The organism is Bradyrhizobium sp. WSM4872 (genome assembly GCF_055811715.1).
Genome location: NZ_JBVVPT010000030.1, coordinates 1 through 55738, shown reverse-complemented (window position 1 = coordinate 55738; position 55738 = coordinate 1). Strand labels below are relative to the sequence as shown.

Annotated in this window: 52 protein-coding genes and 1 pseudogene (1 of these 53 cut by a window edge); 29 read left to right on the top strand and 24 right to left on the bottom strand. The window is 64.3% G+C overall.

Going from position 1 to position 55738, the window contains the following annotated elements:
* Positions 1-90, top strand: the 3' end of a protein-coding gene (locus tag AC0L3C_RS29520) for a class I SAM-dependent methyltransferase (RefSeq protein ID WP_473263168.1). It extends 594 nt beyond the left edge of the window; only the last 90 of its 684 coding nucleotides appear in the window; its start codon lies off the left edge, out of view; the stop codon is at positions 88-90.
* 1 nt (position 91) lies between these two features.
* Here the strand turns inward: AC0L3C_RS29520 and AC0L3C_RS29515 are convergent, their stop codons facing one another.
* On the bottom strand, positions 92-1537 hold the full coding sequence (locus tag AC0L3C_RS29515) for a hypothetical protein (RefSeq protein ID WP_473263167.1): 1446 nt from the start codon (positions 1535-1537) through the stop codon (positions 92-94).
* Between the two features lie 260 nt (positions 1538-1797).
* Here AC0L3C_RS29515 and AC0L3C_RS29510 point away from each other — a divergent pair, with 260 nt between their 5' ends.
* The 3 genes and pseudogenes from AC0L3C_RS29510 to AC0L3C_RS29500 all read left to right on the top strand — a co-directional run bounded on the left by AC0L3C_RS29510 (position 1798) and on the right by AC0L3C_RS29500 (position 5849).
* Positions 1798-3339, top strand: a complete 1542-nt coding sequence (locus AC0L3C_RS29510; RefSeq protein ID WP_473263166.1) for a thymidine phosphorylase family protein — start codon at positions 1798-1800, stop codon at positions 3337-3339.
* Positions 3336-4257, top strand: a pseudogene (locus AC0L3C_RS29505) (ribose-phosphate diphosphokinase). Before AC0L3C_RS29510 ends, AC0L3C_RS29505 begins: the two are co-directional and overlap by 4 nt.
* A complete protein-coding gene (locus tag AC0L3C_RS29500; protein ID WP_473409696.1) occupies positions 4254-5849 on the top strand; it encodes an MBL fold metallo-hydrolase RNA specificity domain-containing protein in 1596 nt (531 codons plus the stop codon). The pseudogene AC0L3C_RS29505 and the gene AC0L3C_RS29500 overlap by 4 nt, the downstream one beginning before the upstream one ends.
* 482 nt (positions 5850-6331) lie before the next feature.
* Here AC0L3C_RS29500 and AC0L3C_RS29495 read toward each other — a convergent pair whose 3' ends face one another.
* On the bottom strand, positions 6332-8842 hold the full coding sequence (locus tag AC0L3C_RS29495; RefSeq protein ID WP_473409695.1) for a cation-translocating P-type ATPase: 2511 nt from the start codon (positions 8840-8842) through the stop codon (positions 6332-6334).
* A gap of 262 nt (positions 8843-9104) precedes the next feature.
* On the opposite strand from AC0L3C_RS29495, the gene AC0L3C_RS29490 reads away from it, so the two are divergent.
* Complete coding sequence (locus AC0L3C_RS29490) at positions 9105-10760, top strand: thiamine pyrophosphate-requiring protein (protein WP_473263236.1); 1656 nt, start codon at positions 9105-9107, stop codon at positions 10758-10760.
* A 114-nt stretch (positions 10761-10874) separates the two neighbouring features.
* Positions 10875-13376, top strand: a complete 2502-nt coding sequence (locus tag AC0L3C_RS29485) for a GAF domain-containing sensor histidine kinase (protein ID WP_473409694.1) — start codon at positions 10875-10877, stop codon at positions 13374-13376.
* Positions 13377-13382: 6 nt separating this feature from the next.
* Here AC0L3C_RS29485 and AC0L3C_RS29480 read toward each other — a convergent pair whose 3' ends face one another.
* On the bottom strand, positions 13383-14954 hold the full coding sequence (locus AC0L3C_RS29480) for an MDR family MFS transporter (protein WP_473409693.1): 1572 nt from the start codon (positions 14952-14954) through the stop codon (positions 13383-13385).
* Between the two features lie 155 nt (positions 14955-15109).
* The gene (locus AC0L3C_RS29475) at positions 15110-15625 is read right to left on the bottom strand and encodes a YcgN family cysteine cluster protein (RefSeq protein WP_063993066.1); all 516 of its coding nucleotides are present in this window, start codon (positions 15623-15625) and stop codon (positions 15110-15112) included.
* A gap of 294 nt (positions 15626-15919) precedes the next feature.
* On the opposite strand from AC0L3C_RS29475, the gene AC0L3C_RS29470 reads away from it, so the two are divergent.
* Genes AC0L3C_RS29470 through AC0L3C_RS29460 form a run of 3 tightly spaced genes read left to right on the top strand, consistent with a single transcriptional unit; the run spans position 15920 to position 19393 of the window.
* A complete protein-coding gene (locus AC0L3C_RS29470; RefSeq protein ID WP_027516951.1) occupies positions 15920-18208 on the top strand; it encodes a transglycosylase domain-containing protein in 2289 nt (762 codons plus the stop codon).
* 25 nt (positions 18209-18233) lie between these two features.
* Positions 18234-18812, top strand: a complete 579-nt coding sequence (locus AC0L3C_RS29465; protein ID WP_007593444.1) for a DUF1214 domain-containing protein — start codon at positions 18234-18236, stop codon at positions 18810-18812.
* Complete coding sequence (locus tag AC0L3C_RS29460) at positions 18809-19393, top strand: DUF1254 domain-containing protein (protein ID WP_473263156.1); 585 nt, start codon at positions 18809-18811, stop codon at positions 19391-19393. Before AC0L3C_RS29465 ends, AC0L3C_RS29460 begins: the two co-directional genes overlap by 4 nt.
* 1050 nt (positions 19394-20443) lie before the next feature.
* On the opposite strand, the gene AC0L3C_RS29455 is transcribed toward AC0L3C_RS29460, so the two are convergent.
* From AC0L3C_RS29455 to AC0L3C_RS29445, 3 genes are all read right to left on the bottom strand, one after another.
* A complete protein-coding gene (locus AC0L3C_RS29455) occupies positions 20444-20878 on the bottom strand; it encodes a response regulator (RefSeq protein ID WP_473263155.1) in 435 nt (144 codons plus the stop codon).
* 33 nt (positions 20879-20911) lie between these two features.
* The gene (locus AC0L3C_RS29450) at positions 20912-21289 is read right to left on the bottom strand and encodes a response regulator (protein WP_473263154.1); all 378 of its coding nucleotides are present in this window, start codon (positions 21287-21289) and stop codon (positions 20912-20914) included.
* A 314-nt stretch (positions 21290-21603) separates the two neighbouring features.
* Complete coding sequence (locus tag AC0L3C_RS29445) at positions 21604-22029, bottom strand: hypothetical protein (protein WP_473409692.1); 426 nt, start codon at positions 22027-22029, stop codon at positions 21604-21606.
* A 512-nt stretch (positions 22030-22541) separates the two neighbouring features.
* On the opposite strand from AC0L3C_RS29445, the gene AC0L3C_RS29440 reads away from it, so the two are divergent.
* The 3 genes from AC0L3C_RS29440 to AC0L3C_RS29430 all read left to right on the top strand — a co-directional run bounded on the left by AC0L3C_RS29440 (position 22542) and on the right by AC0L3C_RS29430 (position 24102).
* Positions 22542-23033, top strand: coding sequence for a GreA/GreB family elongation factor (locus AC0L3C_RS29440; protein WP_473263152.1), 492 nt, complete (start codon positions 22542-22544; stop codon positions 23031-23033).
* A 9-nt stretch (positions 23034-23042) separates the two neighbouring features.
* A complete protein-coding gene (gene rnk / locus AC0L3C_RS29435; protein WP_473409691.1) occupies positions 23043-23456 on the top strand; it encodes a nucleoside diphosphate kinase regulator in 414 nt (137 codons plus the stop codon).
* Positions 23457-23862: 406 nt separating this feature from the next.
* The gene (locus AC0L3C_RS29430; protein WP_473409690.1) at positions 23863-24102 is read left to right on the top strand and encodes a YjiS-like domain-containing protein; all 240 of its coding nucleotides are present in this window, start codon (positions 23863-23865) and stop codon (positions 24100-24102) included.
* Positions 24103-24232: 130 nt separating this feature from the next.
* Here the strand turns inward: AC0L3C_RS29430 and AC0L3C_RS29425 are convergent, their stop codons facing one another.
* A complete protein-coding gene (locus AC0L3C_RS29425; RefSeq protein ID WP_473409689.1) occupies positions 24233-24733 on the bottom strand; it encodes a GlcG/HbpS family heme-binding protein in 501 nt (166 codons plus the stop codon).
* Positions 24734-24973: 240 nt separating this feature from the next.
* Here AC0L3C_RS29425 and AC0L3C_RS29420 point away from each other — a divergent pair, with 240 nt between their 5' ends.
* Positions 24974-26026 (top strand): Cj0069 family protein, encoded by a 1053-nt coding sequence (locus AC0L3C_RS29420; protein ID WP_473409688.1) that lies wholly within the window; start codon positions 24974-24976, stop codon positions 26024-26026.
* Positions 26027-26047: 21 nt separating this feature from the next.
* Here AC0L3C_RS29420 and AC0L3C_RS29415 read toward each other — a convergent pair whose 3' ends face one another.
* The 3 genes from AC0L3C_RS29415 to AC0L3C_RS29405 form a co-directional block, all read right to left on the bottom strand.
* Positions 26048-27229, bottom strand: a complete 1182-nt coding sequence (locus AC0L3C_RS29415) for an MFS transporter (protein ID WP_473409708.1) — start codon at positions 27227-27229, stop codon at positions 26048-26050.
* 115 nt (positions 27230-27344) lie between these two features.
* The gene (locus AC0L3C_RS29410) at positions 27345-28712 is read right to left on the bottom strand and encodes an NAD(P)-binding domain-containing protein (RefSeq protein ID WP_473409687.1); all 1368 of its coding nucleotides are present in this window, start codon (positions 28710-28712) and stop codon (positions 27345-27347) included.
* A gap of 51 nt (positions 28713-28763) precedes the next feature.
* Positions 28764-29081, bottom strand: coding sequence for an ArsR/SmtB family transcription factor (locus AC0L3C_RS29405; RefSeq protein ID WP_007593490.1), 318 nt, complete (start codon positions 29079-29081; stop codon positions 28764-28766).
* A 126-nt stretch (positions 29082-29207) separates the two neighbouring features.
* On the opposite strand from AC0L3C_RS29405, the gene AC0L3C_RS29400 reads away from it, so the two are divergent.
* The 3 genes from AC0L3C_RS29400 to arsC are packed head-to-tail and all read left to right on the top strand — an operon-like array spanning position 29208 to position 30665.
* Positions 29208-29570 (top strand): ArsR/SmtB family transcription factor, encoded by a 363-nt coding sequence (locus AC0L3C_RS29400; protein ID WP_473409686.1) that lies wholly within the window; start codon positions 29208-29210, stop codon positions 29568-29570.
* A complete protein-coding gene (locus AC0L3C_RS29395; RefSeq protein ID WP_473409685.1) occupies positions 29563-30267 on the top strand; it encodes an aquaporin in 705 nt (234 codons plus the stop codon). Before AC0L3C_RS29400 ends, AC0L3C_RS29395 begins: the two co-directional genes overlap by 8 nt.
* A complete protein-coding gene (gene arsC, locus AC0L3C_RS29390; RefSeq protein ID WP_473409684.1) occupies positions 30264-30665 on the top strand; it encodes an arsenate reductase (glutaredoxin) in 402 nt (133 codons plus the stop codon). The genes AC0L3C_RS29395 and arsC overlap by 4 nt, the downstream gene beginning before the upstream one ends.
* 27 nt (positions 30666-30692) lie before the next feature.
* On the opposite strand, the gene AC0L3C_RS29385 is transcribed toward arsC, so the two are convergent.
* The 3 genes from AC0L3C_RS29385 to AC0L3C_RS29375 form a co-directional block, all read right to left on the bottom strand.
* The gene (locus AC0L3C_RS29385) at positions 30693-31670 is read right to left on the bottom strand and encodes a tripartite tricarboxylate transporter substrate binding protein (protein ID WP_473409683.1); all 978 of its coding nucleotides are present in this window, start codon (positions 31668-31670) and stop codon (positions 30693-30695) included.
* A 75-nt stretch (positions 31671-31745) separates the two neighbouring features.
* Entirely contained in the window at positions 31746-32651 is a 906-nt protein-coding gene (locus AC0L3C_RS29380) for a VOC family protein (protein WP_473409682.1), read from the bottom strand.
* Between the two features lie 16 nt (positions 32652-32667).
* The gene (locus tag AC0L3C_RS29375) at positions 32668-33660 is read right to left on the bottom strand and encodes a zinc-dependent alcohol dehydrogenase family protein (protein ID WP_473409681.1); all 993 of its coding nucleotides are present in this window, start codon (positions 33658-33660) and stop codon (positions 32668-32670) included.
* A gap of 111 nt (positions 33661-33771) precedes the next feature.
* Between AC0L3C_RS29375 and AC0L3C_RS29370 the strand changes: the two genes are divergently transcribed.
* The 6 genes from AC0L3C_RS29370 to AC0L3C_RS29345 all read left to right on the top strand — a co-directional run bounded on the left by AC0L3C_RS29370 (position 33772) and on the right by AC0L3C_RS29345 (position 38351).
* Entirely contained in the window at positions 33772-34473 is a 702-nt protein-coding gene (locus tag AC0L3C_RS29370) for a GntR family transcriptional regulator (RefSeq protein WP_473277733.1), read from the top strand.
* 94 nt (positions 34474-34567) lie between these two features.
* Complete coding sequence (locus tag AC0L3C_RS29365) at positions 34568-35431, top strand: fumarylacetoacetate hydrolase family protein (protein WP_473409707.1); 864 nt, start codon at positions 34568-34570, stop codon at positions 35429-35431.
* Positions 35432-35440: 9 nt separating this feature from the next.
* Positions 35441-36046: an amino acid synthesis family protein gene (locus AC0L3C_RS29360; protein WP_473409680.1), complete on the top strand. Its 606-nt coding sequence runs from the start codon at positions 35441-35443 to the stop codon at positions 36044-36046.
* 141 nt (positions 36047-36187) lie between these two features.
* On the top strand, positions 36188-37342 hold the full coding sequence (locus AC0L3C_RS29355) for a helix-turn-helix transcriptional regulator (RefSeq protein WP_473277732.1): 1155 nt from the start codon (positions 36188-36190) through the stop codon (positions 37340-37342).
* A 190-nt stretch (positions 37343-37532) separates the two neighbouring features.
* Positions 37533-37718 carry a hypothetical protein gene (locus AC0L3C_RS29350; protein WP_473277731.1) on the top strand — a complete coding sequence of 62 codons (186 nt, stop codon included), beginning with the start codon at positions 37533-37535 and terminating at the stop codon, positions 37716-37718.
* 435 nt (positions 37719-38153) lie between these two features.
* A complete protein-coding gene (locus AC0L3C_RS29345; protein WP_473263128.1) occupies positions 38154-38351 on the top strand; it encodes a hypothetical protein in 198 nt (65 codons plus the stop codon).
* 196 nt (positions 38352-38547) lie between these two features.
* Here the strand turns inward: AC0L3C_RS29345 and AC0L3C_RS29340 are convergent, their stop codons facing one another.
* Both AC0L3C_RS29340 and AC0L3C_RS29335 read right to left on the bottom strand, forming a co-directional pair.
* The gene (locus AC0L3C_RS29340; RefSeq protein WP_473409679.1) at positions 38548-39309 is read right to left on the bottom strand and encodes a hypothetical protein; all 762 of its coding nucleotides are present in this window, start codon (positions 39307-39309) and stop codon (positions 38548-38550) included.
* Between the two features lie 15 nt (positions 39310-39324).
* Entirely contained in the window at positions 39325-39513 is a 189-nt protein-coding gene (locus AC0L3C_RS29335) for a hypothetical protein (RefSeq protein WP_027516916.1), read from the bottom strand.
* A 255-nt stretch (positions 39514-39768) separates the two neighbouring features.
* Here AC0L3C_RS29335 and AC0L3C_RS29330 point away from each other — a divergent pair, with 255 nt between their 5' ends.
* The gene (locus AC0L3C_RS29330; RefSeq protein WP_473263125.1) at positions 39769-40758 is read left to right on the top strand and encodes a DUF2336 domain-containing protein; all 990 of its coding nucleotides are present in this window, start codon (positions 39769-39771) and stop codon (positions 40756-40758) included.
* Between the two features lie 144 nt (positions 40759-40902).
* On the opposite strand, the gene AC0L3C_RS29325 is transcribed toward AC0L3C_RS29330, so the two are convergent.
* The 3 genes from AC0L3C_RS29325 to AC0L3C_RS29315 all read right to left on the bottom strand — a co-directional run bounded on the left by AC0L3C_RS29325 (position 40903) and on the right by AC0L3C_RS29315 (position 43951).
* Entirely contained in the window at positions 40903-41247 is a 345-nt protein-coding gene (locus tag AC0L3C_RS29325; RefSeq protein WP_473263233.1) for a DUF1491 family protein, read from the bottom strand.
* A 69-nt stretch (positions 41248-41316) separates the two neighbouring features.
* The gene (locus tag AC0L3C_RS29320; protein ID WP_473263124.1) at positions 41317-42027 is read right to left on the bottom strand and encodes a peptidoglycan-binding domain-containing protein; all 711 of its coding nucleotides are present in this window, start codon (positions 42025-42027) and stop codon (positions 41317-41319) included.
* Positions 42020-43951 carry a PAS domain-containing sensor histidine kinase gene (locus AC0L3C_RS29315; RefSeq protein WP_473277729.1) on the bottom strand — a complete coding sequence of 644 codons (1932 nt, stop codon included), beginning with the start codon at positions 43949-43951 and terminating at the stop codon, positions 42020-42022. The genes AC0L3C_RS29320 and AC0L3C_RS29315 overlap by 8 nt, the downstream gene beginning before the upstream one ends.
* A 384-nt stretch (positions 43952-44335) precedes the next feature.
* Here AC0L3C_RS29315 and AC0L3C_RS29310 point away from each other — a divergent pair, with 384 nt between their 5' ends.
* Together AC0L3C_RS29310 and AC0L3C_RS29305 are read left to right on the top strand one after the other, a co-directional pair.
* A complete protein-coding gene (locus AC0L3C_RS29310) occupies positions 44336-44761 on the top strand; it encodes a DUF5330 domain-containing protein (protein WP_007608202.1) in 426 nt (141 codons plus the stop codon).
* Positions 44762-44830: 69 nt separating this feature from the next.
* Positions 44831-45262, top strand: coding sequence for a SufE family protein (locus AC0L3C_RS29305; RefSeq protein ID WP_473263120.1), 432 nt, complete (start codon positions 44831-44833; stop codon positions 45260-45262).
* A 5-nt stretch (positions 45263-45267) separates the two neighbouring features.
* Here AC0L3C_RS29305 and AC0L3C_RS29300 read toward each other — a convergent pair whose 3' ends face one another.
* Both AC0L3C_RS29300 and AC0L3C_RS29295 read right to left on the bottom strand, forming a co-directional pair.
* Positions 45268-45684, bottom strand: a complete 417-nt coding sequence (locus tag AC0L3C_RS29300) for a Ros/MucR family transcriptional regulator (RefSeq protein WP_018456864.1) — start codon at positions 45682-45684, stop codon at positions 45268-45270.
* Between the two features lie 174 nt (positions 45685-45858).
* Positions 45859-46737, bottom strand: coding sequence for a DUF308 domain-containing protein (locus tag AC0L3C_RS29295; RefSeq protein ID WP_473409678.1), 879 nt, complete (start codon positions 46735-46737; stop codon positions 45859-45861).
* Between the two features lie 313 nt (positions 46738-47050).
* Here AC0L3C_RS29295 and AC0L3C_RS29290 point away from each other — a divergent pair, with 313 nt between their 5' ends.
* Entirely contained in the window at positions 47051-48700 is a 1650-nt protein-coding gene (locus tag AC0L3C_RS29290) for an ArnT family glycosyltransferase (RefSeq protein ID WP_473409677.1), read from the top strand.
* Between the two features lie 180 nt (positions 48701-48880).
* Complete coding sequence (locus AC0L3C_RS29285) at positions 48881-49660, top strand: class II aldolase/adducin family protein (RefSeq protein WP_473409676.1); 780 nt, start codon at positions 48881-48883, stop codon at positions 49658-49660.
* 200 nt (positions 49661-49860) lie between these two features.
* Here AC0L3C_RS29285 and AC0L3C_RS29280 read toward each other — a convergent pair whose 3' ends face one another.
* The 3 genes from AC0L3C_RS29280 to AC0L3C_RS29270 all read right to left on the bottom strand — a co-directional run bounded on the left by AC0L3C_RS29280 (position 49861) and on the right by AC0L3C_RS29270 (position 54392).
* On the bottom strand, positions 49861-51255 hold the full coding sequence (locus AC0L3C_RS29280; protein ID WP_473409675.1) for a M20/M25/M40 family metallo-hydrolase: 1395 nt from the start codon (positions 51253-51255) through the stop codon (positions 49861-49863).
* Between the two features lie 52 nt (positions 51256-51307).
* Positions 51308-52636, bottom strand: coding sequence for a glycosyltransferase family 87 protein (locus AC0L3C_RS29275; protein ID WP_473409674.1), 1329 nt, complete (start codon positions 52634-52636; stop codon positions 51308-51310).
* A gap of 133 nt (positions 52637-52769) precedes the next feature.
* Positions 52770-54392 (bottom strand): helicase HerA-like domain-containing protein, encoded by a 1623-nt coding sequence (locus AC0L3C_RS29270; RefSeq protein ID WP_473277723.1) that lies wholly within the window; start codon positions 54390-54392, stop codon positions 52770-52772.
* A gap of 346 nt (positions 54393-54738) precedes the next feature.
* Between AC0L3C_RS29270 and AC0L3C_RS29265 the strand changes: the two genes are divergently transcribed.
* Positions 54739-55104, top strand: a complete 366-nt coding sequence (locus AC0L3C_RS29265; RefSeq protein WP_473263232.1) for a DUF2267 domain-containing protein — start codon at positions 54739-54741, stop codon at positions 55102-55104.
* 26 nt (positions 55105-55130) lie between these two features.
* Positions 55131-55538, top strand: coding sequence for a DUF4332 domain-containing protein (locus tag AC0L3C_RS29260; protein ID WP_007608193.1), 408 nt, complete (start codon positions 55131-55133; stop codon positions 55536-55538).
* Positions 55539-55738 lie beyond the last annotated feature (200 nt).

Below are 55738 nucleotides of genomic sequence, written 5' to 3'. Positions count from 1 at the left end.
CCCTGGAACACCAAACCGTCGCGGCGCCTCGAAGCGACCCTGAGCGGCGTGCCGCTCGGCGGCCAATACGCAGCCTTCGGGACCGCTTGATCTATCTTTGCGGCAGATCTCGCCGCTTGTGCACGACCGCCACGTCGTCGCTGTAGACGCGCTGCCATTGGGGCAGCCGGTCCAGCATCGCTATCGCCGGCGTCCCCGGCGCAAGCAGGGTCGCGCCGATCTTATATTCGTCGAGCAACTCGAGAAAGTCGCCGAGGTCGACCAGCGCCAGGGCACGATTGTAGCGGTTGATGAACGCTCCCCCGTACAGTTCACCGCGACCGTCGATGAAGGTTGGAATGCCGGCAAAGATCAGATAGCCGCCGAAGGAATAATCGTTGAGCACGTGCCCCGCCGTGGCGAGTTTGGCTTCAGCGATGGCAGCCTGAGGGGTAATGGCCGTGGCCGGCCGTAGATCACGCGCCAGTGCCGCCCCGCTCACCACGATCAACACGCCGAGCGTGGCTAGGTTCAGGCCGCGCGACGAGCCGGCAGCATCTTCCCCAATCGGTCCGCCGAACATCCGCCCCAGCGGAGCCGCCAGATAGAGCGGCGCCAGCATGGCCAGCAGATCCGCATTGCGGATCTGGGCCAGCGCGAAATGCAGCAAGCCGATCACGACCAGGGCCCGCACGACCGGCAGCGTCACGCCACGCGAGAGCGCCAATATGCCGCCCAGCAGCAGCAGCTCGAAGAAACCTATGTGGCTGAAATCCTGCGGCCGCCATTCCGCGATCCAACCGAGCGCGGGGCCGAGACCGAGTGTGGTCAGCGGCATCAGCAGCGGTTCCGGCCCGTAGGGCGTCAGGCAGGACGCTGCGACCGCGAGCGCGGTGAACGGCAGCCACCGCAGGAATACCCGTGGCCATTCGCTGCGCTTCTCGCGCAGCAGCGCTTCGAGCCCCGCAGGGCCGATCAGCCCAAGCGCCAGCACCACACTGCCGTGCAGATTGGCCCACAGGACCAGCAGCGGGAGGGCCCAGTACGGTGGAGGCCCTCCACGATCCATGCAGCGCACCAGGGCAGCCGCCCAGGTCACCATCAGCGGCAGCACCAGCACATGTGGCCGCGCCAGCATATGCGGGGCCAACAGGATGACGGCCGCGATCACCATGAGCAGCGTCTGGGTCGGCGAAAGCTCGCGCAGCAGGAAGAAGGTGAACAGGCCAAAGGCGAGCGCTATCGCCGCGGCGGCGACGACCAGGACGCCCTGCCAGCCGGCAAGCGCGTAGGCTCCGGCGTAGATGATCTCCGAGAGCCATTCGAAGGTGATCCAGGGGGCGCCGTACCTCGAAAAGGAAAATGGGTCGCTCGCCGGCAGCGTGCCGTGCGCGATAATCCAGCGCCCAACCTCGATGTGGGAATAGCTGTCGGGATCATTGAGCAGCCGCGGTCCAAGGATCAGCAGCAGGGCATACACGCCAAGGCTCACCAGCCAGGGAAGCGCCGCACGCGCCGAAAACGGATGTACCTCGCTGTGGACGGCCTGGTCACTCATGGCGAGCGCAAGTTAGGGCGCAAGCGTTAAATTCCTCTTTGACGTTCGCGGCCGCTGGGGAGCGCGCGGCGGACGGTTACTGTTTATCAACCATATTCCTGACGTGCGTTGGAGGTCGCAGTCCGCAGCCCGCCTGCTGCTCGTCACCGCAAGGCGACCCGAGCGCCATGCCGGGCCAGGACGTCGGACGTGATCTGGGTCAATTGCATGGAGCCAGTGGCGGGTAAGCATGGAGGCCCAACCTTCCTGCCGGCCCCTTCATGCATCCAGATCCCTCACGTCCCCAACTCAAGATCCGCCGTGTCCATCTCGATACCGGCCGCGAGAACGTCGTCGTCATTTCCAGGCGGTCGAAGGCGCTGCGTGCGGACATCTTTCGCGGGTTCAGTCGGGTCGAGCTTCGTCTCGACGGCAAGGTGCTGCTCGCGACGCTCCTGATCACTGACGACGACGCGCTGGCCGCCCCCGACGAGATCGGCCTCTCCGAGCCCGCGTTCCGGCGTTTCGCGCAAGCCGCCGGCACGCTGGTCACGGTCACGCCCGCCTCCCCTCCGGAGAGCCTGGAGGCGGTGCGCGCCAAAATTCGCGGACGAACGTTGAGTCGGGCGGAAATCGGCGCGATCATCGATGATCTCGCACATTACCGCTACTCCGACATGGAAATCGCCGCATTCCTGATCGGTTCGGCGAGCTTCATCACCAGTGACGAGCTCCTCTCTCTTACCGGTGCGATGGCCGAGGCCGGCACGCAACTGGTGTGGCCGGCCCCGATCGTGGTCGACAAGCATTGCATCGGCGGCATCCCCGGCAATCGCACCTCGATGGTCGTGGTACCCATCGTCGCCGCGCACGGCCTGCCGATTCCCAAAACGTCCTCCCGCGCCATCACCTCGCCGGCGGGCACCGCCGACACGATGGAGGTGCTGGCGCGGGTCAATGTCGGGGTCGAGGAGATGAAGACGATCGTTGCGACCTGCAATGGATGCCTGATCTGGGGCGGGCACGTGAATCTGTCGCCCGCCGACGACATCCTGATCTCGGTCGAACGCCCGCTCAGTCTCGACACCCGCGAGCAGATGGTTGCCTCCATCATGTCCAAGAAGATCGCAGCTGGCTCGACGCACCTGTTGATCGACATTCCGGTCGGACCGACGGCGAAGGTCACCAGCGCCGTCGAAGCGATGCGCTTGCGAAAAATGTTCGAATTCGTCGGCGATTGTTTCGGTCGCACGATCGAAGTGATCACAACCGACGGCCGCCAGCCGATCGGCAACGGCATCGGGCCGGTGCTCGAGGCCAACGACGTGATGGCCGTGCTCGGTAACGACCCGGATGCCCCGCGAGATCTGCGCGAGAAATCGTTGCGCCTCGCCGCCCATCTCCTCGAACACGATCCGAAGCTGCGCGGCGGGGCAGGTTATGCGCGGGCTCGCGAGCTGCTCGATAGCGGGGCGGCGCTGAAGCAGATGCAGAGGATCATCGATGCCCAGGGCCCATCGAATTGCAGTACCGAGCTCGGCAATCTTTCGTTCGACGTCAAGGCCGCGCACGACGGCGTCGTCACCGCAATCGACTGCCTGCGGCTCAATCGCCTGGCCCGCACCGCCGGCGCGCCGCTCGACAAGGGCGCCGGCATCCGGCTGTTCAAGAAGATCGGCGACCGGGTCGAGCTTGGCGAGCCGCTCTACCGCGTCCACACCTTCGACCAGCCGGAGTACGATCTCGCTGCGACTGCGACCGCTGCCGACGCCGGGTACGCCATCAAAGATCGAGATACCCTTCAAGGCGGGACGGCGCCGTGAGCACGATCGCCTTCCAGAGCCTGCCCTCGGCCACGGGTGCAGCAGCGCGAGTGGCGACGAAGCTCGGACTTGCCTGTGAGGAAATTGATCTTCACCATTTCCCCGACGGCGAACTGCGTATCACGATCGGGCCCGGTCGCGGACACGGTTATCCTCTACGCCGCACTGGACCAGCCCAACGAGAAGCTGATCGCGCTGCTGCTGGCCTGTGAAGCACTGCGACGCGCCGGCGCAAAGCGTTTGGTCCTGGTGGCGCCGTATCTATGTTACATGCGGCAGGACGCGGCTTTTCATCCGGGCGAAGCTATCAGCCAGCGCGCCATCGGCCGACTCCTTACAGGAATCGTCGATCGTGTCGTCACCGTCGACGCGCATTTGCACCGCACGGCCAGGATCGAGCTCATGTTTCCCGGCATCGAGGCGGACAATCTGTCCGCTATGCCGGCGATTGCGAACACCCTCGCAAAAACTGGAGTCGATCCGGCCACCGTCGTGATCGGCCCCGATTCCGAATCCGAGCCATGGGTGAGTGATCTCGCCCGGCGGCTCCAATTGCAGCATACGGTCGCCCGAAAGATGCGCCACGGCGATCGTTCCGTGCAAATCGACTTTGCCAATCCGGGCCTGCTCTCCGGTCGCCCGGCGCTGCTGGTCGACGACATCATCTCTTCCGGAGCCACATTGATGGTTGCGGCGAAGGCGCTTGAGGCCGCAGGTGCGACCGGCATAGACGCGATCGTGACGCATGCCCTGTTTCCGCCCGAAATGGTCGCGGCGTTCAGCGACGCCGGCATCCGCTCCATCCGCTCGACCGACAGCGTGTCGCATCCGACCAACGCGATCGCGCTCACCGAGATTCTCGCGGCTGCGCTGCGGCCCGAACTGAGCCAGACACCTGCGCCGGAGACGACGACATGAGCATCACCGTTCGATTTTGCGGCGCCGCCCGCACCGTGACCGGCTCGAGCTACCTTTTCCAGACTGCCTCCGGCCGCTTCCTGGTCGATTGCGGCCTGTTCCAGGGGCAGAAGACGCTCAAGGAGCTCAACTACGGCGGTTTTCCCTTTCGGCCCGCCGATATCGATGCGGTGCTTCTCACGCACGCCCATATCGATCACAGCGGATTGCTGCCAAAGCTCGTGCGCGAGGAATTTGGCGGACCGATCCTGGCGACGCGCGGCACGATCGACCTCTGCTCCTGGATGCTGCCCGACGCCGGCAACATCCAGGAGTCCGAAGTCGCACAACTCAACCGGCGCAACGCTGCACGCGGCCGCAAGGAGGTCGAGCCGATCTACACGCAAGCAGACGCGCTCACCACGCTGCAATCGTTTCGTCTCGTCGACTATGAACGCTGGATCGACGTGATATCCGGCGTTCGCGCGCGCTACTGGAACGCGGGCCATCTGCTCGGGTCCGCCTCGATCGAGCTCGAGTTTGCCGATGCGGGTGCAACGCGCCCGTTGCGCGTGCTACTCTCCGGCGACGTCGGCCCCGAGGCAAAGCTGCTCCAGCCCGATCCGCAGGCGCCGTCGGACCTCGACTACGTCATTTCCGAGTCGACCTATGGCGACCGCGTGCGTGCCGTCACAACGCCGGAGCAGCGCCGGCAGCATCTTGCGACCGAGGTCCGCGATGCCGCAGCCGCCAGGGGCGCCCTGCTCGTCCCTGCCTTCGCGGTCGAGCGCACCCAGGAACTGATCGTCGACCTCGTCGATCTGATGGAGCGCGGCGAGATTCCGGCAGCGCCGATCTTCCTGGATTCGCCGCTCGCGATCCATGCAACCGAAGTGTTCCGGCAGAACGCGACGAGCCTCGATCAGACCGTCGACGTCAGCCGTCTGCTCAACTCGCCGCATCTCAAGTTCACCGAGACGGTGGCCGAGAGCAAGGCGATCATGCGGCTCTCCGGCTTTCACATCATCATCGCGGCCAGCGGCATGTGCGATGCCGGCCGTATCCGCCATCATCTGAAGCACTGGCTGTGGAACGCGCATGCGACCGTGCTGCTCACCGGCTTCCAGGCCAACGGCACGCTCGGCCGCTTCCTCCAGAACGGCGCCAAGGCGGTACGAATCCAGGGCGAGGAGATCCGGGTCGCGGCGCGGATCCGGATGATCGACGAATATTCCGGACATGCCGACGGCGCCGGCATCGCCCGCTGGATCGCGGCACGCCGCCCGATCGCGCGCGGGCTGTTCCTGATCCATGGCGAAGAGAATGCGATCGCGGGCCTTGCCGAACGCGTCGCCGAGCGCATCCTTCCGGCGGCGAAGATTTATCAGCCGGTGCTGGACGACGTCTATGAGCTCTCGACCCCCGAGCCGCGCGTGCTCGACGTCGATCATCGGCGCAGGCTAGCGCCGGAAGCCGTGACCCGGCTCGACTGGCACAACGAGATGTCGGAACTCATGCTCGACATCAACGACCGCGTCGCAGCCGCCGCCGACGACCGCGCCCGCGGCGTCATCATCCGCAGGCTGCGGCGGGTGCTACAGGAGAATGGATAGGCGGGACGAATAGCCGGGCGCTTTGACGGTCGTGCGAGTCCTGTTAGTCTTCAGCATAGCGTGGCTCGATGAGCCAACCTGCCAATCGATGAACCAGAGCTGTTCGAAGGATGCGAATGAGAAGCGCGACGCTCTTGGCTCTCGGCCTCATGTTTGCCGGCACATGGCCGCACGGCGGCGCGACAGGACAGACTTCGATCAGGCCCCCGGTTTCAATTGCACCGCCCAATGCATCGCCCGCGCCTAATCCGGCCGCCGATTACGATGGCTTCAGCGCAGGCGTCAGCGACGACAACGACACGTCAAGTCGGGAGATGCCGCCCGCGAGGTCACGCGCAGCAAAGGGCTCCAGGTCCAATCCGGATAGCGCCAGCCAGTCATCGGTCGATCAGGAAGACGACGTATTGAAGAGAAAGCTGACGATCTGCAAGAACTGCAAATAGACGTTTGTCTGCCGTTGTCAGGGCAGACTTTCATGCGGGCTACGGGGCTCGGGCGGGCCAGCGATGGCGCAGCGGGTATTTCGACAGTTCCAGCAACACCAGGGAAATCGCCGCCGCCACCACCGTAATCGCGAGATCGTCGGCATGCAGCGGACCAAAGCGAAACAGGTCCGCTGCGGCCGGCCACGCGAGGCTCAAGGCAAGCACGGCGGTCACGAACACGACAATGACGGCCAGCGTCCGGTTCGGCCTGGTGAAGGCCTCGACAAGCGATGTCGAGAACGAGCGGTTGACGAAGATCAGGCTCACGATCACCAGCACCAGCGAGAAGAACGTCAACGCCCGCACCTCGTTCTCCGGCATGCCGTAGGCATTCGCCGTCGCCATCACGCCGCCGGTCAGGGCCAGCGCAAGACCGCCCTGCAGCGCCGACCAGACCAGCAGGGACCTTGGCAGCAGCAACTCGTCCGGCGCGCGTGGCGGCCGCTGCATCACGTCGCGCTCTTCGGTCTCGGCCTCGAAAACCAGTGAGCAGACGGGATCGATGATCATTTCGAGAAACGCAATGTGGACCGGCCCGAACAGCAGCGGCATCCCGGTCAGCAGCGGCAACAGCGCAAGCCCCGCAATCGGAACATGGACCGCGAGGATAAAGCTCATCGCCTTGCGAAGATTGTCATAGATCCGGCGGCCGAGCCGAACCGCCTTCACGATCGAGCCGAAATGGTCGTCGAGCAGAACGATCGAAGACGCTTCGCGCGCCACGTCGGTGCCGCGCCCACCCATGGCAATGCCGATATGGGCGGCCTTCAACGAGGGTGCGTCGTTGACGCCGTCGCCCGTCATGGCGACGATCTCGCCGGCGCCCTTGAGTACATTGACGACGCGCAGTTTCTGAGCGGGCGCAATTCGGGCAAAGACGGTTTGTTCCCGCGCAGCCCGGGCGAGTTCGGCATCGGCCATGCTTTCGACGTCCGCCCCTGTCAGGACACGCCGGGGATCGAGGCCCGCCCGCGTTGCGATCGCAGACGCGGTTGCCGGATAGTCTCCGGTGATCATGACGACACGGATGCCTGCAGAACGGCATTCGGCGACGGCGCCCTCGACTTCAGGCCGCAGTGGATCCGCAAAACCGCTCAGGCCGCAGAAGCGGAAAGCAAAGCCGCGTTGCGTCTCGGGAAGAGACGTCTCCGCGCAACTCGCCCGCGCCACGCCGAGCACGCGAAGCCCTTCCCGAGCCAGCGCATCGACACGTGCCCGCAATTCAGACAGCTCTTCCGCGCTCATTCCGCACAGCGAGCCGATCGCTTCCGGTGCCCCCTTTGCTGCGACGACGCATTCGTCACCGCTTCCCCGCCATAGGTTCGACATCACGAGGAGGTCGTGACGCAACCCGTAGCTCTGCACGAGCCGTCGGCCGGTCGCCGTACCCGGTCTGAGCGAATGCAACGCTTTCTCCATGGGATCGAACGGCTCCGGAACGCACGCCAGAACCCCGGTCTCGATCAGCGGATCGAACGCAGGCTCAGGGCGCTCCGCGGCGCCAGGCGTGTATTGCGTGCCATCCGGCAGCATCAAGCGCGCGACCGTCATGCGGTTTTCCGTCAACGTGCCCGTTTTGTCCGTGCAGAGCACGGTCGCCGCGCCCAGCGATTCGATCGCCGATGCGCGCCGCGTCAACACGCGCGCCTGCGAGATGCGCCAGGCGCCCATGGCAAGGAACACCGTTAGGACGACGGGAAACTCTTCGGGAAGCATCGACATGCCAAGCGCAATGCCTGCCAGCACGCCCTCCAGCCAGCCGCCGCGGTAGATTCCGTAGAGGAGTACGGTCAACGCGATGACGATGGCGCTGGCAATGGCAAACATCGTCACGAGGCGCGTGGTCTGCTGCTGCAGACGTGGCGTTTCCGTCACCAGGGCACTGAGCGATTGTCCGATCTTGCCGATCTCGCTCCGGATTCCGGTCGACAGGACTTCGGCCACGCCGCTGCCCCGCACCACCAGCGTGCCGGAGAACACAAACGGCTGGTCGTCACCACCGGCGTGCGGCGTGCGCGGCTGTTGGAGCGCTGGACTTGCCTGCTTTCGGACCGGGACGGACTCGCCCGTCAGCAGCGATTCATCGAGCAGCAGATCGTCGCATCGAACGACGCGGGCGTCGGCCGCCACGCGGTCCCCCTCGGAGAGCACGATCAGGTCGCCGCGAACGACCTCCCGGCCGGGAATACGGATGCGTTCGCCCGCGCGGATCACAAGCGCGCGGGGGCTGGTCAGATCCCGTAGCGATTCGAGCACGCGTTCGGTGCGCGCCTCCTGCACGATGGTGATGACAATCGAGATCGACGCAAGGACGAGGAGCAGCAAGGCCTCGCCGAGATCGCCCAGGACAAAATAGATCACCCCGCCCGCCAGCAGCAACAGCAGCATGGGCTCGCGCAGAACGTCGAGGATGAGGCCCACGATCGTGCGCCGGCCCGTCCGAGGCAACTCGTTGAAGCCCTCGGCCTTGAGCCGGGCCTGCACTTCGGACGCGGTCAGCCCCTGCATCGACGGCGATCAAACAACAGATACTGGAAGCTCATTCGGGTCCCCGGGAATTCATGGAAAGATGCGGTGTGTCATCATCATCACCACCGCGGCCATTATGCCATGCGACAACGGCCTGCCGGCTTGAGCTGCGTCAAGCATCGACCTGACAGAAGGACGCGGCTGCCTTGCATGGCTGACCTACCTGCGGGGGCATGGAGCCGTGCTTTACCCTCCGCCAATTTCCTGATCCTCTCTCCCCTAATCAGCCGGAGCAACCGGCCTGCCCAGGGAGAGAGACGCCATGAAGCTCGGCACCGCGATTGCGGAAATCATGAAGCGCGAGGGGATCGAGATCCTCTGCGGCTATCCGGTCAACCATCTGATCGAGCATGCGGCCAGGGCCGATATTCGGCCGGTGATGGTGCGGCAGGAGCGCGTCGGCATCCACATGGCGGATGCGATCTCGCGGGTGACATCGGGACGCTCGATCGGCGCGTTCTGCATGCAGCATGGGCCCGGTGCGGAGAATGCGATGGGCGGCGTCGCGCAATGCTACGGCGAATCCGTTCCCGTGCTGGTGCTGCCGATGGGCTATCAGCGCAGGCTTTCGCATATCGAGCCGAACTTCAATTCCAGCGAAGCGATGAAGGCGTTTTCGAAATCGTCGGAGCCGATCATCCTGGCCGCGGAAGTCGCCAACATTTTTCGCCGCGCTTTCACCAAGCTGAAGAACGGCCGCGGCGGGCCCGTCATCGTCGAGATCCCCGCCGACATGTGGAACGAAGAGGTGCCGGAGCCGCTGAACTATACGCCGGTGCTGCGCACCCGCTATGGGGCGGACCCTGTTCATGTGAAGGAGGCGGCCGACCTGCTGGTCAACGCCAAGCGTCCGGTGATCTATGCCGGCCAGGGCGTGCATTACGCGCAGGCCTGGCCGCAATTAAAGCGGTTGGCCGAACGGCTCGCCATTCCCGTCACCACCAGCCTTGGGGGCAAATCGTCCTTTCCGGAAATGCATCCGCTCTCGCTTGGCTCCGGCGGCCTCGCGGTGCCGCGGGCGGTGCCGAAGTTCCTGGCCGAGGCCGACGTCATTTTCGGCATCGGCTGCTCCTTCACTGAAACAAGCTTCGGCGTCGCGATGCCTAAAGGCAAAACCATCATCCACTCCACACTCGATCCGAACCATCTCAACAAGGACGTGGAAGCCAGGATCGGCCTGGTCGGCGATGCCGGGCTCGTGCTCGACGCGCTGCTGAATGAGATCGGCAAGACCGTCCCCGCGGATCGCGACGCATCGGCGGTGGCGGCCGAGATCGCGGCCTCGCACGAGGAGTGGCTGGCGAAATGGATGCCGAAGCTCACCAGCAATGATGCGCCCTTGAGCCCGTATCGCGTGCTGTGGGACTTGCAGCAAACCGTCGATATCGGCAACACCATCATCACCCACGACGCCGGCAGCCCGCGCGACCAGCTGTCGCCGTTCTGGAGGTCGGTCGAGCCCCTCACCTATCTCGGCTGGGGCAAGACGACGCAGCTCGGCTACGGCCTTGGGCTGGCCATGGGCGCAAAACTCGCAAAGCCCGACAAGCTCTGCATCAATGTCTGGGGCGACGCGGCGATCGGCTTCACCGGCATGGATTTCGAGACCGCGGTGCGCGAGCGGATCCCGATCATGTCGATCCTGCTGAACAATTTTTCGATGGCGATCGAATTGAAGGTGATGCCGGTCTCGACCGAGAAATATCGCTCGACCGACATTTCCGGCGACTACGCCGCGATGGCACGCGCCTTCGGCGGCCATGGCGAGCGGGTGACGAGACCCGAGGACATCGTCCCCGCGATCAAGCGCGGCATCCAGAAAACGCAGGAAGGCATTCCCGTGTTGCTGGAGTTCATCACCAGCAAGGAGACCGAGGTGTCGCGGCCGGGCACATAAAGCTGGCCGGATTCTGGCAGCAAAACTCGCTGTCGCGGACGCTGGCTCCGGCCGCAGGAGATGTGATAATCCGCCTTGGTGCCGCGCATGTCGCGGTATCAAGCCGGAATGCGAATGACCACCCCTTCCAACGACATCGAAGAACTCGAACGCCTGTTACAGGCGGCCACAGCCGAGAACGCGCAGCTTCGAAGCGAGCTTGCGACCGCGCGCGATCGTCAGAGCGCCGGCGCCGGGATTCTGCGCACCATCGCGGCCTCTCCGTCCGATGCCCGGCCGGTGTTCGAGGCGATTGCATCCAGCTCCCGGCGTTTGCTCGGCGGCTTCTCCGCCACCGTGCTTCAGTTCATCGAGGACGAGCTCCACCTCGTGGCGTTCACACCAACGAGCCCTGAGGCGGACGCAGGGCTCAAGGCCTCGTTCCCGCGCAAGATTGCCGATTTTCCGACCTTCGCGCTGGTGCGTGGCGGTGAGACGATCCAGTTTCCAGATAGCGAAGCCGCGGAAGTCCCGGAGCTGAACCGGAAGCTTGCGCGGCTGCGCGGCTTCCGCAGCGTGCTGTTCATGCCGCTGATGAACCGGGGGATACCAGTCGGCATGATCAGCGTCACGCGCGCCGAGCCCGGCGCGTTCGCGGCCGACCTCGTCCAGCTGCTTCAGACCTTTGCCGACCAGGCGGTGATCGCGATCGAGAATGCGCGGCTGTTCAACGAGACGCGCGAGACGCTGGAACGCCAGACCGCCACCGCCGACATCCTGAAAGTGATGGCCGCTTCGCCATCCGACGTACAGCCGGTGTTCGATGCCATCGCCACCAACGCCAACCGGCTGATCGGCGGCTTCTCCACGGCGGTGCTGCGCTACATCGGCGGCGCCGCGCACCTTGCGGCGTTCACGCCGACCGATCCGGCCGGCGATCGCGTGCTGCAGTCCTCGTTCCCGGTGCCATTCGCGCAGTTCCCGCCCTACCAGCTCGTGGCCGATGGTGCGGCGGCGCAATTGCCCGACACCGAGGTCGAACCGGCAGCCCGCGACATCGCGCGCGCCCGAGGCTACCGCAGCATGCTGTTCGCGCCCCTGATGAGCAACGGCGAGGCCATCGGAATCATCATCGCCACGCGGCGCGCGACCGGTGCGTTCGGCGAGCATCATGTGCGGCTGCTGCAGACCTTCGCCGACCAGGCGGTGATCGCGATCAAGAATGTCAGCCTGTTCAACACCACGAGGGAAGCGCTGGAACGGCAGACCGCGACCGCCGACATCCTCAAGGTGATCGCCGCCTCGCCCGCGGATGTGAGGCCGGTGTTCCAGGCGATCTCCGACAGCGCCAAGTCCCTGGTCGGCGGACATTCCTCCACCGTCACGCGCGTCATCGACGGCCTGCTGCACCTCGCCGCCTTCAGCACCGACAACGAAGCCGGCAATGAAGAGCTGCTCAGCTCGTTCCCGGCGCCGCTGTCGGCATCCGGCATTCACAGCCGGGTGGCAAGAAGCGGAGAGTTCGCATTCCGCAGCGACATGCAGAACGAGCCCGACCTGACGGACGCCATGAGAGAGCTGGCGCGGACGCGAGGTTATCGCAGCATCCTCGTGATCCCGATGCTGCGCGACGGCGTCGCGATCGGCACCATCGGCGTGACGCGGCCGGAGGCCGGTCCCTTCCCGGACAAGGCGATCGCCCTGCTCAAGACCTTTGCCGACCAGGCTGTGATCGCGATCGAGAACACGCGCCTGTTCAACGAGGTGCAGGACCGCACCAGGGACCTCGCCAAATCCCTCGACGATTTGCGCGCAGCCCAAGACCGGCTGGTCCAGACCGAGAAGCTGGCCTCGCTCGGACAGCTCACGGCCGGTATCGCGCACGAGATCAAGAACCCGCTCAACTTCGTCAACAATTTTGCATCGCTCTCCGCCGAACTGACGGACGAATTGAACGATGCGCTCGCGCCTGTCCCGCTCGCGAACGACGTCCGCAGCGAGGTCGACGAGCTGACCGGACTGTTGAAGGACAATCTCGCGAAAATCGTGCAGCATGGCAGGCGCGCCGACTCCATCGTCAAGAACATGCTGCTGCATTCCCGCGAGGGCGGCGGCGAGCATCGGCTGAGCGACATCAACGCGCTGGTCGAGGAGAGCCTCAACCTCGCCTATCACGGCGCCCGCGCCGAGAAGCCGCAGTTCGACGTGACGCTGAAGCGCGAGCTCGATCCCGCGGCCGGGCAAGCGGCAGTGTTTCCGCAGGAGATCACGCGGGTGCTGCTGAACCTGATCTCGAACGGCTTCCACGCGGTGGCCAAGCGCAAGTCGGATGACGGCGCCACCGATTACGAGCCGGTGGTGATCGCCGCAACGCGCGACCTGGGCGACAGCATCGAGATCCGCATCCGTGACAACGGCACCGGCATTCCGCACGAGGTGAAGGAAAAGATGTTCGATCCGTTCTTCACCACCAAGCCGGCCGGCGAAGGCACCGGCCTTGGATTGTCGATGAGCCACGACATCGTGGTGAAGCAGCACGGCGGCACCATCGACGTCGCGACGGAGCCCGGCGCGTTCACCGAGTTCACGATTCGATTGCCGCGAAACAGCAGCTTTCCGGACGGAGGCCGCGGTTAGCGGTCCCTACTCCGCCATCTCGACGGGTTGCGTCGTGGACGGACCGGCCAGCGGCCGCTCCTCCATCATGATCAGGCAGAGCGCGGCGCCAGCCATCAGCGCGGTGGCGGCGCCGAAGACGTAGCGGAACGCATGCCGCATGTCGTCGGCGGGGATCGCATTGACGGCGCCGTGATGCTCGCCGGCGAGCGGAACGTCGGCGCCAAGTGCAATGAGCAGGATGGCCGCGAACGCCGCGACCGTGAACGAGGACATCAGCGAGCGGAAGAAGTTCAACGCGCCGGTGATGGTGCCGACCTGCGGACGGGCGACCGAATTCTGCACCGAGACCACGCAGACCGGAAAGGTGGTGCCGAGGCCAAGCGCAAACGCAGCCATCAGCGTCAGCAGCGCCCAGAGCGGCAGCGTCGTCAACGTGAGGGCGAGGCCGCACAGCGCGGCCCAGGACGTTCCGACGATGGCGACCCGCTTGTAGTGCTTGGCACGCGCCATGGTGCGACCGGCGACGGCCGCGCCGACGGTCGAGACCGCCGCGAGCGGAATCAGCGCGAGGCCCGCTTCGCTGGCGCTGAGATGATAGACCGCCTCGTAATAGAGCGGCAGCTGCACCGTGAGCCCCGTGATCGCACCGAGCGCACAGCCGCCGGCCGTCAGCCCGAACGGCACAACCGATCCTCCGAGCAGCGACAGCGGAAGGAACGGCTCGTCCGCGCGGCGCGCGTGCCACACGAAGGTGACCGCGAGCGCGACGGCGCCGCCCACCATCGCAAGCACGGTCGGCGAGAGCCACGGGAAGCGCGTGCCGCCCCAGGTCAGCACCAGCATGAAGACGACCGCCGAGGCCATCAGCAGCACGCCGCCGAGCCAGTCGACCTTGCGCTTGCGATGGAACACCGGGATCTTCTTCATCCTGGGCAACAGCAGCGCGATCGCCGCGGCCGCGAGCGGCACATTGATCCAGAAGATCATCGACCAGTGCAGATGCTCGGCGAACACGCCGCCGATGACCGGGCCGAGAATGCCGCCGACCATCCAGACGCTGGAGAAATAGGCTTGATATTGGCCGCGCTCGCGTGGGCTCACGACGTCGGAGATCACGGTCTGCACCACAGGCATGATGCCGCCGCCACCCAGCCCCTGGAGACCTCGTGCAAGAATCAGCATCGGCAGGTTCGGCGCGATCGCGCACAGCACCGAGCCCGCCACGAACAGGCTGAGCGAGATGATGATCATCACGCGGCGGCCATAGATGTCGCTGAGCGTGCCGAACACCGGCGCGACCGCGGTCGAGGCGAGCAGATAGGCGGTGATGACCCAGGAGAGATTGGAGACGTCGTGGAACTGGCGTCCGATGGTCGGCAGCGCGGTCGCGACGATGGTCTGGTCCAGTGCGGCCAGGAACATCGTCAGCATCAGGCTAATGACGATGGTGCGGACCTCGTCCTGCGACAGCGGCGCCCGCGAAGGAGCGTCATCGACGCTCAAAACCTCGCTCGGAAGGCGCGACAATTCCTCGGCGAGATCGTCGGGCAATGTCTGGGTGTCGGCAGAACTGCTCTGCCGCTCGAACTTGTTCATCTCGATCGGAAGCCATGAGGCGGCGCAACGCCGCGAAGGATTCGTTCTATGCAGCCAATGTAGACAGCAAAGTTCTTCTCGGGCAGGCACCGCGGCGCATGGGAGCATCCCACCCGACGGCCATCCCGAAGGCGTGATCTAACTGGTGCGGCGGATCAGTCCTTCGGACGTCGCTTCAGGCGGGCTCGTTTCGGCAACTGCGCCGGCCATTGCACGATGTGGTTCTCGAGCTCGTCGTCCGGGATCTCCACCTCGCTGCCTTCGACCCGTCCGCGTACGGAGACGCCGGCCTCATGCACGGTGTCAGGATCGCCCGACACCAGCGGATGCCACCAATAGAGGTCGCGGCCTTCCGCGACGAGCTTGTAGCCGCAGCTCGGCGGCAGCCAGTTCAGGGTGCGGACATTGGCCGGGGTCAGGCGGACACAGTCCGGAACCTTGTCGGAACGATTCGCATAGTCCTTGCAGCCGCAGGTCACCCCATCGAGCAGCTTGCAGCCGACATGGGTGAAGTAGATGTCGCCGGTGCCCTCTTCCTCGAGCTTGTTCAGGCAGCAGCGGCCGCAGCCGTCGCACAGGCTCTCCCATTCGGGCCCCGACATCTCTTCCAACGTCTTGGTTTTCCAGAAGAATCCTTCCTGGCCTGAAGGTCGTTTGGGAGCTGCGGTCATGCGCCTCAACAAAAGTTCGAAAGAGCTACGGCTGGTGCCATCTAGGGCGTGCGGCCTTGGGGCTGCAAGCAACGCCCGCGTGAGGCCCGTAGTGAACCGGGGTCAATTAGGCCTGTTGTTCAAAATCGCAAGCGTGACCATTGGTTTATAGGCCCTGCTCGGCTAGAAGGAACAGCAAGTCCCCACCGTCGCTGGCCGGGCGCCTTGGGTTTGCCGCAACACTCCCGCAAGACGTCTCGATGCCGCCCCGGCGGGGTGCTTGAACGCTTTCGAACCAAGCCGCAAGGGTTCTAGGTGCGCCAGATCATACCACCGCATTGGAAGGCCCGGATCCGGAATTTCTTCCTGGATCTCGATGCGCGCATCGACTCCTCGCTGTTCTCCTCGGCCAAGGGCATCCGCGAGCTCTACGAGCGCTACTCGACCTTCATGGACCGTTTCTATGTCGGGCGGTGGAAGCGCTGGGTCTTCATCGAGCCGCTGTCGGAGGCTGCGACGCTGGGCCTCGGCGGCCTGGTGGTGATGCTGACCCTGGCCATCCCCGCCTTCCGCGAAACCGCGGACGAGGACTGGCTGAAGAAGTCCGACCTCGCGGTGACCTTCCTCGACCGCTACGGCAACCCGATCGGCAGCCGCGGCATCAAGCACAACGATTCGATCCCGCTGGAAGATTTTCCGGACGTGCTGATCAAGGCGACGCTCGCGACCGAGGACCGCCGCTTCTACGAACATTTCGGCATCGACATCGCCGGCACCGCGCGCGCGCTCGTCACCAACGCCCAGGCCGGCGGCGTCCGCCAGGGCGGCTCCTCGATCACCCAGCAGCTCGCCAAGAACCTGTTCCTGAGCAACGAGCGCACCATCGAGCGCAAGGTCAACGAGGCCTTCCTCGCGGTCTGGCTGGAATGGCGCCTGACCAAGAACGAGATCCTCAAGCTGTATCTCGACCGCGCCTATATGGGCGGCGGCACCTTCGGCGTCGACGGCGCCGCGCATTTCTACTTCAACAAATCGGCACGTGACGTGACGCTCGCCGAAGCCGCGATGCTCGCCGGCCTGTTCAAGGCGCCAACCAAATACGCGCCCCACATCAACCTGCCCGCCGCCCGCGCCCGCGCCAACGTCGTGCTCGACAATCTCGTCGATGCCGGCTTCATGACAGAGGGCCAGGTGTTCGGCGCACGCCGCAATCCCGCCTTCGCGGTCGACCGCCGCTACGAGGCTTCGCCGAATTACTATCTCGACTACGCCTTCGACGAGATGCGCAAGCTGGTCGACACCTTCCCGAAATCCTACACCGAGCGCGTCTTCGTGGTCCGGCTCGCGATCGACACCAATGTGCAGAAGGCCGCCGAAGACGCGGTCGAGAACCAGCTGCGCCAGTTCGGCCGCGACTATCACGCGACCCAGGCGGCGACCGTCGTCTCCGATCTCGACGGCGGCATCCGCGCCATGGTCGGCGGCCGCGACTACGGCGCCAGCCAGTTCAACCGCGCCACCGACGCCTATCGCCAGCCGGGCTCGTCGTTCAAGCCTTACGTCTACACCACCGCGCTCCTCAACGGCTTCACGCCGAACTCGATCGTGGTCGACGGCCCGGTCTGCATCGGCAATTGGTGCCCGCAGAACTATGGCCATTCCTATTCCGGCGCGGTGACGCTGACGCAGGCGATCACGCGTTCGATCAACGTCGTGCCGGTCAAGCTGTCGATCGCGATCGGTCAGAAGGAGCAGCCGAAGGCGCCGAACCCGGCCAAGATCGGCCGCGCCAAGATCGTCGAGGTCGCGCGCCGCTTCGGCCTCAAGGCGCCGCTGCCCGACACGCCGTCGCTGCCGATCGGCTCGGACGAAGTCACCGTGCTCGAGCACGCGGTGGCGTATGCGACCTTCCCCAACCGCGGCAAGGCGGTGACGCCGCATTCCGTGCTGGAAGTGCGCACCGGCGCGGGCGATCCGGTCTGGCGCTGGGACCGCGACGGGCCGAAGCCGCGCCAGGCGATCCCCGCCTCCGTGGCCGCCGACATGGCCGGCATGATGAGCCACGTCGTCAGCGAAGGCACCGCGCGGCGCGCAGCCCTCGACGGCATTCCGACCGCGGGCAAAACCGGCACGACCAATGCCTATCGCGACGCCTGGTTCGTCGGCTACACCGGCAATTTCACCTGCGCGGTCTGGTACGGCAATGACGACTATTCGCCGACCAACCGCATGACCGGCGGCTCGCTGCCAGCGCAGACCTGGCACGACATCATGCTCGCGGCGCATCAGGGCGTCGAGGTCCGGGAAATCGCCGGCATCGGCATGGGCCAAAAGCTGCCGCCCGAGCGGATCGCCAACGCGCAGGCCAATGCGGCGCCGAAGGTGCTGGAGACCAAGCCCGGTCCGCCGCCGGTATTGACCAAGCGCGGCGCCGACGTTTTGGTGCGCGTCGAAAAGCTGCTGGATGACGCGGCCCGGACCGCGACCAAATCGGCCGCCACCGATCCCAAGCAAGCCAAGCCGGCATCGTCCACGAGCGCGCTCGCCTTCCCGCAGAACTATGCGGAAGAGAATGCGAACGCATCCGCCCCGCGCAAGAACTAATCGAAACAAGAACTGATCGAAACAAGTGCGGCTGATCCTGATCACATTGACGGCCCTTCTGCTCGCAACCGTGGTCGGCGTCGGCGCGACCTGGATGACGACAACGCGCGGCACCGAGATCGGCGCGCTGACCATCGGCCCCTGGACCGCGCGTCCGCGCACCGGTACCGCCGACGTCGATCCCTATTCGCGCGCCACCATCGTGCGCAACGGCGAGCTGCCGATCGGCACCGGCGACGGCGTCGCCTTCACCGCGACCGCCGACGACAAGAAGAAAGTGCTCGACGGCCGCTGCGACGTCGTAGTCTCCGGCGTGACGCCGCCGGCGCGGTTCTGGACGCTGACGCTCTATGACCGCAAGGGTCATCTCGTCCCTAATTCGCTGCAGCGCTACGGCTTCACGAGCCAGGAGATCGTGCGGCAGTCCGACGGCTCGTTCGAAATTCGCATCGCCTCGCGCTCGCGCGCCGGCAACTGGCTGCCGACCGGCGGCATCGAACGCTACGCGCTGATGCTGCGGCTCTACGACACCCCGGTCGGCGTTGCCACACGCACCCAGCGCGACGCACCGATGCCCACGATCACGACGGCGGGCTGCTCATGATCCGGCTGTTGTTCACCATCGTTGCCGGCGTGGTGCTGGGCCTCGTGGTTCATCTCGTCAGCGTGCTGGCGTTGCCGCGGATCGCGACCCAGGACGCCTATTCGCGGCTGACGCCGATGACCAAGCTCAACGGCGTCACCCAGCTTCCGCTCGCCGATCCCAGCACATCGCCGATGCCGTTCATGGACCCGGCCTTTGCACTGGCGATCTGCCGCTACGATCTGTCGAACGGACCGATCAAGCTGACGGTGCCCGTGAGCCAAGCCTACACCTCGGTGTCGTTCTACACCCGCAACGAGATCGCCTATTATGCGATCAACGACCGCTCGGCCGGCAAGAAGGTGATCGAGCTCGATTTGATGACCGAGCCGCAGCACAACGAGCTGCCCGAGGACGAAGAGATCACCGCCGCCGACCGCCTTATCATCGATTCCCCCAGCACGACCGGCCTGATCGTGATGAAGGCGCTCGCCCCCGAGCCCGGCCTGATGCCGCAGGCGCAAGGCTCGCTCGCGGCCGCGAGTTGCGGCCCTCAGACCGAGCCGCCGGCGAAGGCCGAAGCGCCGCGCGGCCGGCGCTGAGGTGCGCCGCTTCGGGACGCACCAAAACAAAAAGTCGAAAAACAACCCCATGCACAGTAGCGTTGGCATTGAAATCACTAGCCATTTTGGTTGCACCAAATAGGCGTTTGCCGGACCGATACATCCCTGCCCGTCGCGCTGTTCGGATTTGACTCGTCGGGCAAAACACTGGCACAATGGCATCATCGAAAGTTCACCCGCGCGGAGCAATCCGGCGCGGGTTTTTCATGCTGGAGCCTCAAACCGAAGATGGCTTCAATGCCTGCAGCTCAACTTCACCTTCAGGTCGGTGGCTGTAGTCCTGGCGAGTTGAGCCAATCATCTAACGACAAGCTTGTTTCAGCCCAGCGTGCGCGTCTGAGGGCGGCATCTCTCACTGGCCCTGGCGGGAGCAGTTCCGCGGCTGAGCGAAGACGAGCGGCCATTTCTGCAAGCCCCTCTTGGTGCGATTCATCGAACTTGCGCCGCTGGCTCACTGCACGATCCGTTCCGGAGGAGGCGGGAGCGCAAGCGGCGTTCTCATCACCGATAACAGCCACTGATCGGGCGGTGACATCGGAACGTAGATATTGGTGGCAGCTTCCGTCGGCGCACTCGTGCACACAAGCGGCAGAGAACGGTTCACGTTGGCGGCATTTCTTCCCGCAGCATGTACTGGATCAGGTCGGAGCCACCAAGCATCGCGTCCCGCTAGCGCGGAACAAGGTCGGGGCATGCAGGTTGATCTTGCGGCAGGGAGAGTTGTCATGAGCGAGGACGAGCTGACCAGCAAAGCCGAGCGCGCGCTCGTTACCGTTGCGCTTAGCCTGACGATGCTCGTTCTTTGCGTCGGAGCCCTGATCTGTCGCTAGCCCCGGGCGACGGCAGCTGCCCGCGATGAAGAGCTTGGCTTCAGAGCGAAAGACGGCGCGCAACGCAGCTGTTGCGTCACCAGTTTCGCGCTGAGGATGAGCAGCCAAATTATTGTTGCCCACGGGGACTATCGCCCGCCGGTTTCAGCGACGCCGCTCGTGGTGCTCGGCGATCCCTGCAGGGCGGACCAAATTGGGTTTATCTCTCCGACGCTTTAGCCACCGTCTGGTGTCCGTCATGAGGTCGCTGCCGCCGCCCACCCATGAGCCGAAGTATTCGACGATGGAGAATTTGGGCGTTGTAAGGAGCCGGAAGCGGACCGCTCTCGCAAAGCGCCCCCGCGACCTCGACGGCTCGCTTGGTACTTGCGGTGAGGTGCAATTGAAGAGCGGGCCGATGATCTCTCAGCCATTTTGCGATGCCGAACCCATCCCCGGCCAACTCCACGCTGCTGAGGACGAGATCCACCGGAATGGTCCCTTCATCTAGCAACGCGATTGCCTCGTCTGCTGAGCGCGCCTCCAACACCTTGTAACCGCAGCCGCGGAGAAAGTCGGCCAGCGCCATGCGCATCAGCACGTCTTGCTGCGCAAGCACGATCGTACGGGGGGCGGCTGATTGGTTCGTTTGCATGCCGGACAACCGATGAGTGGCGGTCTTCGTTCCTTACCAACCCGCGATCGCTCTGATCCGCTGCACGACTTTCGGAAGGTCCCACGGTTTCGGAACAAAAAGATCGAATTCGGCACCGGGGGGTGGCGCCTCCGATGAGGTAAGTATTACTTTTAGAGTGGGAAAATCGCGCTTGATCAGGGTTGCGAGTTCCGCGCCATCCATTGACCCGGGCATCCGAATGTCAGTCACAACCAGCGAAACCTGAGTCCCAGAGTGAAGAACGTCCAACGCTTCGTCTGCATCGCCGCACTCGATCACCGCGAGACCGTTCTCTCTCAGCTCATCTGCGACCATGATGCGGACCAGCACATCGTCCTCAACGACGAGCACAGGACGCTTCGAAGCGGGATTGGTGTCGGTGTCGAGCATCCTGCCTGTGTTCACTTTTGCCACTCGTTCAATGGGTTGGCCGGAAATCTAATCAGTGCTCGGAGATTTTGTTCCACGGTGACGCCCCCACTAAAAGCGCAGTAGCCTTGCTAACCATCCAGGTATGTTAAAGCGTCCAGTTGCAAGGACTAGAGGATTCTGGTTCTGGCCCCCAGCGGTCATTGCGGTCTCTCAAGACAACGACAGCTTCTGAACTGAAGCTGATGCTGTTCCCGGTCGAAAGCCCAGGAATTGAGCATGGCAGCGAGCACCATCTCGAGCATCAGGCGACGTTCAGCGAGCGCTCATCGATCCTAGCGCTGCTCGGTTGGATGCACCCATTTGTAGGGCGTAATGCTTTGCGTTGCGGTCAGCTTGGTCATGTGGACAGGTGGCGCGGAACGTCCCTCTCGGCATGACCGGCACTTCAGAAACGCTTCGAGCTTCCAGATCGGCGTGTCCCGCGGCCGGCGGATCATATCGAGCGGCAGGCTCGCTCGCGCCTTGCACCTGTTGCACTCGACTTCGAGCCAGCGCATGCCACCATTGAGGCATTGCGCGATTGTGGGGGACGGCTGCGCGGGACCACCGTAGCCTTCCATCCGCACCGACCAGGCTTCGGCTTCCGCCCGATCGGCTTCACGAACTGCTTTCGTGGCAACTTCGCGAGCGTGCTTGGCGGAAATCTCCGCCCCCATGATCCGGCCGCTCCAGATGATCTCTCGTGATTTCGTGCCCATCTCCTCCTATGAAGACGGCCCGGCTCGCGTTGACAAATTATCGATTGCTGGTGGGCTGGAACGGCCGAACACCACTACCCCTCGCGTTGTGGAAAACCGGACGGGCATGCGAATCCTTCACGCAGCATCGGCCAGACTTTGACACGTCGGGCAAAACACTGGCACAATGGCATCATCGATACGTTCACCCGCGCGGAGCAATCCGGCGCGGGTTTTTGTTGGCGGAGCGCTGGTTGCCGTGATCGGAAAAGCACTATCGTCTCACTCCGACGACGCTCCTTTGTCCCCTCTCGATATTTCATGTGCAGAGGTGCTGTGCGGTTTCGTCGCAATGTTTCCGCGGAAATGAACTACTATAGTCAGAGCATCATGGCTTACGTCATCGACATTGATGCGCGCACCGCGCGTTTTGGTCTTCACGCCGGCCGCCTCCAAGCAGGCAGTTAGCCGGACGGTGTTCGCGCCGTCCGGGCTCTTTTCCAGCTTTTGTGACCTCCACTCGAGAGGTCGTCTTGAAGCAGAAGGAGTGCGCCGTGCTGCCTCTTCCAAAAATCGCACTGACCTCATCAGACTATCCGCGGCTCGAACAGCTCGCCCGCCTCGCCGTCCAAAAAGGAGATTTGGACGGGATATTCCTCATGGGCGAAATCAACCGCGCCGATATCGTCCCGGACGAAGGGGACGTCGTCCGTCCTTTCGTGACGATCGGATCATGGGTCACCCATTGCACGAATTGGGGCGTTCCGCGTCGCACCGTGCAACTGGTCTGGCCCGAGGAGTGCTGGTCGGATCCCGCCTGCATTTCGGTGTTGACCCCGCTGGGTACAGCTTTGATCGGACTGCAGGTCGGCGATCAGATGCCGTACTTCGTCGCCGGATGTCTGAATGTCGTCAGGGTCCAAAGCCTGACCCCATCGGATTCAAAGGTTGTCCCACTCTTCCGGAGGGGGCCGAGGCGGTCAGGCAACCCGTGCGACGACGACCCCGGACCAACTGCAGCATAGGAGCTATCAATGCGCAATTTCGAAGCTGAGAGCCGGCGAGAACAGCCGGCGTTGCCGCCGATCAAGATCACTGAGGATGAATCGCGGCGCCTCAGTTCCTTGGCCAATTCGAGCATGGATCTGTTTCCGCGAGTGGCCCATTTTCTGGCCCGGGAGATGGAACGTGCCACGGTGACGGACGAGAACAACTTGCGAGGCGTGATCAGGATGGGATCGAAAGTGACCTATCGCGACGACGAGACGGGTGCGAGCCGAGAGATCGTGCTGGTCTATCCGCATGAGGCAAACATCGAGCTCAATCGGATCTCGGTCCTGACGCCTGTTGGAGCGGCGTTGATCGGCCTATCGCCGGGGCAGCGGATCGATTTCGAGACGCCCCACAAGCGCACGAGGGGCCTCACCGTTCTCGCGGTGTCCGAATAAGGCCCGTAGGTCAAGTCAGATCGAGTCGCCGTCTTGCGATGTGGGCGCGTAGTCCCGAGGGCGTCGCGCCGGATCTGGCCGTTTCGTATGAATTCGACAGCGCACTCAACTTGGTTTCGTAGTGCAATGGATCACCGCGCCTCTCACCATTGCAGGACTGGTCGCCCAAAGACACTGCGCGGCTTCGATCATCGTGATGAGTTTGCAACGGATGTGCCCCCGCAGAGGACCGAGCACTTAGGGGGCGTGAAGTTGTTCACGAGTACGTCTCAAGTCGCGATCAGGACATGCTCAGGATCGCTTGTGCGGCAAGGACGAGCATGATAGCAAAAGCCATCGGGTCAAACACAACCGCCCGACCAGCTTTCGAGCCAAGCGTTGTTTCGCTCCATTACGGAGGTGAAACATGTCTTGCGACAGCACCACTGGCTCAATCGGCACATCCGGCGCAGCCTTCGGCCCTGCTCCAGACCCTGGATGGTTCTGGAGGTTAACGCTCGCGCTGCTGGACGGCATCACACGGCGCCGTCAATACGACGAGCTTCTCGAACTGGACGACCGGCTTCTCGCGGACATCGGTTTATCGAGAACAATCGTCGGGGAAGCTCGACGGTGTTACTTCTCAGGTTGGCGCGACGATCGGTGATCGTCATATCCACTCGATGAGCGGCCACACCTGGGTGTGCGAAGGCGGCACGTCTGCTTATCCTTGCGGATCAGACGGCCGCCAAGCTCGCGAAAAGGCCGGACTTTTTGACTGCGATCCTGACGTCTTCTCAGAAGTCCAGCTTGTCGCGTATGGCATCAATTCCGGCTTTCGCGCACGCTTCGTCCGCGTCACCGCCCGGCGCGCCGGACACGCCGACCGCTCCGACCAGGGAGCCGCCGGCTTCGACGATGAGGCCTCCGGCGATGACGATCGCTCCGGGAAGATTGCGAATGCCCGACTGCATCATGCCGGGCTGACTGATCGCATTCAGCTCGGTCGTGCTGGCCTTGAACGAGGCGGCCGTCCACGCCTTGCCGGCTGCCGTCGAGGGCGTGTGCGGGCCTGCGAAGCGGTCGCGCAACATCACTTGCGTGACGCCGAAGCGATCGACGACAGCGACTGCAACCTGGTATCCACGGGTACGGCAGCTGGCCAACGCAGCGCGCGCAAGATCGAGCGCCAGTTCCGGACCGAGCGATTTGTAGGCGACCAAACCTTCCTCCGCCCGGACTGGGCAGATGGACGCAATCAGCAGGGCCGTGGCGACCGGCAGGCATCGAACGTTCATGACAATCTCCGGCACAGGTGACCAAACGCTATTTGATCCCACCATATGTCAGATCATCGAACAGGGTCACGCTATCTGCCGGCGACCGTCACGAAGAGCTCACCGCTCCGCGAAACCGTGCCAGTCACGTCTTGAAACTCGCGAACAGCCTCGTTAGTCTCCTTTGCATGGGGACAAAGCAGACTCCCCGTGAGGCCTCGGTCCAAGCTCTGCGCAGCACGCCATTCGTGGAGCTTGCGCATGGACACCGAACGACACCCTTCTCACCAACACACCGTCGCCATCCTCTCGCGAGGCGACGCTGCCGCGCGGCGGGATGCGACGGCGCAAAACAGCCGCTTCGTCCGCATTTTCGAAGCCCTCGCCGCCGTCGGCATCGAAGCCCGGCCGGCGATCTACGACGAAAGCTTCGCCGAAGAGGTCCGTGAGCAGTTGCTCGCGGTGGACGGCGTGCTCGTCTGGGTCGATCCGATCCACCAGGGCAAGACGCGCGTCGAGCTTGATCCCCTGCTTCGCGACGTTGCGGCGCGGGGCGTGTGGGTCAGCGCTCATCCGGACGTCATTCTCAAGATGGGCACCAAGGAGGTACTCTATCGTACCCGCTCGATGGGGTGGGGATGCGCCACGGCTTTATATCAAACCGCCGAGGCCATGCGCGCCGAGTTGCCGACACGGCTCGCCACCGGTCCGCGCGTGATCAAGCGCAACCGCGGCAACGGCGGCCAAGGCGTGTGGAAGGTCGAGCGCCTGCCGAATTCCCCGATGATAAAGGTGCTGGACGCGACCAAGGATGGCTCCGAGGAACTGACGTTGGAGAGTTTTCTCGGTCGCTGCACCGAATATTTCGAGAACGGCAGCGTGGTCGATCAGCCATTCCAGCCGCGCTTGAGCGAAGGCGTCGTACGTTGCTACATGGCGGGCGATCGCTGTGCCGGCTTCGGCTATCACAAAGTCAAAGCCCTGGTTGACTCGCCGGCCGCCCGTTCCGAGGCCGGACCGCGACTCTATACCTCGAACGCAGACCCGCGCTTCCAGCGGCTGCGTCGGTTGATGGAGGACGAGTGGACGCCGGGAATGATGAAGACGCTGGACATCGACGAAGGCTCGCTCCCGGTCATCTGGGACGCGGACTTCCTGTACGGTCCGAAAGATGCGACCGGTGCCGACACCTACGTCCTGTGCGAGATCAACGCGAGCTCATGCTTCGCGATCCCCGAGGAGGCCCCGGCGGCGATCGCGCGAACGGTGAAGCTGCGGCTCTCGCAGATGCAGAGGGCTGGCTCGGGCCAGTGAAAACGCCGCGAGCGCGCGGCGTCATCTCGCGTTGCGGCTCGCGGGCGGTGGCCTCCGCGCCCACAGCAGCGCCAACGGCCCCAGCGCAATTCCGGCCGCAAGGACGCTGAACGCCAGCAGCCAGCCGGTCGCGCTCTGCGGGCCGCCGGCTGCGTCGAGTGCGGCGCCGGTGCCCCAGGCGCCGACCGCCGACAGGCCGAAGCCGACCGTCGAATGCAGGGCCAGGGTCGCGCCGCGATGTTCGGACACAGCCGCGGCCGACATGCCGGCGGTCAATGCGCCCGAATCCGCCGGCACGGCCAGGCCATAGACGAGCAGCAGCAGCGCAAGCACCCATGCCGGCGCTGTCGCGTTGAGCCCGATGACCAGTGCGACGCAGGCCGACGCGATCATCACGACCGTGATCGCGCGATGGCGACCAAATTTCAGGGCGGCCTCGTTGCCGAGGATGCTGGCGGGCATCGAGATCACCGCAAAGCTGAAGCTCAGCACGACGGGGCTCAACCACGACGGCGCGCCCTGATGAGCGACGACGAAGGTCCAGAACCCAACCAGCCAGGTGCGGATGCCGTAGAGCTCGAAGCAATGGGCGCCGTAGCCGAAGATGTATCCGAGCGCCTCGCGGTTGGCGAAGACGGGCGCGAAGTTCAAGAGACGTCCCGCTTTCGGCGCGGGCCGCTGCGCCTGCATCAGAAGGCACGCGATCACCATCGCGATCGGACCGAAGCCGGTGACGAGGAAAGCGGTCCGCCATCCCCAGCGGTCGGCGATCACTTGCGCGATCAGGAACGACAGGCCGACGCCGACCGAGAAGCTCGACGTGTACAGCGTGACGACGCGCGAGGTGTCGCCGGCGGGAAGCCGGTCGGTCAGCGCCTTCAGGCCCGGCATGTAGGCGCCGGCAAATCCAAGCCCTGCCAGGGACCAGATCGCGGTCGCGGACCAAAACCCTTGCGCGAAGAGTCCGAACGCGACGGTCGCCAGTCCGCTGACGATCGAGCCCCAGAGCAGGACGAGCCGCGCGTCGATCCGGTCGGTCAACGTCGTCAGCACAGGCACGGCGAGCATGTAGCCGAACGCGTAACCGCTCGCCATCAAGCCGCCTTCGGCCGCCGAAAGGCCCCACGCCGGCATCAGATGCTGCGCCAGGTTCGCGGACAGCGTCACATGCGGCAGGAGATTGCCGACCTGGCCGATGCACATCACCGCGATCAGAGACCGGCCGCTCAAGTTACGAATGCTGTCCTCCCGCCCCCGCGCCGAAACCGCGCACCAACCACAATGGACAAGTCTCCGGCTTCACCTGCAAGACCCAACTTCATGAACAACCGCACCCCGAAGCGCCGGCCTTCTTCGCCGCTTCGTCGGCGGCGCAGCAGGCCGTCGGTTCCTGCTTCGCCGGCCCACCGCAACATCCTGATGCGACCCCGGCGGCTTCGACGCTGCCGCGCGTGCAGACGCCGGTCTCCGGCAGCACGAGTTCCACCCTCGCGGCGGCTTCCTTGTCGCCGGCCAGATCGGCCGCAATCGAGCGCACCTGCTCATATCCCGTCATCATGAGAAAGGTCGGCGCGCGGCCATACGACTTCATGCCCGCCATGTAGAAGCCCGGCTCATCGTGCGCGAGCTCGCGCGCGCCGTGCGGGCGCACCGTGCCGCAGCTGTGCTCGTTGGGATCGATCAGCGGCGCCAGCGCGACCGGCGCCTCGATGGCGGGATCGAGCCGAAGGCGCAATTCGGACAGGAACGAAAAGTCGGGACGAAAGCCCGTCGAGACGATCAGCTCGTCCACGATCACGCTCCGTCCACCGCGGCCCGAGCTGGCCGCGATCTCGAGGCGGCCCTCGGAGTCCGACAGATGCGTGACGCCGAATTCGGTTTCGACCTTGATCTTCCCGGCGGCAACGAGCGCGGCGAAGGCGTCGCCGAGCTCTCCGCGTGCGGCAAGCTTGTCATTCCGGCCGCCGCCAAAAGCCTTGGCGGGATCGGCGCCGCGCAAAAGCCAGATCGCTTGCGTCCCCGGCACCTCGCCTGCGAGCTGCACGAGATCGATCAGCGTGCCCACCGCGGAGTGGCCGGCGCCGAGCACCGCAACGGTCTTCCCGGCATATCTGGCGCGGCCGGCACCACGGACATCGGGCATGCCATAGGCGATGTGGCCGGCGCATTCACGCTCGCCGATCGCGGGCAGACCATTGCCTCCGGCGGGATTGGGCGAGAACCATGTGCCTGATGTGTCTATCACGGCATCCGCGCGCAGCACTTCAGGACCTTTGCCGTTCTGGTAGCGGATCTCGAACGGCGCCTGCTCACGCCCCTTCGTCTTCGCCTTGTCGAAGCCGACGCGGCTGATGGCCGAGACGCGGCTGGATGTCCGGATCGCCTCGCGCAGTGGTGTTCGCGTCGCAAGCGGCGTCAAATATCGATCGAGCAGTTCGCCGCCGGTCGGATAGGACTGAGGGTCCGGCGAATTCCATCCCGTCGGCGCGAGCAGGCGCGCGGCGGCCTTGTCGATATTGTACTCCCACGGCGAGAAGAGCTGGACCTGCTGCCATTGGCGAACCGCGTGCCCCGCTTCGGATCCTGCCTCCAGAACGATGGGTGACATGCCACGCTCCAGGACGTGCGCAGCTGCTGCGAGGCCGACCGGCCCTGCTCCGATGATGGCGACCGTCTTAGCGTTCATTCGGCTTCTCCCGTACTTCTAGAATCATCGAACAATACAAGCCAAAAAAGATCACGCCGCCGTTTGCGTCGTCTTGCATCCGACTTCGTCTGCGCAGCACTCGGCCGCCAGGAAATCGACCAGACCCCGCATCGCGTCGAAGTTTGCGTGGCAGATCAGCGTCGTCGATTCCCGGACCTGACTGACGAGCCCGACAGAGACCAGGGTCTTGATGTGATGCGACAGCGTCGAGGCCGGAATTTTCAGCTTGTCCTGCAAGCGACCGACGGGCATGCCGGAGTGCCCGGCCCGGACCAGGGCCCGATAGATCTGAAGCCGGGTCCGGTTGCCCAGGGCTTCGAGGCGTGCTGCTGCGTCATCGATCTTCATGGCCGCCACGATGCGCCCGCTGGTCCGTGCCGTCAACAATATTTCTAGAATATTCGAAATACTGAGCCGGTGACGCGCTTCGGATTCGGATTGACGGAGCCGCTATACTTCCATAAATCTGGATACATGGAAACTGAAGAAGCCGTCCTCGCCCTCGCCGCCCTGGCGCAGTCGACCCGTCTTGAGGCCTTCCGGACGCTGGTCCGGCACGAGCCTGATGGTCTCGCTGCGGGCGATCTCGCACGGCTGTTGGAGGTCCCCCAGAATACGCTCTCGGCGCATTTGTCGATCCTGACGCGGGCACGCCTCGTCACGTCCGAGCGGCACAGCCGTTCGATCGTCTACCGCGCCAACCTTGCCGAATTCCGCGACGTTGCGGTTTTCCTGCTGCGGGATTGCTGCGGCGGGCGGCCGGAAGTTTGCGCGCCGGTCGTCGAAACCCTGCAAGCCTGCTGCAAGCCAAGGCGAAAGGAGCGGAGCCGTGCCTGATCAATTCGATCTTCCGCGCCGCCTCGCGGCCGAGGCGCTCGGCACGGGCATTCTCGTTGCCACGGTGGTCGGCTCCGGCATCATGGCGGAGACGCTGACCAAGGATGTCGCGCTTGCGCTTCTCTGCAATACGTTGCCGACCGGCGCCATTCTGGTCGTCCTGATCACCGTGCTCGGACCGATCTCCGGCGCGCACTTCAATCCGGCCGTCACCCTCGTTTTCACCGGCAAGCGCGAGCTGCCGGTGAACGACGCCGCATTTTACGTCGCCGCGCAGGTTGCCGGCGGCATTGCGGGAACGATGGCGGCGCATCTGATGTTCGGGCTGCCGCTGCTCGATTTCTCGGCGAAGGTGCGAACCGGAGGACCGCAATGGTTCGCCGAAGCCGTCGCCGCTTTCGGTCTGGTCGCGACGATCCTGGCCGGCATCCGGTTTCAGCGGACTGCCGTACCCTGGCTGGTCGGCCTGTACATCACGGCGGCCTATTGGTTCACGGCTTCCACGTCATTCGCCAATCCGGCAGTGGCCATCGCGAGGTCGCTGACAAACACTTTCTCGGGCATACGTCCCATTGACCTGCCTGGATTCATCCTCGCGGAGCTCTGCGGAGCCTTTGCCGCCATGCTGTTGATGAACTGGCTGCTCGGACGGCCCCAGGCGCGCGGCCCCATCCCAATCGCGGAGACTATCTCATGAGCGTCACGATCTATCACAACCCCGCCTGCGGCACCTCGCGCAACACGCTGGCGATGATCCGGCAGAGCGGCGTCGAACCCCTCGTCGTCGAATATCTGAAGACGCCACCATCCCGCGAAAAGCTCGTCGAGCTCGTCAAGGCTCTGGGCATCTCCGTTCGCGAGTTGCTGCGGGAGAAAGGCACGCCGTACAAGGAGCTCGGCCTCGACGATCCCAAATGGTCCGACGACGAGCTGATCGGCCAGATGCTCGCGCAGCCCATCCTGATCAACCGTCCGATCGTGGTGACGCCCAGGGGCACACGCCTGTGTCGTCCCTCGGAAGCCGTCATCGATCTCCTGGACAATCCCGTCGGCCGGTTCGTGAAGGAGGATGGCGAGATGGTCGAAGCGCGATAGGCTTACGGGGCCCCTGTCTTGCCTGGATCAGATCTTCGGGATCTTCGCCCGCTCCACCACGCTGGTCCATTTGCTGATCTCGGTCTCGATCAGCGTCTTCATCTCCTCCGGCGAGCTGCCGCGAACCTCGCCACCGACGGCGGTCTCCAGGCGTTGCTTGAGATCGGGATCCCTGAGAGCGTCGAGCGTCGCCGCATTGAGTGCGGCCATGATGGCGGGCGGCGTTCCCTTCGGGGCCAGCAGGCCGGCCCAGGTGCGCACGTCATATCCCTTGATGCCGGCTTCCTGAACTGTCGGCACGTCAGGCAGCAATGCGGTGCGCGTCGGCGAGGTCACCGCCAGGCCGCGGATCGCACCGGCCTGGATCTGCGAGGCGAGCAGGACCGGCGTGCCGACGATCACCGGAACCTCTCCGCCGAGCAGCGCGGTGATCGATTGAGAATCACCGCGATAGGGCACGTGCACGATCTCGACGCCGGCGGCTGCGTTCAAGAGCTCTCCTGCAAGATGATGCGTGCTGCCGAAACCGACCGATCCGAAGGAGAGCGCACCCGGCTTCTGCCTTGCCATGGCGACGAGTTCGCCCAGCGATTTTGCCGGGTAGTCGGTACGCACGGCGATGACAAGCGCGTAATAGACCAGCGTCGAGATCATCTCGAAACTCTCGGCCGGCTGGTAGGCGAGGCTCTTGTAGGTCGCCGCGGAAATGGCGTGAGCGCCGGTGACCAGCCCGATCGTGTAGCCGTCCGGCGCCGCTTTCGCGATGGCATCCGCGGCGATGTTGCCGCCGGCGCCGGGCTTGGCCTCGACGATGATCGGCTGCCCGAGCTTTTTCGAGAGCCCGTCGGCGATGATGCGCGACAGCGTGTCGGCCGCGCCGCCGGCGGCAAATCCATGCAGCAGCCGGATCGGGCGCGACGGATAATTGTCCGCCGACGCCGGGGTGGTTGCGAGACAACCGCCAAACAGAAAAATCGCCGCAGCAAGCCGCTTCATCCTTCGCATGGATGCGTCCTCCCTTTTGATTGTTCTATCGTTGGCCGCAGCGAGGCGGCGTTCTTCAAGTCGGGTTTGAGTCCGCTAACGCGCGAACTCCGTGCATTCAGGCGATGGCGGCATGCCCCAGACGTCGCGCGGCAGACCGACCCAGACTTTTGGCCGCTGCGGTCGATCGCGATGCCAGGGACGCGGCTCGAAATAACCGAGCGCCTCGTCGGTCATGCGGTCGAGGTCGTGGAACAGCTCGACGAGATGCCCGTCGGGATTGCGGTGATAGATAGCCGTGTTGTGGCCGGGGCCGTGACGTACCGGTCCCCAGAGCACCGGGAGCTTATGTCGGGCGAGATGATCGCACGCCTGCTGCATGTGCGTCGGCCCTCGCAGTTCGAACGCGACATGATGCAGGCCGCGGCCGGGCGCGCGCGCGAAGTTCAGCGTGTGATGTTCATAGCCGCTGCGCATGAAGACGAAGCGGTCCTCGATCCAGTCGGAGACCCGTAGGCCCATCATGTTCGCGTAGAACTCCGAGGCCGCGCGCGGATCGGGCGTGCGAAGGGCGACATGGCCGAGCTTGCTGACGGCAAGCGCTCCGATGCGCTCCTGCGCGGGTGTCGGCGTCCAGCCCTGGATCAGCTCGAAGCGCGTGCCTTCGGGGTCGCTGAACGATAGCCGCCTGGAAACGCCAGGCAGGGGATCGCTCTGAAGTTCAGGCCGCAGATCGGCCTGCTTCAGCGCGGCGCCCAGCGCCTCGATCTGGACATCAGGAGATATCTCGAAGGCGATGCTCGTCAGCGCCGCGTCGCCCGGTTCGATCACCAGCGAAAGCTGCTCGGAATCGTTGGCAAGGAAGATGCGGTTGCCGTCGCGGCCGACGAGGCCAAGACCGATCACGGCGCGGTAGTAGTCGAGCAGCCGCTCGGGATCGGGCGAGGCAAAGCTCGCGTGCCGGAGCCGGGTGAAGCGTGCAATGGGTGCTTGTGTCGCCATCGTCCAATCCACCCCCTCATGGCGTCATGATGATCTTGCCGAGCGCCGAGCCCTGCTCGAGCAGCGTGTGGGCCTGCCTGACCTGGTCGAGCTTCAGGACCGCCGAGATAGCCGGCTTGATCGCATTGCGGCTCAGCGCGTCGATCACGTTGCGCATGAGCGCGCGACGCCCGTCGCGATCGTGGTCGTAGATGTGGAAGGAGAAGCAGCGTATCGCCGGGCAGATGTCGAGATGGTCTCGCATCGCCGCCATCAGGTTTTCTTCCGGCAATCCGGCGAAGGCATTGTACGACAGCAGCGTCCCCCATTTGCCGAGCGCGCCGAGATAGCCGGTGAACTCGGGCCCACAGACGTGATCGAGCACGAGACCAACGCCCTCGCCATTGGTCAGCTCGCGGGTCCGCGACACGACATCCTCGCGGCGGTAGAAGATGATTTCATCGGCGCCGTTGCCGCGCGCGAATGTGGCCTTCTCGTCGGTGGAGACCGTGCCGATGACGTTCATCTGCGCGAGCTTGGCGAGCTGTACCAGCGCGGTGCCGACACCACCCGCCGCCCCGATCACCAGCACGCTCGCCGGTGCGCGCGGATGGCGGCACTCGTGCAGCAGCGCGTAGGCGACCTGGTAGTTCGACAGGCACACGGCCGCTTGCAGATCGACATTGTCGGGCAGCACGTGAATGGCGTCCGCGGGCGCGACCACATAATCGGCGTAGCAGCCGCCGCGCTGCGACAGGTCGCGCGCGCTCAGCAGCACCTTCTGGCCGATCGCAAACCCTTCGACGCCGGACCCGAGCGCGGCAATGCGGCCGGCGACGTCGTTGCCGGGATTGGCCGGCAGCGGCGGCATCCATTTGTAGACGCCACGCCGGATCAGCACATCGGGCTGCCCGACGCCGAACGCTTCGGCGCGGATCTGCACCTGGCCGGGTCCGGGTACAGGCACCGGAAGCTCGACCACTTCGAGTGCGTCCGGCCCACCCGGCTGACGCACCAGCACCGCTCTCATGATGTCACACGCCTCCCAAGCCATATTTTCGAAAATAATACTGATTACGAAAATTATTGCAAGATGGTCGTTGGCGCGGCATGTTGAGCCATCGATTCAACGATAGAGACCATGTCCGACAGCGCCATTCGCCCCCGCAAGGAATTCGGCAAGACCATCGCCGCCGACATCACCCATCGGCTGCGCGAGGAGATCATTGCCTGCGGCCTGGCCCCGGGCGAGCCGCTGCGATTCGACGTCCTGCGCGAACGATTCGGCGTAAGTTTCACGACGCTGCGCGAGGCGCTGACGGCGCTTACCGCCGAAGGCCTGGTCGACGCGCAGGAGCAGCGCGGGTTTCGCGTGGCGCCGGTCAGCCGCCAGGATCTGGTGGAGGTCACCGATGCGCGAGTGCTGATCGAGGTGGAATTGATCCGCCGCGCGATCGAGCGGGGCGACGACGATTGGGAAATCGCCGTAATCTCGACACTGCATAGATTAAAGCGGATCGAGCAGCGCGACCCCGAACATCCGCTGCGCGATCCCGAATGGAAGATCGCCCATCGCCAATTCCACCAGGCGCTGGTATCCGCCTGCGGCTCCGCGACACTCCTCGCCATTCGCGCCGAGCTGTTCGATCGCGCCGAGCGCTATCGGCATCTGTCGGCCAATTTCCGGCCGCGTCCGCGCGACAAGGCCGGCGAGCACCAGGCGATCATGCAGGCCGCCATCTCGCGCAATCCCGACCTCGCGGTGCAACTGATCGAGACGCATATCCGCTCGACCGCCGACAACGTCGCGACATACGCCGGGCACCTGCTCGACACCGAATAGGCGGCAACGGCTTTTTATCGCCGTGGGCTTGCGCCTCGGCCGATTTTCGAAAATAATGCAAAAGATCGAAAATGCCAACCTTTGGGGCGAAACCATGAAGCTGCTGTCGTTCTTGGACGGAAATCGGGAAAGTTGGGGCGCCGTTGTCGAAAAGGGCGTCGTGGATCTCGGCCGCGCCCTGCCCCACTATCCGACGCTCGCGGACTTCCTCGGCAGCGACGACTATGCGCGGCGCGAGGCCATCGTCGCTGGGCACAAGGTCACGATGGCGCTCAGTGACGTCAAATATCTTCCGGTGATCCCGCGTCCGGAGAAGATCGTCTGCGCCGTGCGCAATTATCTCGACCACCACAATGAAGCCGTGGCGTTCGGCATGAAGCGCGAGATCACGGAATTTCCGCCGATTTTCCTCCGGGTCTGGCGCTCCCAGGTCGCGCACGACGCGCCGGTGATCCGGCCGAAAGTCTCCGACAATTTCGATTGGGAGGGCGAGCTTGCCGTGGTCATCGGCAAGGGCGGCCGTCACATCAGCCAGGCCGACGCCTGGGATCACGTGGCGGGCTACTCGATCTACAACGACGTCAGCGTGCGTGACTGGCAGCGTCACGCCCAGCAGATCGCCTCCGGCAAGAACTTCGTCGGCACCGGCCCGTTCGGACCGTGGCTGGTGACGCCGGACGAGATCGGCGATCCCACCAAATTGAAGCTCGAAACGCGCGTCAACGGCGCGGTGGTGCAATCCTCCGACACCTCGATGCTGATCTTCTCGATTCCGCGGCTGATCGAGTACAGCTCGACCATCTTCGACCTCGTCCCCGGCGACGTCATCGCCACCGGCACGCCGGCCGGCGTCGGCTTCACCCGCAAGCCGCCGGTCTTCCTCAAGCCCGGCGACGTGGTCGAGGTCGAGATCGAGAACATCGGCGTGCTGCGCAATCCCGTCGTCGACGAAGCATAGAGCCGGCGTATGTCGTCCCAAGACGCGTCCCAAGACATCTCCTACGACATCCGCAAGACCGCGCTCAGCGTCGAGACCATCTGGCACGAGCGCGGGCCCCGCCTGGAGAAGCCGCTGCTGGTCGGAACGGCCATCGCGATCATCCGCAATCCCTTTGCGGGCCGCTTCGAACCTGACCTGATGCCGCTTCAGGCATCCTTGCGCGAACTCGGGCGGGAGCTCGCAACGCGGCTGATCGCACAGCTCGGCGGCGCCGCGCAGATCGAAGCCTATGGCAAGGGCATTATCATCGGCGAGGACGGCGAGCTCGAGCACGGCGCGGTCTGGCACGAGGCCGGCGGCCACGGCATGCGCGAGGTGCTCGGTCAGCCCAAAGCGATCGTCCCGGCGGCGAAGACCATCGGAGGCCCGGGCACGCGCCTGATGGTCCCGCTCGGCCATATCCACGCCGCTTATGTCCGCAGCCATTTCGGCACCGCGGAGATGACGCTGTGGGATTCACCACGGCGCGACGAGATCGCCTTCGGGCTCGTGATGGCGACCGGCGGCCGCCCTCACGCGCGCATCGGCGGCCTCGCGGCATCCGCGATCTCCGTGCGCGACGGACAGCGCTGACGGGCCCGAGCAGCGCACTCAACGCTACCGCATCCTTATTGCAGCGCAAAGTAGCGCTCGTAAATCCATCAAATCATGTGCTATGTATATTACGCCGGTTGCTTGCCTAAAAATTAATCAAAGAAGAATGAAAGAGGCGTCATGATCGGTCTGGAGGGGGTTTCCGCCCAAGCGTTATCCGACACCATCGGCGCCATCTACGACTGCGCCCTCAATCCGCAGCTTTGGGCGGCCACCTGCCGGAAGATCGCCGATCTCTGCGAGAGCACGGCGGGCGGCATCTGCGTTCACGACATGAAGCATGTCCAGAACGACCAGCTGTTCGTATTCGGCTACGAGAAGACGTTTCTGGAAAAGCTCGGCGAGAACTATGCGAAGACGCCGATGGCGGCCGCGGATATCGTCGCCGACATCGGTCATGTCAGCACGCTCTCGATGAACGATCTCGATGAGCTGCTCGAAAGCCGGTTCTACCGGGATATTCTCCAGCCTCACGGATTGCAGGACATCATCTGGTTTCCAGCTCTGCGGACCGGCGGGCGCATGGCCTCCATGCATGCCTCCCGGACGGCAAAGACGCATCGCTATCAGCAGTTGGACATCAACCTGTTCAAGATGCTGTCCCCCCATGTCTGCCGCGCCCTCACCATCTCCGACGCACTCGACCTCAGGACGTTGCGGTCGGAGATGCTGGAGCGGACATTCGACATGCTTGCCGTCGGTGTCTTCCTGACGGCGCGCGACGGCCGGGTCGTCTACATGAACGAGACTGCCGAGCGGCAGATCAAGACCGGCAACGCCGTTCGTGTTCTCGGCAACCGGATCTTTCCGACCGATGCCGCCGCTCGCGATGCGCTGTCCAAGGCCATCGACGAAGCGTCCCGCGACGATGCGGATTTGAGCGGACACTCGCTCGCGATCCCCGATGTCGACGGCGCCGGCTACATCGCCACCCTGCTTCCTGTCGATCGCGGTCAGCGCAGCGGAATTCTCGCCCCGTTTGCCGCATCGGTAGCCGTCTTCATGAAGGACCCCGCCGAGGTGCCGATGATGCCGGGCGAGGCTTTTGCGAGGCTCTACAAGCTCACCGGCGGCGAGCTTCGCGTGCTGATGACGCTCGCGCAAGGTCTCGGCGCGAAAGAGGCGGCCGACATGCTCGGCATCGGCGAGTCAACGGTGCGCTCTCACCTGCAGCGCATCTTTGCCAAGACGAACACGACGAGGCAAACGGATCTGCTTCGCCTGCTGCAAAGCGCCACGCCGCCACTTCTGCCCGCACAAGGCGCTGTCGGCTAATCCGTCACCTCACATACGCCTAAATCGTCGTCATTTGCCTGCGCCGCCGGCTTGCGCCGCGCTACGCATCCCGGGCGAAATCTCCAGACTCGAAAAAATTCGTCGACGACGGCTGCGTTTCATTGGTTCCGATGATGCGGCGATGCGTGATGACTGATTTTCTCATCGTCACGACATCAGGAGATCAACGATGCGGACGGCAACTGGCGGGCGCTGCCTCGAGACGGACGACCATCGGCCCGAACCAAAGCGATGGCGTCTCGCGTCTTACGTCTTTCTGATCGCGCTGATGTTGCTGGCCATGTTCGAGCAGAAGCAAGCCACCGAAGTCTCAATTCTTGCCACCGGCCCACTGCCGGCAATCAACATTCCTTGAGTGAGGCCGCGTTGGCGCACCCTTTGCTTCGATTTGGTTTTTATTTGCATTGGACATTTCATGACTCAAACCGCGAGCGAGCAAGCGTTTTTGCTCATGCTGATTTCAGCCTGCCTGGGCGCGTGTTTCGTTTGGGCGTTCTACGAAATCGAGGAAGCCCGCCGGCGCCGGCAACGGTACGCCGAGTTCACGCGCGAAGCGCGACGGTCGGTCAGGGCCGGCCATTAGCCCACGCTCCGGAGATCATCATGCGAGCCCTCGCAACCGCCACCATTGCGAGCGCTTTTGCTCGCGCATTTCCCGCGTCTTCGTTGCGGGCACATGTTCTGAAGCAGCTCACTTTGTGCTGCGGAGCCGTCCTGTTCGTATGGCTGCTGTCGCTGACCCACGGGTTGGATCTCAGCGCCGGGCTCTTCTGACCGATCGGATTCGACCATGAGCATCATATCAGTTTGGTCCGGAGCGGCCTCTCAGGCTCCCAACCGCCACGTCGAACCGGAATCGCGAGGTATCTTCGCCTTGATCATGTCGGCGCTGCACGCCTCGCGACGGCATCAGGCAGGTCGCGTCCTGCGCCATTACGAGCACTTGCTCACCAACGAACTCAAACATGATGCCGGAGAACGAGAATGATCGTTGCGAATAGGACAACTGAGGCAGGATTGACGGTGCGGTCTCCGCAGCGCAGTGAAATGCGTTGGCTCCTGGCGGTCGCAGCCGCATTCCTCGTCGTCCACATCGTCGCCATGATGATCTGGGGACGCGCGTCGGCGAGCGAGGCCACGGCTCCAGTGCAGCCGACCATATCGCCCTTGTGTGACTAATTGGGTTAGCCCTTCGAGACGACCGCACGGCCGTAGGGCGGCTGGGCCGCAACCGGCGGGTTGGCGGTCTGGGCGGCGAGTTCGCCGATCAGGCGGTCGGCATCGGCGGCCATGCCGTCGGGCGCCTGGATCACCAGCCGCTCCAAACCCCAGCGATAGGACGAGACGCGCTGCTCGAGGCACTGCTGCACCCACTGGATGATCAGCGAATTCTCCTGCATGCGCTCGACCGCGTCCTCCTTCTCCTGCGGCGAGAGGGAGGAGACACGCGCCATGCTGGCATGGCGCTTCTTGTCGAGGTCGATGACGCGAACCGCGGAGGCGAAGAACGGCTCGAAGCGGGTGATGTCGTTGCGCACGTCCTCGATCAGCTGCGCATAGCGCGAGGAGTGCGAACGGTGCGGCTCGTCGATCAGCGTGCGCCCGTACATGGTGCGGTCGAACACGATCTTTTGCCGCCAGGGCGAGGGCAGCGGCTTGTAGTCGCCGAACACGCTCTTCCATGCGGGCCGCGACAGCGGCGGCTCGATCAGCGGATAGGCGAGGTCGCGAAGCTGGCGCTCCTGGTCGGTGAGCTGGAATTGGGATGGCTTCAGGCCGACGCTGGAGGTGACTTCCGCGCCCAGCCAGCGATGCATGTCGTCGCTGCGCATGTCGGCGCGGGTCCGGCCGAAATCGCCGCCGCTACAGGCGGCAAGCGTCGCGCCCAGCAGCGCGAGCATGATGGCCGTTATGACGGACCGGATCTGGCGGAGGTTCTCCGGCATTGCAAAGGCCGAAGGCTAGCGGCGACGACGACGGCGCCCCGGCGCTGTGCCCTGCTCCGGCCCGTGATCGCCGCTGGTTTCGTCGCTCTCGCGCTCGATGCGGATCACGGGAAGGATCAAAATCGTGCCCATGTCCGCGCGCGGAGCCACGTCTCCCGACGCGCTCACCCGGCGACCGGCCGGAAATTCGATGATGGTCCCCATATCAGCTCTCTTCAATTGCCGCGCGACCCGGCGCGCCTCTGCAACATGGGGATCATTAAGATCAGCTCATGGTTAACGGGGTGTAAACGGGCCGGGGGGACCGTAACCGCACGGGCGGGGACCCGCCGTCCCGTTGCGGCACGAGAACGCTTCAAAGCAAGCGTTCGGCTTCACGCCTCGTTTTCCTTAACGAGCCTTTAAAGGAGCTCGCGCTAGGCTGACGGCCAGTATCTCTTCCAGGTCGCGTATCTCTCCATGACCAAGTCGTTGTTTCCAGGATTCGACGGGCTGATGACCCTCTCCCGTCGCGAAGGCGTCGATGTTCGTCCGACGCTGCTGCGCGTGCTGACCGACCTCTATGTCCAGTCGAGCACCCACAGCGACGACGAGCAGCGCCAGTTCGTCGAGCTCGCCACACGACTGATCGACCAGGTCGACGACGCGACGCGCGCGGCCGTCAAGGCGCGGCTTGCGATCTATCCGTCGACGCCCGCCCCGATCATGCAGAAGCTCGGACTGTCGGCCGCGCAGGAGGGCCGCAGGGTTCCGCTCGCGCGCGATATCCCGGCGCCCGCTCCTATCCCCCCTCCGGCCCCCGTGCCGGTTCGCGCCCCAACCGACGCCGAGCTGCGCATGGCCTCGAACATGGCGATGCAGCCAAAGGACGCGGCCGATATCCACGACATGTTCTTCCGCGCCGGCGCCTCCGAGCGCGCGCTGATCCTGCACAATCTGGCGGAGACCCCGCTGAAGGCCGCGCCGCGGATTCCGACCGTGCGCGCCAAGCGCGCGATCCAGATCCTCGAGATGGCGGCGATCGCGGGCGATGTCGAGAATTTCACCTTCGAGCTCGGCGACAGCCTGATCCTGCCCTCGCGCGTCGCAGCCCAGATCGTCGACGATGCAAGCGGCGAAGCGCTCGCGGTCGCCGCGCGCGCGCTCGACATGCCAAGCCCGGTGTTCCAGCGCATCCTGCTGTTCTTCAAGCCGGAGATCGGCAACTCCGTGACCGACGTGTACCGGCTGTCGCGACTTTACGATCGTCTCAGCGACCGCGCGGCGCTGGTGATGCTGGCCGCCTGGCGCGGCTCGACGCTTGCCGTCACCCGTGCAAAGTACCAGCCGTCGCTGCATGACAGCGAGCGCCAGCGCGCGCGTGCAGGCGCAAGCCAGACGCGGCCGGGCGTGCAGCCCGGCTCCGCGCCCGCGGTGCGGACCGGCACCAGCGGATCATCGGATCGCTAGAGGCGAGTGCGACCTGATGCGGTCGCTTGCTCCACAAGCTCGTCATGCCCGGGCTTGTCCCGGGCATCCACGTTCTTCGGTGGCGCAAGCAAGATCGTGGATGGCCGGGACAAGCCCGGCCATGACGACGCAATAGCATCCTGATCAGGTCTTCGCCAGCTCGAGAAAATGCCGCCCGGCGCGGTCTTCGGTCTCGACGATCCAGATGTCGGAGTCGAAGCGGATCTCTTTCGTCAGGCGCTCCTCCACCGCGGGCTCCGGCATCGGCTGCGGCGCAAACGGCACGAAGAAGCGATCGACCGGCCGGCCGTCATCGTAAGAGGTCTGCGGCGCCGGCACATAAAGCATCGCATTGCCGTCGAGCAGCGAGACCTTCACGAACACCGCACCCGCCTCCTCCGCGCCGCGACGACGCACCGCGCCGTACACGCCCTCGGTCTGGCACCGGCGCAGATAGGCTGAGACCCAGATGTTTGATTTCAAACGCATGCGCGCACGATAAGCCAGCGCGGCAATGAGCACCAGCCTTCGGGCTTCGGTCTCGGCGAAGCGTAACGACTATTCGACCGGGTGGCCGATCGCGGCGCCGAGCTCGCGGAGCAGGCGGTCGGACAGCTGGCCGGTGACCTGCATCTTGTGCTCGCGCTCGAATTTCTGGATCGCGGACTGGGTCTCGGCGCCCATCGCGCCTGTGATCTTCAAATTCCCGTAGCCGTATTCGGACAGCGCGCGCTGCACGCCGGCGATGCGCCGCGCGGCCGAGCCCTGATGCACGGGGATCGGCGCCGGCGGACGCGCGACGGCGGGCGGCGCCGAAATCGTTTGCTTGACCAGATTGGTCATGGGATCGCCCGAGCGCGGCGTCGATGCGGTCGCCTCGACGGGCCTCTCCGGCGGCTTGTCCGCAGGTCTGGGCTCGGCAGATCTGGACTCAGCACGAAACTCCGTCGCTCTCGGCTCGAGCGGCGAGGTATCGGCCCCGACGGGACGCGAACGGGGCAAAGGGTTCGACAGCGCCAGGGACGACGGTGCGGGAAGATTGATCACGGTGCCGAACATCGGCGCCGGATGCCGGCCGGTCTGGAGGAACAGTGCATTGGCAACGATCGCGCCGATGGCGGCAACGGCGACGAGACCGGCCAGGGTATCCTTGGGGCTATGCAGCAGCACGCGCAGCACGAGATTGCGCTCGGTCTCGACATCGATCACCGCAGCCTTGGCGCCGCGGCGGCGCGGAGCGGCTTCGTTCTTGGCGGACTTCTTAGGCACTTTTCTTCACCAGAGCGGGTTGGTCCTGAACTTGGTCGTGAGAATGGTCCTGCAGTTGCTGGTCCTGAAGTTCCTGGCGCAGCATCGGCGTCAAGGTCGCGATCTTGCTCTCGCTCGCCTTGCTGTCGGACATCCTGGCCTCAGAAGTTTTGGCATCAAAAGTTTTGGCTTGCGGCGTGTAGACGAGCGGCAGCTTGACGGTGACGGCAGTACCCTCGCCGAGCCTGCTTTGTACCGTCAATTCGCCGAGATGCAACGCCACCAGGCTCTTCACGATCGAAAGTCCGAGGCCGGTGCCTTCGTGACGGCGCTGATAAGTCTTGCCGGCCTGGAAGAACGGCGCGCCGATGCGCTTGAGATCGTCAGGTGCGATACCGATTCCGGTGTCGCTGACGCGTAGCGCAAGCTGCGAGCCCGAGACCGCTGCCGTGACGGTGACCTGACCGCCGCGCTCGGTGAACTTGACCGCGTTGGCGACGAGGTTGAGCACGATCTGCTTGAAGGCACGCGGATCGCCGGTCATGACAGGCAGGTCCTGCGGCGCATCGGTGACGAGATCGACGCCGTTCTCCCGCGCCTTCAGCGCCAGCAGATTGCAGCAATGCATCAATGATGCACGCGGCGCGAACGGTTCCGACGCCATCTCGAAATTACCTGATTCCATCTTGGACATGTCCAGGATGCCGTTGACGACCGAGAGCAGATGTTGGCCGGAATCGTTGATGAGCTGGGCGTATTCCCTCCGCTGGGCCGCGCCCAACATCAAGGTCTGCTCCTGCGTGATCATCTCGGAGAAGCCTATGATGGCGTTGAGCGGCGTGCGCAGCTCATGGCTCATGGTGGCGAGGAAGCGCGTCTTGGCGGCGTCGGCCGCCTCTGCAGCGCTGCGCGCCTGATCGAACGCCTGCTCGGAGAGCTTGCGGTCGCTGACATCGCGCATCACGGCGACGACATCGGCCTCGCGCGTGGCATCACGGCCCAGATCCTGATCGAGCGGGCGGCAGCGCATCTCGACCCAGATGAAATCAACCTGGCCGCGCTCCGAGCCGGCACGCTCCCGGCGCAACCGGAACTCGACGCTGCGCACGTCGCCGCGCGCGGCATCGGACAGCGCCGTCAGATACGCCGGGCGATCGGCGACATGGACGCGATCGAACAGGCCGTGGCCGAGCAGTTGCGCGACGGGCACGCCGAGCATGGCTTCCACCGCCGGTGAAATGAACTGCACCGCGCCGTTGCGCTGATGCCGCGAGATGACGTCGCTCATGTTCCGCGCCAGGAGGCGGTAACGCTCTTCCTCGCGCGACAGCAGCGCAACGCTGGTGCGCGCGAGCGATTCCGCACCGAAGGCGAGGCCCGCGGCATAGAGCGTCGCCGAGGCGACGCCGAACGCCATCAGCACGCCGCGTTCCGCGGCGCTGGTGTCGCCAATCGGCAGCCAGCCGAGCTGGCTGACGAGGATCAGGATGCCGGCGCAGGACAGCGCCAGCAGCGAGGCAAAGGCCGCGACTCGTCGGGAGGCCGACAACGCGGCTTCGAGGGGAACCACGACCAGCCAGATCGCGGCGAAGGATTCGATGCCGCCGGTCGTCACCGCAACCGCCATGATCAGGCCCGTGAGCGCGAGCGACGACAGCACATGCGCGCCTTCATAACGGCCGGTGCGCGACAGGAACCAGGACAACAGGATCGGCGCGATCAGCCAGGCGAAGGCAGCGACCTCGATCGCGCTCGGCGCGCCGCGCATGGCGAGATAGACCGGGAATGCGGCGAAGGCGGCCAGGCTGCCGAGCAGCCGCGGGGCCATGAAGGCACGATGGCGCGCTCGCGTCAGCGCGTCGTAACGCGCGGAGGGATGCAGCAGCGCATCGAGACAATCGCGGATGATACTCAAAACTGTCACGGGTCTCGCGCTTCGGCTCATTCGTCGGGAAGACGCGCCGGAACGCCTCCTTATCGTTGAGCCACCGTGTCAGAGCGACCTTAAACGAACACTAAGGCAGCGCGGCGCGCCGCCGGACACCGCGTCATCGCAGGGCTTTTTAGACGATTTGACGACGTCATCGGCGGGGATGGTGAACACAGGGTTTCACCGTGATCCGCATGGTTTCGAAATGATGGACGGGCGTGGCGGCAGAATAACGGGCGTGGTCGTCAATCGAAAATTTACGACACGGTCGATTGCAAAGATTCTTGAGTCAATTTTCTGCGAATTAAGCGGAAGGCAATCACTTGCGATTTATCGAGAGTTGCTAGGTCCGACATCCGCGGAGATCGCCGCGGCGGGCTCTAACATACAGGTCGCAAGATGCGCTTTCTGCTTCGCATCACATTCTGGCTCGGGCTGGTGCTGGTGCTCCTGCCGCGGGACAAGACGCCCGAATCGGACAAGCTGCCGCAGATCGGCGCTGCCGACGCGGTGCAGGCTGCGACCGCGGCCGTCTCCGACATGACCCAGTTCTGCAAGCGCCAGCCGGCAGCCTGCGAGGTCGGCGGACAGGCCGCGACCATCATCGGCCAGCGCGCGCAGGACGGCGCGAAGAAGATCTACCAGATCATCAACGACAAGAAAGAGCAGCTCGAGAAGACCGACAAGAAGGCGCCCGACCACACCGGCTCGATCGCGCTGGCCGGCGAAGGCGATACCGCAACCAGCGAGGCGCCGCGCGACACCCTGTCCCAGGACGACCTCGCGCTGGAATGGCGCGGCCCGGCGCCCGCGACGGCGAATTAGCGCCCAAACCCTATCGATTTCGGCGCTTTGCGTCCCTATATTGGCCTGAACGGGAACTTTGGGCCAAGCATGACGACGATCGACGAAATCAGGGATAATTTCGAGATTCTGGATGAGTGGGACGACCGCTATCGGTATGTCATCGAGCTCGGCCGCACCCTGGAACCGATGTCCGAGGCCGAGCATTCGGCCGAGAACAAGGTGAATGGCTGTGTCAGCCAGGTCTGGCTTCAGAAGCTGATCGATCATCGCGATGGCGGCCCGCCGGTCCTGAGATATCGCGGCGACAGTGACGCCCACATCGTGCGCGGGCTGGTCGCGATCGTGCTGTCGCTTTACTCCGGCCGCACGCCGCAGGAGATTCTTGCGACCGACGCCATTGCCGTATTCGACGAGTTCGGCTTTCGCGATCATCTGACGCCGCAGCGTTCCAACGGCCTGCGCTCGATGGTCGAGCGCATCAAGACGGACGCGAAAGAGGCGCTCGCGGAAGCGTCGTAGAAATTCTACTTCCGCTTCCGCTGCTGCTGTCCCAGTCCCATCTGCTTCGCAAGCTGTGAGCGGGCCACCGCATAGTTTGGCGCGACCATGGGATAATCGGCCGGCAGGCCCCATTTCTCGCGATATTGCTCCGGGGTCATGTTGTACTGGGTACGCAGATGGCGCTTCAGCGACTTGAAGCGCTTGCCGTCTTCCAGACAGACCAGATAATCGGGCGCGATCGACTTCTTCAGCGAGACCGCCGGCTTCGCCGGCTCGAGCGGCGCCGTCTCGGTGCGGCCTGACGAAACGCGCACCAGCGCGCCATGCACCTGGCTGATCAGGTTCGGAATCTCAGCCGCAGGTGTCGGATTGTTGCTGAGATAGGCAGACACGATGCCCGCCGTCAGCTCAACGAAATTCTTGGCCCCGGCATCCGACATCGGCCCCGCCTTTCTCCACCTTGCGTCTCACGGGAGAGACGACGTCAGAGTATTCCGTGTCAACAATACGTACGGCTGAAATGGAACGACTAACGATTATGGGCTGATTTACTGACGAAGCAACAAGAACGCCAGCGCTTTACTTGGCTGCGCCAGATTTGCCTGCACCAGCTCTCAAGCGCCACGCTGGTCAAGGTGGGAGCGCAGTTCGTCGATTGAGGCAAAGCGCATCATCCCCTCCGGCATCTGGGCTTCGATCGAGCCGTCGGAATAGAGCGAATAAGCCATGCCGTCGACGATGCCGGACTTGAGCACGGTCACGGGCGCCTGTTCGGCCGCGGCCGCCGGCTCGGGTGCGGGCGGCGGAGCAGTCTCAGCGAAGGTCGACGGCGAGCGCGGCGGCGGGCGCCGCGCGGCGGGCGGCGGCTCCGGAGGCCTCACACGGTCCGGCTTCGGCCAGGCGTCGTCAAAGCTCGCAGGCGGACTCTCCGGCGCGGCAGGCTCTGCTGGCGGCTCGGCATGCGGCAGCGGCGGCAAGCCCTCGCCGGTCTTCGCCTCCGCGCGCTCGCGCTCCTTGCGGGAGGTCGAGGCGAACATCAGGTTGCGCCGGCGCGGCGGTTCCGGAACTTCAGGCGGGCTCGGAGCCTCCGGCGCTGGCGGAGGCTCGACGCGCGGACGCTCGCGCGCGGCTGCCTCGTTCTGCCACGGCGGCGGTCCTGCGGGCGGCAATGGCGGCGCCGGCTCGATCTTCTCTGCGCCCGCCGGCTCAGCAGGCACGGGGCCAGGCGTTCCAGCCATCCCGAGACCCGGCAGCACGGGCCTGACCCGAACGTCGGACGGTGCGATGGATCCAGCCAACCGGCGGGCCATGCCCTTCAATTCCGCGACCACGACGTAGAGGCCGGCCAGTAACATTCCGGAGCAGACGCCGATGGTGCCGGAGATTATGAGGGTACTGCCGAGACTGAATTCCCTGACGGTGAAGCCGAACAGGATCGCAAGGAGGCCCGCCAAAACGGCGAAAATCCCCGCGATCAACAATGCCAACGCCATCGAACTCACCCCCGGCCGCGCAGCCATACGCGACCCTCGTCACGCCACGATACCGTCATCCGGTGTTCCACGCCAACGTCGAATTATAGCCTGCGTTCCTAAAGGAAAGGAAATCAGAGACTTATTCACATTCCCTTCAGCTACGGCTCACTACTTTTAAGCTGCTCTCGCGTTGGTCGGATTTGCTGCGTTGCATCAGGAATTTAGCCATAATGCCCAATTACTTGGTAATGGAACTGCGCTATAGGGATTCCGGGGAGCAGGCCCGCGCGCACCAGCAGGGCCAAGAGGGGATTCCGGGTCACCAATAGCCATGACATCCATCACGACTTCGGCGATCGACACGCCTCTGCGGCGCTCGGTTGAACGGACTTGCGACGATCTCGCCATGCTGGTGCTGGCTGCGGTCGCCGTCATTGCAGGCTTGACCTTCCGCGACTACGGGCTCGGCTGGGACGACTACACCCACGCCGAATATGCCGACCTGCTGCTGCGCATGTTCGGTTCCGGTTTCAAGGACACCGCGGCACTCTCCTTCGCCAACCTCTACATGTATGGCGGCGGCTTCGACATGGTCGCGGCCCTCCTGCACAAGGTGATTCCGCTAGAGCTGTTCGAGACGCGTCGTCTGGTGGGCGCCGTCGTCGGCGTGATCGGACTTGCGGTGACGTGGCGGCTCGGCCGCCGTGTCGGCGGTCCCCTTGCGGGACTTGCCTCACTCTTGCTGCTCGCGCTCTGCCCGATCTTCTACGGCCACATGTTCATGAACCCGAAGGATGCGCCCTTCGCGGTGGCCATGATCATCCTGATGCTGGGCCTCGTTCGCCTTGCCGAGGAATATCCGCAGCCGTCGCCGCGCACGATCCTGATCGTCGGCCTTGGTGCCGGCCTCTCGCTCGGCACCCGCATCCTCGGCGGCCTTGCGCTGGTCTATGCCGTGATCGGCTTCATGCCGCTGTTCCTGGAGGAACTGCGCACCGAGGGCCTGCGTGAATCGGTCCGACGCTTCGCTCATGTCGTCTACGTGCTGCTGCCCGGCCTCGTGCTCGGCTACCTCGTGATGGGGCTGATCTGGCCGTGGTCAATCATGGAGCCCGGCAATCCCTTCGAGGCGCTGACCTACTTCTCGCACTTCTTCGAGAAGCCCTGGAAGGAGATGTTCGACGGCGCGATCGTATCCGTGCCCGACATGCCCTGGTCCTATTTGCCGACGCTGTTCGCACTTCAGTTGCCCGAGGTGATGCTGGTGCTGATGTTGGGCGCCGTGATCGGCACCTTCGCTATGCTGCCGCGCCGCGAGGTTCCAGCCCGCCGCAAGACCATCCTGCTGATGCTCACGCTCGCCGCGACGCTGCCGCTGGCGATCGCGATGGTGAAGCGGCCGGCGCTGTACAACGGCATTCGCCATTTCGTCTTCGTGATCCCGCCGATGGCGGTGCTCGGCGGCGTCGCCTTTGGCTGGGCCATGGAGCGCCTGCGCGCCAATCACCGCACCTGGCAGCCGGTCGTGCTCGCCACCTTCTGCTTTGGCCTTGCGCTCTCGCTCGCCGAGATGATCCGGCTGCATCCCTATCAATACACCCACTTCAACCACATCGCCGGCACCGTGCGCGGCGCCGACGACCGCTTCATGCTGGATTATTGGGGCCTCGCCCTGAAGCAGGCCTCCGACGAATTGCGCGAGCAGCTGATCGAACGCCAGGAAGTGCCGCCGCGTAACCGCAAATGGAAAGTCGCCGTGTGCGGTCCCCAGCGCCCCGCCCAGGTCGCGCTCGGCCCCGATTTCACCATCGGCTGGGATTCCAATGCCGCCGATTTCGCCATGACGCTCGGTGAGTTCTACTGCAAGGGCCTCACCGCGCCCGTGCTGGTCGAGATCAAGCGCGACGACGTGGTGTTCGCCCGCGTCTACGACATCCGCGGCAGCAGCATTTCCAGCCTGCTCTCGATCCCGGCGCCGTAATAAATTCCTCCGGACCGTAGCCCGGATGAGCGCCAGCGACATCCGGGGCCTATCAGGCAGCCCCGCATGTCGCTTCGCTCATGCGGGCTACGCTGGACTGCCGCGCTTTGTGTGCCTTGCTGGCAGCTCGCGGCAAGACTACGCTCCCTCCCGCAACAACGATGTTCGGAGAGATCAGCCATGTCGCCAGCGGAAGCGCGCCTGAAGGAAGTGCCGTCGAACATGACGGAGGCCGAGTGGCAGCAACGGGTCAATCTCGCCGCCTGCTATCGCCTCGTCTCGCTCTACGGCTGGGACGATTTGGTCGACACCCACATCTCCGCGCGCGTGCCCGGCCCCGACCATCATTTCCTCATCAACCCCTACGGGCTGATGTTCGACGAGATCACGGCGTCGAGCCTCGTCAAGGTCGATCTGCACGGCAACCAGCTCTCCGAGAGCGAGTACAGCATCAACCCCGCCGGCTTCACCATCCACTCGGCGATCCACGAGGTGCGCGAAGACGCCATCTGCGTGCTGCATCTCCACACCCTCGACGGCACCGCGGTCTCGAGCAGCGCCGAAGGCCTGCTGCCGCTGAACCAGACCGCCCAGCTCGTCACCCACGACCTCGCTTATCACGACTACGAAGGCATCGCCCTCGACCATGACGAGCGGCCGCGGTTGCAGAAGGACCTCGGCGACCACAACCACATGCTGCTGCGCAACCACGGCACGCTGACGGTCGGGCGCTCGGTGGCCTCGGCCTTCGAGCGCATGTACCATCTCGAGCGGGCCTGCTCGATGCAGGTGCGGACCCGCGCGCTGGGCACGCCTATCTATCCGGTCGAGGAGATTGCGATCGAGAAGAACACCGAGCTGCTCGCCAACCGCGACCGCGCCGAGCTGCGCGCGACCAAGCTGGTATGGCCGCCGCTGCTTCGCAAGCTGGACCGCGAGCTTCCGGGCTACCGGTCTTGAGATTTTCGGGATTTGGTGTAGGGTAGCGCTCAACGAACCTCTACGCCTTTTGGAATGAAACGCCGCCCAATTCCGGGCGGCGTTTTTATTTGGCCCCGCCATTGCGAGGAGCGAAGCGACGAAGCAATCCAGGCTGTCTCCGCGGAGAGATTTCTGGATTGCTTCACTACGCTCGCAATGACGAGGATAGAGAGCTGCGCCTACTTCACCTCCGCCAGCGCCGCGAGGATGCGCGCCCAGGAACGGATGCCTTTCTGGAAGCTGCGGAGGTCGTACTTCTCGTTCGGCGAGTGAATGTTGTCGTCGTCGAGGCCGAAACCGACGAGCAGCGAGTCGAGCCCCAGCGCGCGCTTGAAGTCGGCGACGATCGGGATCGAGGCGCCCGATCCCATCAGCACGGTCTCCTTGCCCCATTCCTCGGTCAGCGCGGTCTTGGCCGCGGCGAGCGGCTTCATGTTCCAGTCGAGCGCAATCGCGGGCCCGGCAGAATGGTCGCCGAACTCGACCTTGCAGTCTCCCGGAATGCGCGCCGTCACGTACTCGCGGAAAGCCTTGCGGATCTTTTGCGGATCCTGGCCTTCGACCAATCGGAACGAGACCTTGGCCGACGCGTGCGACGGGATCACCGTCTTCGAGCCCTCACCGATGTAACCGCCCCAGATGCCGTTGACGTCGCAGGTCGGACGCGTGGAAGCCTGCTCGACCAGGAGCCTGCCCTTCTCGCCTGCCGGTATCGATAGCCCAACGGGTTTGAGGAACGTGTCTGGTGTGAAGTCGAGCTTCTTCCACTGCGCGAGAATATCCGGCGGGGTGTCCTTCACCCCGTCATAGAAGCCGGGAATGGTGATATGGTTGTCATCGTCGAACAGCCCGCCGAGAATTTTGGTCAACACCCGGATCGGGTTCATCGCGCTGCCGCCGAACACGCCGGAATGCAGGTCGCGATTGGCGGCGGTGATCTTGAGCTCCTCATAGAGCAGACCGCGCAGCGAGGTCGTGATCGCCGGCGTGTCGCGGTCCCACATGCCGGTGTCGCAGACCAGCACGTAGTCCGCCTTAAACTCGTCCTTGTTGGCTTCGATGAAGGGCACGAAGTTCTTCGAGCCGACTTCTTCCTCGCCTTCGATCAGGAACGTGACGTCGATCGGCAGCGACCCCGTCACCTTCTTCCAGGCGCGGCAGGCCTCGACGAAGGTCATGACCTGGCCCTTGTCGTCCTCGGCGCCGCGCGCCACGATGATCTTGCGGCCGTCGGCATGGTCGGTCACAACAGGCTCGAATGGCGGACGGTGCCAGAGCTCGAGCGGATCGACCGGCTGCACGTCATAGTGGCCGTAGAACAGAACATGCGGCCGGCCGCCTGCGACGCTCTTGCCGACGACCGCGGGATGGCCGGCGGTCGGCCTCACTTCAGTCGCAACGCCGAGGCTCGCGATGTCCCTGGCAAGATGCTCGGCCGCCGCCTTGCAATCGGCCGCGAAGGCCGGATCGGCGGAGATCGACTTGATCCGCAACAGCGAGAACAGGCGCTCCAGGCTGTTGTCGAACTCCTTGTCGATGTGGTCGAGCACCGATTGAAGCTGCGCATTTGGCATTGGTCGTATTCCCTGCGTTCGAATCCCAAGACGTCGGGACTCAAGAAGTCTCTCAAGAACTATCGGCTTTTAGCGCTCCCGCGGCGTTGGGGCCAGCCGCAACCGGCGGATGCCGGATGTGCCATGCGAGACTAGCTGCGAGAATCGCGGTGGCGACGAGGTTATTGCCCCAGGCCTGGAAGACATTGGGAAACCACGGCAGCGCCAGCAGCATGAGGATGCCGGCGGCGCCAAGGGCGAGCCAGGTTCCCAGCCTCACGTTCGCCCGCTCGTCGAAGGCGGCACGATGCATCAGCACCGTCATCGGGAAGAACAGCCACATGAAATAGTATTGCCGCGCCAGCGGCGATGCCACCGTCATCAGGCAGAATAGAATGCCGAGCTCCTCGGCGTCCGAGCGCGCCGTACGCCGCGCTTGCCCTGGCATGACCGCGACGAAGCCGAGTCCGAGCAACGCCGACAGCGCCAGCACGATCCAGTTCGCCGTCCTGTAATCAACGTCGATGACATTCATCGTGCGCGGCCGCTTGTTGGTATCCTCCTGATTGTAGTTGATGGGCCGGACCAGCCGGTGCGTGACAGCAATCAGTGACTGGTTCACCCACGACCAGTTCTGCTCGTCGCGCTGGCCAAATCCTTTTTCCGAACTCGACCCGACCATGCCCTGATACCAGGTCTTGACCTCGGCGGCGTTGCGCTCGAAGCCGCGAATGGGGCCCGGCACGATATAGAGAAGTATGCCGGTGAGGGCGACTGTCGCGACGGCGGCTCCCCAGTTTCGCCGCCAGACCAGATAGGGCAGCACCGCAATGGGAAACACCTTGATGGCGGTGGCGAGCGCGAACATGAAGCCTGCGAGCCAGGAGCGCTGATGCTGCAAGCTCCAGAAGCCGTAGAGCATCATCGCTAGCAGGACGAGGTTCGGCTGGCCGAGATCGAACATGTCGAACACGAAAGTCACGGTGACGAGAGCGGGCAGCGCCTCCAGCCAGGGGCCGGGCCTGCGGCCCGAACCGGTCATGGCATTGGAGAACATCCCGGTGTACCACCAAGCCACAATATTCAGGATCGACAGCACGGTGTAGAGCGCGATCTTGCCGAACCAGCTCGGGATCGCCAGCAGGATTGCCGGCAGCGGTGGGTAGATGAACTCGAAGTACGCATGGATGTCGCCGGGATAGAGCGGCGCACCCTTAAGGACCTGCTGCCCGGCCCAGTACCACAGGCCGTAGTCCTTGGTTTTGCCGTGCCCGAAGATCTCGGGACCAAGGACGTCGGCAGCCAGGATGAAGCAGCAGAGCAGGAAGAGCAGGTCGAGCGGCGCACGCAGCGACAGGGTTCGGAATGCGCCGGGTCGAACGAAAGATTCAGGTGAGGTCACAGTGAGGTCCAGTCAGGGGCCATAGCACCTAGCAGACCGACGGACGCTTGGAGAGTCCTGATCACCCGAATTTGTACCCGCCGAGCACAAGCGGCGGGTTTGCGCAGGAATTGCCTCAAACGAGGCTTTCTGCCTACCTGCGCAGCAAGCCGCCGAGCGCGCCGCGGACCAGCGTGCGGCCGATCGAGCCGCCAAGCTGGCCGGCGACCGACTTGCCGATATTGGCGGCCATCCCCCCGATCACCTGATTGGTGACCGATCGAGTCATGTCGCGCGCGATGACCTGGCCCGTCGACAGGCGGCCGCGCTTGACGTTGGTGCCAAAGATGGTGCCGACGATCGAGCCGATCTGGCCGAGGATGCCGCCGCCTCCGCCGCCCGCCGAAGCATCCGCAGTCGCAGCCGTGCCGGCAATGCGCTTCTGGATCATCTCGTAGGCGGACTCTGCATCGACAGCAGTGTCGTATTTGCCCTTCACCGGGCTTGCATCCATGATCACCTTGCGCTCTTCCGGCGTGATCGGTCCGATCCGCGCCGATGGCGGCCGGATCATCACGCGTTCGACCATCGCCGGCGTGCCGTTGCCTTCGAGAAACGAGACCAGCGCCTCGCCCTTGCCGAGCTCCATGATCACCTTGGCAGTGTCGAGCTTCGGGTTGGGCCGGAAGGTCTGGGCCGCTGCGGCGACCGCCTTCTGGTCGCGCGGGGTGAAGGCGCGCAATGCGTGCTGCACCCGGTTGCCCAATTGTCCGAGCACGCGGTCGGGCACGTCGACCGGGTTTTGCGTCACGAAATAGACGCCGACGCCTTTGGAGCGGATCAGGCGCACCACCTGCTCGATCTTGTCCATCAGCGCCTTGGGCGCGTCGTTGAACAACAGATGCGCCTCGTCGAAGAAGAAGACCAGCTTCGGCTTGGGCAAGTCACCAGCCTCGGGCAGCTCCTCGAACAGTTCCGACAACATCCACAGCAGGAATGTCGCGTAAAGCCGTGGGCTCTGCAGCAACTTGTCGGCGACGAGGATGTTGACCATGCCGCGGCCGTCGCGGTCGGTCTTCATGAAGTCTTTCAGCGTCAGCGCCGGCTCGCCGAAGAATTTGGTGGCGCCCTGGTTCTCCAGCACCAGAAGCTGGCGCTGGATGGTGCCGACCGTGGCCTTGGTAACGTTGCCAAAACCCTGCGCCGCCTTCTTGATCTCGGCAAGCGGGCTCTCCTCGGCATCCGCCCCTTTCTTGCCGGCATCGGGCACGATGGCATCGAGCAGCGCGCGCAGATCCTTCATGTCGATCAGCGTCAGCCCGTTGTCGTCGGCGACGCGGAAGGCGACGTTGAGCACGCCTTCCTGCACGTCGTTCAGGTCGAGCATACGTGCGAGCAGCAGCGGGCCCATTTCGGTGACGGTCGCCCGCACCGGGTGGCCCTGCTCGCCGAACACGTCCCAGAACACCGTCGAGAACTGGTCGGGCTCGAACGTCAGTCCCATCTCGGTGGCGCGCTTGACGATGAAATCTTTGGCTTCGCCGACCTCGGAGATGCCGGAAAGATCGCCTTTGATGTCGGCCGCGAAGACCGGAACACCGGCGCGCGCAAATCCTTCCGCCATGACTTGCAGCGAGACCGTCTTGCCGGTTCCGGTTGCACCCGTGACGAGGCCGTGGCGATTGGCGAACGCCAGCGTCAGCCATGCCTGCTCGTTTCCTTTACCGACGAAGATCTTCTCGTCGGTATCACCGAGCTTGCTGTCCTGTGCGGTCATTATTCCCTGATCTCTCTGCCCTGTTTCGCATATCGAAACTCGAATGCACCAGTTCCGTAGTTTAACGCTTATCGCGCGCTGATTGAAACCATTCAACGCGCTCCGGGCATGCAACATCGTCGGAAACATGCGGGTGACATCCGCCGAAAGTAGGAACGACGCATTCGCATCGCGGCATTTTTTTGCCGATTTCATCTCCGCTCTTGCATCGCTGCAACACTTCTCGCGCGTTCGAGACTGAATCGGATCGTTGATGGCGTTCATCGCTTGTATTTCACATCACACCGGCTCAAGATCATTTTCGAAAGCAATACTCCGGCATGTGAACCGGCTGAGGGGCGGCCATATGGACGAGCTAATCGGGCGGCTGGCGACAAACGCCAGCATAGATAGTGCTGTCGCCGAAAAGACGGTCGGCATTATCCTGGGCTTCCTCCGCAACGAGGGTCCTTCCGACAGCGTCCAGGTCCTGATCGACCAGATTCCGGGTGCAGAAGCGGCAATCGAGGCGTCCGGCAGCGGCGGAGGACTGTCGCGGCTGATGGGCGGCGGCCTGATGGCGGTGGGCACGCGCCTGATGAGCCTGGGACTTGGCATGTCCGAGATTCAGAACATCGCCCGTGAACTTTTTCGCTTCGGCCGAGACAAAATCGGAGCGGATCAGATGGGCAAGATCATCGCGGGGACCCCGGGCCTCAGCCAGTTCGCCTGACGCCTGCGCATTTCACATCGAGTATCATGACATATCCGATCTCCGAGATTGAGGGCCTGTCGGCCTTTGCCGCCAACAAGTTGAAGGCGCAGGGTATCCGCACCACCGACGCGCTGCTCGAGGCGGCTTCGACTGTGAAGGGCCGCAAGGCTCTCTCCGCCAAGACCGGCATCAGCGAGCAGTTGCTGCTGGAATGGGCCAACGTCTCCGACTACATGCGCATCCCCGGCATGGGCCGGGCCAAGGTCGGCCTGGTCCGCGCGGCCGGCGTCACCACCGTGCGCGAGCTCGCCTACAGAAATCCGGCAAGGCTCGCCCAGAGCATGCGGGACGCCAACGAGAAGAAAAAGCTGCTCCGCATCCTGCCCTCGGAGAAGTCGGTGGGCGACATCATCGCCAAGGCGAAGAAGCTCCCGCCGAAGATTTCGTATTGATCCAGGGACAGGGCTGGGCAGATAGAGCACCGCTCCTTCCCGGTCGTCATTGCGAGCGTAGCGGAGCAATCCAGAGTCTCTCCGCAGCGGCAGCCTGGATTGCTTCGCTACGCTCGCGATGACGGAGCGTGGGCAAGAGCATCGCGCCCTCACGGCCCCCGGAGCGTATTGGGCAACTGGATCGCCCCCCAATCCCGCCT

Excerpts from the sequence above, each read along its gene's own strand:
- AC0L3C_RS29280 (WP_473409675.1), bottom strand. The coding sequence starts at position 51,255 with ATGCCAAATGCGCAGCTTCAATCGGTGCTCGACCACATCGACAAGGAG.
- AC0L3C_RS29335 (WP_027516916.1), bottom strand. The coding sequence starts at position 39,513 with ATGGGGACCATCATCGAATTTCCGGCCGGTCGCCGGGTGAGCGCGTCG.
- AC0L3C_RS29360 (WP_473409680.1), top strand. The coding sequence starts at position 35,441 with ATGTCGTCCCAAGACGCGTCCCAAGACATCTCCTACGACATCCGCAAG.
- AC0L3C_RS29355 (WP_473277732.1), top strand. The coding sequence starts at position 36,188 with ATGATCGGTCTGGAGGGGGTTTCCGCCCAAGCGTTATCCGACACCATC.
- AC0L3C_RS29480 (WP_473409693.1), bottom strand. The coding sequence starts at position 14,954 with ATGAACAAGTTCGAGCGGCAGAGCAGTTCTGCCGACACCCAGACATTG.
- AC0L3C_RS29350 (WP_473277731.1), top strand. The coding sequence starts at position 37,533 with ATGCGGACGGCAACTGGCGGGCGCTGCCTCGAGACGGACGACCATCGG.
- rnk (WP_473409691.1), top strand. The coding sequence starts at position 23,043 with ATGCGCAATTTCGAAGCTGAGAGCCGGCGAGAACAGCCGGCGTTGCCG.
- AC0L3C_RS29365 (WP_473409707.1), top strand. The coding sequence starts at position 34,568 with ATGAAGCTGCTGTCGTTCTTGGACGGAAATCGGGAAAGTTGGGGCGCC.
- AC0L3C_RS29430 (WP_473409690.1), top strand. The coding sequence starts at position 23,863 with ATGTCTTGCGACAGCACCACTGGCTCAATCGGCACATCCGGCGCAGCC.
- AC0L3C_RS29425 (WP_473409689.1), bottom strand. The coding sequence starts at position 24,733 with ATGAACGTTCGATGCCTGCCGGTCGCCACGGCCCTGCTGATTGCGTCC.
- AC0L3C_RS29340 (WP_473409679.1), bottom strand. The coding sequence starts at position 39,309 with ATGCCGGAGAACCTCCGCCAGATCCGGTCCGTCATAACGGCCATCATG.
- AC0L3C_RS29300 (WP_018456864.1), bottom strand. The coding sequence starts at position 45,684 with ATGTCGGATGCCGGGGCCAAGAATTTCGTTGAGCTGACGGCGGGCATC.
- AC0L3C_RS29285 (WP_473409676.1), top strand. The coding sequence starts at position 48,881 with ATGTCGCCAGCGGAAGCGCGCCTGAAGGAAGTGCCGTCGAACATGACG.
- AC0L3C_RS29460 (WP_473263156.1), top strand. The coding sequence starts at position 18,809 with ATGATCCGGCTGTTGTTCACCATCGTTGCCGGCGTGGTGCTGGGCCTC.
- AC0L3C_RS29445 (WP_473409692.1), bottom strand. The coding sequence starts at position 22,029 with ATGGGCACGAAATCACGAGAGATCATCTGGAGCGGCCGGATCATGGGG.
- AC0L3C_RS29475 (WP_063993066.1), bottom strand. The coding sequence starts at position 15,625 with ATGACCGCAGCTCCCAAACGACCTTCAGGCCAGGAAGGATTCTTCTGG.
- AC0L3C_RS29380 (WP_473409682.1), bottom strand. The coding sequence starts at position 32,651 with ATGGCGACACAAGCACCCATTGCACGCTTCACCCGGCTCCGGCACGCG.
- AC0L3C_RS29265 (WP_473263232.1), top strand. The coding sequence starts at position 54,739 with ATGGACGAGCTAATCGGGCGGCTGGCGACAAACGCCAGCATAGATAGT.
- AC0L3C_RS29450 (WP_473263154.1), bottom strand. The coding sequence starts at position 21,289 with ATGCTCGACACCGACACCAATCCCGCTTCGAAGCGTCCTGTGCTCGTC.
- AC0L3C_RS29400 (WP_473409686.1), top strand. The coding sequence starts at position 29,208 with ATGGAAACTGAAGAAGCCGTCCTCGCCCTCGCCGCCCTGGCGCAGTCG.
- AC0L3C_RS29385 (WP_473409683.1), bottom strand. The coding sequence starts at position 31,670 with ATGCGAAGGATGAAGCGGCTTGCTGCGGCGATTTTTCTGTTTGGCGGT.
- AC0L3C_RS29500 (WP_473409696.1), top strand. The coding sequence starts at position 4,254 with ATGAGCATCACCGTTCGATTTTGCGGCGCCGCCCGCACCGTGACCGGC.
- AC0L3C_RS29405 (WP_007593490.1), bottom strand. The coding sequence starts at position 29,081 with ATGAAGATCGATGACGCAGCAGCACGCCTCGAAGCCCTGGGCAACCGG.
- AC0L3C_RS29260 (WP_007608193.1), top strand. The coding sequence starts at position 55,131 with ATGACATATCCGATCTCCGAGATTGAGGGCCTGTCGGCCTTTGCCGCC.
- AC0L3C_RS29495 (WP_473409695.1), bottom strand. The coding sequence starts at position 8,842 with ATGCAGGGGCTGACCGCGTCCGAAGTGCAGGCCCGGCTCAAGGCCGAG.
- AC0L3C_RS29270 (WP_473277723.1), bottom strand. The coding sequence starts at position 54,392 with ATGACCGCACAGGACAGCAAGCTCGGTGATACCGACGAGAAGATCTTC.
- AC0L3C_RS29295 (WP_473409678.1), bottom strand. The coding sequence starts at position 46,737 with ATGGCGTTGGCATTGTTGATCGCGGGGATTTTCGCCGTTTTGGCGGGC.
- AC0L3C_RS29420 (WP_473409688.1), top strand. The coding sequence starts at position 24,974 with ATGGACACCGAACGACACCCTTCTCACCAACACACCGTCGCCATCCTC.
- AC0L3C_RS29410 (WP_473409687.1), bottom strand. The coding sequence starts at position 28,712 with ATGAACGCTAAGACGGTCGCCATCATCGGAGCAGGGCCGGTCGGCCTC.
- AC0L3C_RS29310 (WP_007608202.1), top strand. The coding sequence starts at position 44,336 with ATGCGCTTTCTGCTTCGCATCACATTCTGGCTCGGGCTGGTGCTGGTG.
- arsC (WP_473409684.1), top strand. The coding sequence starts at position 30,264 with ATGAGCGTCACGATCTATCACAACCCCGCCTGCGGCACCTCGCGCAAC.
- AC0L3C_RS29330 (WP_473263125.1), top strand. The coding sequence starts at position 39,769 with ATGACCAAGTCGTTGTTTCCAGGATTCGACGGGCTGATGACCCTCTCC.
- AC0L3C_RS29305 (WP_473263120.1), top strand. The coding sequence starts at position 44,831 with ATGACGACGATCGACGAAATCAGGGATAATTTCGAGATTCTGGATGAG.
- AC0L3C_RS29485 (WP_473409694.1), top strand. The coding sequence starts at position 10,875 with ATGACCACCCCTTCCAACGACATCGAAGAACTCGAACGCCTGTTACAG.
- AC0L3C_RS29325 (WP_473263233.1), bottom strand. The coding sequence starts at position 41,247 with ATGCGTTTGAAATCAAACATCTGGGTCTCAGCCTATCTGCGCCGGTGC.
- AC0L3C_RS29455 (WP_473263155.1), bottom strand. The coding sequence starts at position 20,878 with ATGCAAACGAACCAATCAGCCGCCCCCCGTACGATCGTGCTTGCGCAG.
- AC0L3C_RS29345 (WP_473263128.1), top strand. The coding sequence starts at position 38,154 with ATGAGCATCATATCAGTTTGGTCCGGAGCGGCCTCTCAGGCTCCCAAC.
- AC0L3C_RS29415 (WP_473409708.1), bottom strand. The coding sequence starts at position 27,229 with ATGTGCATCGGCCAGGTCGGCAATCTCCTGCCGCATGTGACGCTGTCC.
- AC0L3C_RS29375 (WP_473409681.1), bottom strand. The coding sequence starts at position 33,660 with ATGAGAGCGGTGCTGGTGCGTCAGCCGGGTGGGCCGGACGCACTCGAA.
- AC0L3C_RS29290 (WP_473409677.1), top strand. The coding sequence starts at position 47,051 with ATGACATCCATCACGACTTCGGCGATCGACACGCCTCTGCGGCGCTCG.
- AC0L3C_RS29315 (WP_473277729.1), bottom strand. The coding sequence starts at position 43,951 with ATGAGCCGAAGCGCGAGACCCGTGACAGTTTTGAGTATCATCCGCGAT.
- AC0L3C_RS29510 (WP_473263166.1), top strand. The coding sequence starts at position 1,798 with ATGCATCCAGATCCCTCACGTCCCCAACTCAAGATCCGCCGTGTCCAT.
- AC0L3C_RS29515 (WP_473263167.1), bottom strand. The coding sequence starts at position 1,537 with ATGAGTGACCAGGCCGTCCACAGCGAGGTACATCCGTTTTCGGCGCGT.
- AC0L3C_RS29370 (WP_473277733.1), top strand. The coding sequence starts at position 33,772 with ATGTCCGACAGCGCCATTCGCCCCCGCAAGGAATTCGGCAAGACCATC.